The organism is Microvirga calopogonii (assembly GCF_003347665.1).
GTDB lineage: Bacteria > Pseudomonadota > Alphaproteobacteria > Rhizobiales > Beijerinckiaceae > Microvirga > Microvirga calopogonii.
This window is the reverse complement of sequence record NZ_QDGA01000042.1, coordinates 1-42564: the sequence shown is the minus strand read 5'-3', so window position 1 is coordinate 42564 and position 42564 is coordinate 1. Positions and strand designations below refer to the sequence as shown.

Annotated in this window: 39 protein-coding genes; 23 read left to right on the top strand and 16 right to left on the bottom strand. The window is 63.6% G+C overall.

Going from position 1 to position 42564, the window contains the following annotated elements:
- The 3 genes from DDF70_RS23055 to DDF70_RS23045 form a co-directional block, all read left to right on the top strand.
- The coding region (locus DDF70_RS23055; RefSeq protein WP_162820595.1) for a UDP-glucose dehydrogenase family protein at positions 1–1283 on the top strand (1283 nt) is incomplete at its 5' end.
- Positions 1284–1421: 138 nt separating this feature from the next.
- Positions 1422–1658 (top strand): Lrp/AsnC ligand binding domain-containing protein, encoded by a 237-nt coding sequence (locus DDF70_RS23050; RefSeq protein WP_114947155.1) that lies wholly within the window; start codon positions 1422–1424, stop codon positions 1656–1658.
- Between the two features lie 233 nt (positions 1659–1891).
- On the top strand, positions 1892–2557 hold the full coding sequence (locus DDF70_RS23045) for a DUF924 family protein (RefSeq protein ID WP_114947154.1): 666 nt from the start codon (positions 1892–1894) through the stop codon (positions 2555–2557).
- Positions 2558–2575: 18 nt separating this feature from the next.
- On the opposite strand, the gene DDF70_RS23040 is transcribed toward DDF70_RS23045, so the two are convergent.
- The 3 genes from DDF70_RS23040 to DDF70_RS23030 all read right to left on the bottom strand — a co-directional run bounded on the left by DDF70_RS23040 (position 2576) and on the right by DDF70_RS23030 (position 6907).
- Positions 2576–3667: a transglycosylase SLT domain-containing protein gene (locus DDF70_RS23040; RefSeq protein ID WP_114947153.1), complete on the bottom strand. Its 1092-nt coding sequence runs from the start codon at positions 3665–3667 to the stop codon at positions 2576–2578.
- 172 nt (positions 3668–3839) lie between these two features.
- Positions 3840–4286: a Crp/Fnr family transcriptional regulator gene (locus DDF70_RS23035; RefSeq protein WP_114947152.1), complete on the bottom strand. Its 447-nt coding sequence runs from the start codon at positions 4284–4286 to the stop codon at positions 3840–3842.
- Complete coding sequence (locus DDF70_RS23030) at positions 4283–6907, bottom strand: ABC transporter ATP-binding protein/permease (RefSeq protein WP_245435612.1); 2625 nt, start codon at positions 6905–6907, stop codon at positions 4283–4285. The genes DDF70_RS23035 and DDF70_RS23030 overlap by 4 nt, the downstream gene beginning before the upstream one ends.
- A gap of 242 nt (positions 6908–7149) precedes the next feature.
- On the opposite strand from DDF70_RS23030, the gene DDF70_RS23025 reads away from it, so the two are divergent.
- From DDF70_RS23025 to DDF70_RS22985, 9 genes are all read left to right on the top strand, one after another.
- Entirely contained in the window at positions 7150–8427 is a 1278-nt protein-coding gene (locus DDF70_RS23025) for a glycosyltransferase family protein (RefSeq protein WP_114947150.1), read from the top strand.
- 8 nt (positions 8428–8435) lie between these two features.
- Positions 8436–9707, top strand: a complete 1272-nt coding sequence (locus tag DDF70_RS23020) for a glycosyltransferase (RefSeq protein WP_114947149.1) — start codon at positions 8436–8438, stop codon at positions 9705–9707.
- Positions 9704–10822 carry a glycosyltransferase family 4 protein gene (locus tag DDF70_RS23015; protein ID WP_114947148.1) on the top strand — a complete coding sequence of 373 codons (1119 nt, stop codon included), beginning with the start codon at positions 9704–9706 and terminating at the stop codon, positions 10820–10822. Before DDF70_RS23020 ends, DDF70_RS23015 begins: the two co-directional genes overlap by 4 nt.
- Before the next feature lie 9 nt (positions 10823–10831).
- On the top strand, positions 10832–12772 hold the full coding sequence (locus tag DDF70_RS23010; protein ID WP_114947147.1) for a glycosyltransferase: 1941 nt from the start codon (positions 10832–10834) through the stop codon (positions 12770–12772).
- A gap of 32 nt (positions 12773–12804) precedes the next feature.
- Positions 12805–14670, top strand: a complete 1866-nt coding sequence (locus DDF70_RS23005) for an ABC transporter ATP-binding protein (protein ID WP_114947146.1) — start codon at positions 12805–12807, stop codon at positions 14668–14670.
- Entirely contained in the window at positions 14670–16583 is a 1914-nt protein-coding gene (locus DDF70_RS23000; RefSeq protein ID WP_114947145.1) for an ABC transporter substrate-binding protein, read from the top strand. The genes DDF70_RS23005 and DDF70_RS23000 overlap by 1 nt, the downstream gene beginning before the upstream one ends.
- Entirely contained in the window at positions 16580–17599 is a 1020-nt protein-coding gene (locus tag DDF70_RS22995; protein ID WP_114947144.1) for an ABC transporter permease, read from the top strand. The genes DDF70_RS23000 and DDF70_RS22995 overlap by 4 nt, the downstream gene beginning before the upstream one ends.
- Positions 17596–18759 carry an ABC transporter permease gene (locus tag DDF70_RS22990; RefSeq protein ID WP_114947143.1) on the top strand — a complete coding sequence of 388 codons (1164 nt, stop codon included), beginning with the start codon at positions 17596–17598 and terminating at the stop codon, positions 18757–18759. The genes DDF70_RS22995 and DDF70_RS22990 overlap by 4 nt, the downstream gene beginning before the upstream one ends.
- Before the next feature lie 131 nt (positions 18760–18890).
- Positions 18891–19838, top strand: a complete 948-nt coding sequence (locus DDF70_RS22985; protein ID WP_114947142.1) for an acetamidase/formamidase family protein — start codon at positions 18891–18893, stop codon at positions 19836–19838.
- Here the strand turns inward: DDF70_RS22985 and DDF70_RS22980 are convergent.
- Both DDF70_RS22980 and DDF70_RS22975 read right to left on the bottom strand, forming a co-directional pair.
- On the bottom strand, positions 19835–21088 hold the full coding sequence (locus DDF70_RS22980; RefSeq protein WP_114947141.1) for a DUF763 domain-containing protein: 1254 nt from the start codon (positions 21086–21088) through the stop codon (positions 19835–19837). The genes DDF70_RS22985 and DDF70_RS22980 overlap by 4 nt on opposite strands.
- A gap of 169 nt (positions 21089–21257) precedes the next feature.
- On the bottom strand, positions 21258–22751 hold the full coding sequence (locus tag DDF70_RS22975; RefSeq protein ID WP_114947140.1) for a DEAD/DEAH box helicase: 1494 nt from the start codon (positions 22749–22751) through the stop codon (positions 21258–21260).
- Between the two features lie 290 nt (positions 22752–23041).
- On the opposite strand from DDF70_RS22975, the gene DDF70_RS22970 reads away from it, so the two are divergent.
- From DDF70_RS22970 to glpK, 3 genes are read left to right on the top strand one after another with little or no spacing between them, the layout of a single operon-like run.
- Positions 23042–24277 carry an MFS transporter gene (locus tag DDF70_RS22970; RefSeq protein WP_114947139.1) on the top strand — a complete coding sequence of 412 codons (1236 nt, stop codon included), beginning with the start codon at positions 23042–23044 and terminating at the stop codon, positions 24275–24277.
- A 54-nt stretch (positions 24278–24331) separates the two neighbouring features.
- Positions 24332–25852, top strand: coding sequence for a glycerol-3-phosphate dehydrogenase (locus tag DDF70_RS22965; RefSeq protein ID WP_114947138.1), 1521 nt, complete (start codon positions 24332–24334; stop codon positions 25850–25852).
- A 14-nt stretch (positions 25853–25866) separates the two neighbouring features.
- Positions 25867–27363, top strand: a complete 1497-nt coding sequence (gene glpK, locus DDF70_RS22960; protein WP_114947158.1) for a glycerol kinase GlpK — start codon at positions 25867–25869, stop codon at positions 27361–27363.
- Positions 27364–27505: 142 nt separating this feature from the next.
- Here the strand turns inward: glpK and DDF70_RS22955 are convergent, their stop codons facing one another.
- Positions 27506–27931: an HIT family protein gene (locus DDF70_RS22955; RefSeq protein ID WP_114947137.1), complete on the bottom strand. Its 426-nt coding sequence runs from the start codon at positions 27929–27931 to the stop codon at positions 27506–27508.
- Between the two features lie 413 nt (positions 27932–28344).
- Here DDF70_RS22955 and DDF70_RS22950 point away from each other — a divergent pair, with 413 nt between their 5' ends.
- Positions 28345–28536, top strand: a complete 192-nt coding sequence (locus DDF70_RS22950) for a con-10 family general stress protein (RefSeq protein ID WP_009494027.1) — start codon at positions 28345–28347, stop codon at positions 28534–28536.
- 80 nt (positions 28537–28616) lie between these two features.
- Here the strand turns inward: DDF70_RS22950 and DDF70_RS22945 are convergent, their stop codons facing one another.
- From DDF70_RS22945 to DDF70_RS22920, 6 genes are all read right to left on the bottom strand, one after another.
- Positions 28617–29519: a DMT family transporter gene (locus DDF70_RS22945; protein WP_245435611.1), complete on the bottom strand. Its 903-nt coding sequence runs from the start codon at positions 29517–29519 to the stop codon at positions 28617–28619.
- Positions 29520–29772: 253 nt separating this feature from the next.
- Complete coding sequence (locus tag DDF70_RS22940; protein WP_162820594.1) at positions 29773–30321, bottom strand: hypothetical protein; 549 nt, start codon at positions 30319–30321, stop codon at positions 29773–29775.
- An 11-nt stretch (positions 30322–30332) separates the two neighbouring features.
- Positions 30333–30569 (bottom strand): hypothetical protein, encoded by a 237-nt coding sequence (locus DDF70_RS22935; RefSeq protein ID WP_114947134.1) that lies wholly within the window; start codon positions 30567–30569, stop codon positions 30333–30335.
- Positions 30570–30919: 350 nt separating this feature from the next.
- A complete protein-coding gene (locus tag DDF70_RS22930; RefSeq protein ID WP_114947133.1) occupies positions 30920–31684 on the bottom strand; it encodes a PRC-barrel domain-containing protein in 765 nt (254 codons plus the stop codon).
- 406 nt (positions 31685–32090) lie between these two features.
- Entirely contained in the window at positions 32091–32606 is a 516-nt protein-coding gene (locus tag DDF70_RS22925; RefSeq protein WP_162820593.1) for a hypothetical protein, read from the bottom strand.
- A 302-nt stretch (positions 32607–32908) separates the two neighbouring features.
- The gene (locus DDF70_RS22920; RefSeq protein WP_114947131.1) at positions 32909–33715 is read right to left on the bottom strand and encodes a response regulator; all 807 of its coding nucleotides are present in this window, start codon (positions 33713–33715) and stop codon (positions 32909–32911) included.
- Positions 33716–33897: 182 nt separating this feature from the next.
- Here DDF70_RS22920 and DDF70_RS22915 point away from each other — a divergent pair, with 182 nt between their 5' ends.
- Both DDF70_RS22915 and DDF70_RS22910 read left to right on the top strand, forming a co-directional pair.
- Positions 33898–34125 carry a NepR family anti-sigma factor gene (locus DDF70_RS22915; protein ID WP_114947157.1) on the top strand — a complete coding sequence of 76 codons (228 nt, stop codon included), beginning with the start codon at positions 33898–33900 and terminating at the stop codon, positions 34123–34125.
- Positions 34122–34667 carry a sigma-70 family RNA polymerase sigma factor gene (locus DDF70_RS22910; protein WP_114947130.1) on the top strand — a complete coding sequence of 182 codons (546 nt, stop codon included), beginning with the start codon at positions 34122–34124 and terminating at the stop codon, positions 34665–34667. Before DDF70_RS22915 ends, DDF70_RS22910 begins: the two co-directional genes overlap by 4 nt.
- A 93-nt stretch (positions 34668–34760) precedes the next feature.
- On the opposite strand, the gene DDF70_RS22905 is transcribed toward DDF70_RS22910, so the two are convergent.
- Complete coding sequence (locus DDF70_RS22905) at positions 34761–34934, bottom strand: DUF1328 domain-containing protein (protein ID WP_009494036.1); 174 nt, start codon at positions 34932–34934, stop codon at positions 34761–34763.
- Between the two features lie 103 nt (positions 34935–35037).
- On the opposite strand from DDF70_RS22905, the gene DDF70_RS37555 reads away from it, so the two are divergent.
- Entirely contained in the window at positions 35038–35334 is a 297-nt protein-coding gene (locus DDF70_RS37555; RefSeq protein WP_205772466.1) for a hypothetical protein, read from the top strand.
- Between the two features lie 55 nt (positions 35335–35389).
- Here DDF70_RS37555 and DDF70_RS22900 read toward each other — a convergent pair whose 3' ends face one another.
- Together DDF70_RS22900 and DDF70_RS22895 are read right to left on the bottom strand one after the other, a co-directional pair.
- Positions 35390–36250, bottom strand: a complete 861-nt coding sequence (locus tag DDF70_RS22900) for an SDR family oxidoreductase (RefSeq protein ID WP_114947156.1) — start codon at positions 36248–36250, stop codon at positions 35390–35392.
- A gap of 137 nt (positions 36251–36387) precedes the next feature.
- Entirely contained in the window at positions 36388–37719 is a 1332-nt protein-coding gene (locus DDF70_RS22895; protein WP_114947129.1) for a solute carrier family 23 protein, read from the bottom strand.
- A 233-nt stretch (positions 37720–37952) separates the two neighbouring features.
- Between DDF70_RS22895 and DDF70_RS22890 the strand changes: the two genes are divergently transcribed.
- On the top strand, positions 37953–38972 hold the full coding sequence (locus tag DDF70_RS22890; RefSeq protein ID WP_114947128.1) for an alpha/beta hydrolase: 1020 nt from the start codon (positions 37953–37955) through the stop codon (positions 38970–38972).
- Between the two features lie 9 nt (positions 38973–38981).
- Here the strand turns inward: DDF70_RS22890 and DDF70_RS22885 are convergent, their stop codons facing one another.
- Positions 38982–39929: an NAD(P)/FAD-dependent oxidoreductase gene (locus DDF70_RS22885; RefSeq protein ID WP_114947127.1), complete on the bottom strand. Its 948-nt coding sequence runs from the start codon at positions 39927–39929 to the stop codon at positions 38982–38984.
- A gap of 178 nt (positions 39930–40107) precedes the next feature.
- Between DDF70_RS22885 and DDF70_RS22880 the strand changes: the two genes are divergently transcribed.
- The 3 genes from DDF70_RS22880 to tnpA all read left to right on the top strand — a co-directional run bounded on the left by DDF70_RS22880 (position 40108) and on the right by tnpA (position 42544).
- A complete protein-coding gene (locus DDF70_RS22880; RefSeq protein ID WP_162820592.1) occupies positions 40108–40632 on the top strand; it encodes an IS630 family transposase in 525 nt (174 codons plus the stop codon).
- Between the two features lie 309 nt (positions 40633–40941).
- Positions 40942–42162, top strand: a complete 1221-nt coding sequence (locus DDF70_RS22875) for an IS4 family transposase (RefSeq protein WP_114947125.1) — start codon at positions 40942–40944, stop codon at positions 42160–42162.
- Positions 42155–42544, top strand: a complete 390-nt coding sequence (gene tnpA / locus DDF70_RS22870) for an IS66 family insertion sequence element accessory protein TnpA (RefSeq protein WP_162820591.1) — start codon at positions 42155–42157, stop codon at positions 42542–42544. Before DDF70_RS22875 ends, tnpA begins: the two co-directional genes overlap by 8 nt.
- Positions 42545–42564 lie beyond the last annotated feature (20 nt).

The following is a 42564-nucleotide window of genomic DNA, read 5'->3' as shown; positions in this document are numbered from 1 at the left end:
CGGGCTATGTTGGCCTGGTGTCGGGCGCCTGCTTTGCGGATTTCGGGCACGAGGTCTGCTGCGTCGACAAGGACCCGGGCAAGATCGAGGCCCTCAACCGCGGCGCCATCCCGATCTTCGAGCCCGGCCTGGCCGAGCTCGTGGCCAAGAACGTGCGCGAGGAGCGCCTGACCTTCACCACCGACTTGGCCCAGGCGGTCCAGACCGCCGAGGCCGTGTTCATTGCGGTGGGCACCCCGTCCCGCCGCGGCGACGGCCATGCCGACCTCTCTTACGTCTACCAGGCCGCGCGCGACATCGCCGCCGCCATGGACGGCTACACCGTCGTGGTGACCAAGTCGACCGTGCCGGTGGGCACCGGCGACGAGGTCGAGCGCATCATCCGCGAGACCCGGCCCGACGCCGCCTTCGCCGTGGTGTCCAACCCCGAGTTCCTGCGCGAGGGCGCGGCGATCGCCGACTTCAAGCGCCCCGACCGCATCGTGGTCGGCACCGAGGACGCGCGCGCCACCGCCGTGATGACCGAGCTCTACCGCCCGCTCTACCTCAACCAGTCGCCGCTGCTCGTCATGGCGCGGCGCACGGCCGAGCTGACCAAGTACGCCGCCAACGCGTTCCTGGCGACCAAGATCACCTTCATCAACGAGATCGCCGATTTGTGCGAGCAGGTGGGCGCCAACGTGCAGGACGTGGCCCGCGGCATCGGGCTCGACAACCGCATCGGGGCCAAGTTCCTGCATGCCGGCCCGGGCTATGGCGGCTCGTGCTTTCCCAAGGACACCCTGGCCCTGATCAAGACGGCGCAGGACCACGCGGCGCCGATGCGCATCGTCGAGACGGTGGCGGCGGTCAACAGCCAGCGCAAGCGCGCCATGGGCCGCAAGGTGATCGCCGCCTGCGGCGGCTCGGTGCGCGGCAAGACGGTGGCGGTGCTCGGCCTGACCTTCAAGCCCAACACCGACGACATGCGCGATGCGCCCTCGATCGACGTGATCACCGCGCTGCAGGATGCCGGCGCCCAGGTGAAGGCCTACGACCCGGAGGGCATGGCGGCGGCCCAGGCGGTGCTCACCGACGTGGCTTACGCCAAGGACGCCTATGATTGCGCCCGCGGGGCGGATGCACTCGTGCTGGTGACCGAGTGGGACACGTTCCGGGCCCTCGACCTCGTGCGCCTGAAGGCGGCGCTCGCCGCCCCGGTGGTGGTCGACCTGCGCAACGTCTACCGCCCCGAGGAAATGCAGCGCCACGGCTTCACATACCTCAGCGTCGGACGCGGATGAGGCCGATCCCACGTCGTCCCCGGCAACGGAAGGCCGGGAATGACACTCCATAGGATCCAACGGGAGTGTTCTCACCGGCCCGGTCCCGTGCCATATCTCCCTGAACTCGAATTCCAGACGACGCCCTCGGAGCCTCCCATGCAGACCTTCTTCGTCGAGATCAAATGCAAGCTCGGCAAGACCTACGCCGTCGCGAACGCCCTTGCCGACCGGGAGATCGCGTCCGAGATCTACTCGACCGCCGGCAATTACGACATTCTCGCGAAGTTCCACGTGGACGACGGGGTCGATATCGGCCATTTCATCGCGGAAAACGTGCAGATCATCCCCGAGATCGCCGATACGCACACGATCATCACGTTCAAGGCGTTCTGACGTTACGCCCCCCTTCAGGGTCTCTCATCGGGGACGACATCCTCCACGTCATGGCCGGCCCTGTGCCGGCCATCCCACTTGTGTGAAGCGCGGCGCCTTTACGATCGAGATCACCGGCACAAGGCCGGTGATAACGAAGGGAGGGTGAACGTCCAGCCAATCCCTCAAGTGTTCCCAAGCACACCACGGCAATTCCACCCGGGATAACATCGGATTCCTTCAGGGAGGAGCGGATGTCATCTCAGAGGGATTGGCGCAGGGTCTACGATTTCTGGTTCCCGGTCGACCTTTCGTGTTCCGGCGTTGCGACACACTGGCAGATGATGGCCTGGTGGATGCGCGGCGGAGCCAATGCGGAGCTGCAGCAGTTCGAGCCCCTGGTCCACGAGGCCAGGACCGGCCGTCTCGACCATTGGCTTGCCACGCCCCTCGGGCGGCTCTCCCTGATCATCGTTCTGGATCAATTCCCACGCGGCCTGTTTGCGGGAACGCCGGAAGCGTACTCCTCCGACCCGGTCACTTTGAGGATCGCCGAGGAAGGATTCGGGAACGGGCATTACGATGCCCTCACAAGCCCTTACGAGAGATTTTTCTACTTCCTTCCCCTCGCCCACGCGGAAGGGCCGGATCATCTGGAACGGATGAAGCGCATCGTCGCCATCTCGGAGCAGGCGATTGAAGAGGCGCCAGACGACATCAAGCCCGTCTGGCAATTTTCGCTGAGACAGGCCCGGGACAATCTCGCCATCATCTCCCGGTTCGGCCGCTTTCCGCACCGGAATCCTGTTCTCGGACGTGCCTCCACGCCGCAGGAGCTGAGCTATCTGGCCAAGGGCGATTTCGTCCACACCCGCTCGCTTCCGGCCTCGGCCTCATCGGCGATCAGCGCGGTCGGGTGACGCGCGGCGGGGCAGCCCTTACTGCACGAGCGCGGTCGCCTCGGATGTCCGCTCTTCGCTCTGACGGGAGATCTCGGCGAGATAGGGGCCAATCCCCTCATACCGGTCGAGACGGCGGACGATCTTCGAATCGATCTTGTTGTAAAGCTCGGCCACGCTCACCGGGCGGCGCTTGCGCCCCTTGCCTTCCATGAACAGCCCGGCATTGGCCTTCGCCGCCTTGGGGAAGAGCTTGGAGGCTTTCATGTTCGGGTCCTGGTCCAGGACTTCGAGGAACCGGACGGCGCTGGAGGCCCCCAGGAAATGAGCGAGGTAGAGTTCCGCTTCGGCCAGCTCCCTCTCGCCCTGCGCCTGGAGGGCGCGCTCCACGTCCTTGATCAGCTCCCCGGCCATAAGGGCAGAGAAGTAGGGATCCGTGCGCAGGTTCATGATCCAGGCGCGGTCCTTGTCGCCGACGACCGGGTCGCCGTCCACGGTCTTGATGGCCTCCGCGGCCGCGGCAAAGCCGTAATCGGCGGCATGGAGCTGCACGATTTCGAGCCAGGTGCGGTCGATGAACTGGAACAGCCCCTGCGCGGACGATGTCGGCGCCTTGGCTTCGGGCGAGAGGCTCGATTCCACGTCGGCCAGGGTCATCATGTAGACCGGATCGACGCCGGTCACATGGGCGGCCTTCAGGATGGAATGCACGAGCCAGCGAGGGATGTTGCGCCCATTGAAGGGAATCAGCTCATCCGGATCGCCGGCGGCCTCCTCCTGCATCTCGTGGGGCGCGGGTTTCGCGGCCTGCGGCTTCCTGAAGGAAAATGCGCCGTCGAGAATGGCTTTGAAGAGGCTCGGGTCCTTCATCAGCTTCGGGGTGAAATCCATCGACGCCGTGATGAGGGAGCCGGTGGTGACCGGCTGCGGGACCGAGGCCGCGACCGGTCTTGCCATGAGAGCGCTCGGCAGGGTGGCCACGGCCGCCGGTCCGGCGGAGAGGCCCTGGAGGCCCAGGATCAGGCCCGTGGTCAAGGTCAGGTTAAGGAAAAGGCGACGACGTCCGGACTTGCGCACATCCGCAACAGGCTGCGGAACCGCGCACAGCAGCGTTCTCGCGTTACTCATCATCCACTTATCCCGCAACTGCCCGACCTGACGGCCGGGCCTTCCCTTGTGTCATTGTGGGACAAGGGTTGACGGGTAGATGTGACGAGAATCGGTCAGCTTGACCATTCGAGGTAGGATTTTGCTAACCTTAAGCAGGGTTTTCCCCGAAAAATCTCAAGGATTGCCTGGAAATTTAGGATGAGGATTGTGCGACAAGCTGCGCATTGGTCCGCTCGAGGCGCTTCGCCAGCTCCCGCATGATCGCCAGAGACATCTGGGGAAACTGGGCGAGAAGCTCCAGAAAGACTCTTTTGTCGATTCGCAGGGCGGTCGTCGGTTCAGCCGCCATGATTGTGGCGGAGCGCGGCGTGTCCGAGAGAATGCCCATCTCGCCGACCAGGGCGTTGCTCCCGAGTTCGGCTACCTGGATGTCTCCGCCCGGGGTGTTGAGGAGAACGCTCGCCCGTCCGTCGAGGATCACATAGGCGGCATCGGACGGATCCCCCTGCGAGAAGAAGCGCTGTCCGCCGGAGAACTGCACCCGCTCGCTCGTGAAGGCGAGCAATTTCAAGCGGGCCGGATCCACATCCCGAAACATCGGCACCTGCCGCAAGGACTGAACCTCTGTTTCAAGGGTCATGCCACCTCTCCTGCTACTCTCTGGGCGGCGTCCGGCTCGGGTCTGGCGGACCTGAGGACCGGAGCGGCCGTCTTTTCTGTGATGATCTGTCCGTCACGGAATCGCAACTGAACATCGAAAGAGCCTGCCTGTCGATCATTCGGAAGGACCATGAACAGGCTTTGTTGGTCGAGAAGCTCCAGCAGCAGTTCAAGCATCTGCTGGCTGCGCGCCTCGTCGAAGGGCGCAAAGGCCCCGTCGATGACGAGAATGTCCGGGCGCTTCACGAGGCAGCGCACGAGGTTGACGGTCGCCCGCTCCTGCGGCGACAGGAGCCGCCCCGCCGTGCCGACCTGATAATCGAGGCCGATCCGCTCGATGTCTTCCAGCAGGTCGAGTTCCCGAACCACCGTCGCCACGGCTTCCGTCACCCGAACGCGGGCATTGGCGACCTGATAGCTGACGCGTCCGAACAGGAGGTTGTCCCGCAACGGCGCCGCCGCGCAGAATTTTTCGGGATCGTAGAATTCCACCCCCTCGGAAGCGGACTTCGCGAGAACCTCCCGGACCCTGCCACGCGCCTCCACGATCCGGGACATGAGCTGGCCGTCGAGGAGACCCAGGCGGTGCCGGGCTTCGATATAGGCGAGCGGCAGGGCCAGAAGCCTCGTGCGGTCCTCCCGCCTCCCATTGCCCTCGCCTCGCGCGTGCCGGCGCAGGATGGCGGCGAATTCCGGCAGCTCTTCGGCGCCGATGAAGGAGAACTGCTCGAACAGCGAATGACCGGGGGGCAGCCCTTCGAAGATTTCGGTCATGGTCTCGGCGATCTGCAGGCCCATGCGGACGAGATCGTCGGTCAGTCCGGCCCGGTCGATGGCACTGCGGAACTGGCCGTTCTCGGCCAGGTTGCGTCCCTTGAACTCGTCCGAGATCGGCACTCCGAAGAGAAGGTTCTCGGCAATGGTGGCCTGGCTGTTGTAGCGCTCTGGATCGAAGGGTTCGACGAGATCGGCCATGCCGTTCGACTGGAACGTTTCGCGCAGGCGGTGCCGGGCTTCGACGACGCGTTCGGCCAGCGCCATGTGGCGCTCGGGGTCGATCCGGCCCGCCAGTCCGAACAGGTAGATGGTGTCGCCCATGCCGATCCGGTCCAGCAGATCGATGAGGATGCGGTCGAGATCGTTCTCGTCCCTGGCGCCGATCCGCTCGTAATCGACCCATTGGTCGGTAATGCTCTCGACGGGATTTCCCGTTCTGATCGCCTCGGCGATCCGGCGATCCATCTCCCGCTTTTCTTCCTCGACCCTGCCCAACGGCTTCGAGCGAAGTCCGTAAATCAGGTTGTCGCGGATGCTGCCGGGGAAGAGGATGGGATCGACGCCCGCATAGGCGATCCGGCGGCCGACCACGGGAAGGGGGAGCTGCATCAGATCACGCTCGCCGATGCGGACCCGGCCGCTGAACTCGGAGGTACGCCGGGCGATGATGCGCGCGAGCATGCCGGCGGCCGCGCCGCCGTTGGAGATCAGGGCGACGCTCGCGGGCAGGTCGACCTCGAAGGAACCGCCCTCGATGATCATGTCACCGTGGATGCCGACGACGCGGATGTCCTCGGCCACCAGGGGTCCTGTCAGGGCCACGTCCTCTTCCGCCGCCTCACGGGCGTCGTGCGTGGGTGCGAGCCGCTCCTCGGCGAAATGCTGGGTGACCTGATCGTACTTCACCTGGACGTCGAGGCGCTGCTGGTCCCAGTCGATCAGCTCCTTCAAGGGCGGCGGCAGCTCCCGATACGCGCCGATCACGGCCACGAGCTGACCGATGTCGAGCGTGCCGCGCAGGGCGAAATAGCCGCCGATGGCGTAAAAGAAGAACGGCGTCAGCTGCGCCAGGAAGTTGTTGAGCGATTTGACGAAGAACTTCCGGTTATAGATCTTCAGCCGGACCGAGAAGAGATTGAACAGCCGGTGTCCGATCTCGGCCCGCTCCCAGTTATAGGCATTGTGGACGTGAACGACCTCGATGCCGTCCTGGACCTCGGCGATGCGCCCTGCCAATTGCCGTGATTCCAGCTGCCGCTGCTTTCCCAGACGCAGCAGCTCTCGCCGCAACCGCGGAATGATGGTGAACTGCACGGCGATCACAGCCAAGGCGATCAGGCCGAGCCAGACGTTCTGGATCATGATGAAAACGAGCGCCGTGATGGCCTGCATCCCCAGGAATATCGGGGTGATGAAGGCATCACCGATGAAGCCGCCGATAGGTTCGACCTCATCCTTGATGATCGTCGCCGTCTCGGACGATTTCACGGTGCGCAGGGCATCCGGGGTGAACCGGAGCACCATGGAAAACAGGTCGAAGCGCATGCGCCGCAGCATCCGCTCGCCCAGGATGCCCTTGGCGACGTTGATCCAGTATTTGAACGCGCCGTTGACGACCACGAAGAACAGGAAAAGGGTCGAAAGGCCAAAGAGCAGGCCCAACCGGCCCACCTGGAAGCCTTGGAAGATCTCCAGAGTGCCGCCGCCCAGCCATTTGGGCCATTCATAACTGAGATGGAGGAAAGGGGCCGTGGCATTGCCGTCCCGGAACGCCTCGCCCTGGATGGCCTGGTTCACGATCTGGCGAGGCAGATCGAGGGACATAAAATAAAATGGCAGAGACGCGAGCACGACCGCGCAAACGATCAGCTGGTCGCGCTTTGAATGTGTCCAAATGTACCTAAAGAGGCTCTTTTCCATTGCCGTAGGATCACCACTTCTATACGCCTGGATGAACCTCTTTCCGATCTCGGGCAACGCCTTATTTGATCGATAGGGACCTTAGAAGGTAGAGAGGGCGGATCGGTCGTCAATCGGCTCGGCCGCCTTACCGAAGGGGCAGCCGCATGGCAGACCTGGCAATGGATTTTGATCAGGACGCAGGTTCTGTCTCGGGGCAGTCCGAGAATATTCGGGGAACGCGTGTCCTGATCTACAGTCACGACACCTTCGGCCTCGGCCATCTGCGCCGGTCGAGGGCACTCGCCAACGCCATCGTGCAGGACCGGCCGGACACCTCGATCGTCATCATCTCCGGATCGCCCGTCATCGGCAATTTCGAGTTCGACAGCGGCGTCGACTACATTCGCATCCCCGGGGTCACGAAGCTGCCGGACGGGGATTACCGAAGCCTCAACCTCAATATCGAGCTGGACGAGGCCGTCGGCCTGCGTCAGGCCCTCATCCTTCAGGCCGCCAAGGCCTTCCGGCCGGACGTGTTCATCGTCGACAAGGAGCCTACGGGATTTCGTGGCGAGGTCGTTCCGGCCCTCGACTATCTCAAGGCCGCCGGCTGCCGTCTCGTCCTCGGCATTCGCGACGTGATGGACGAGCCTGCTCTTCTCGTGCCCGAGTGGGAGCGCAAGGGAGCCAAGGATGCCCTGATCCGCTACTACGACGAGATCTGGGTTTACGGCCTCAAGGACGTCTACCAGCCTCTCAAGGCCCTGGATCTGCCGGCCTTTGTGGAAGAGCGCATCACCTATACCGGCTACCTGCGCCGGGACGTGCCGCCGACCCCGTCCCTCACGAGGTATCCCAAGATCACGAAGCAGCCCTTCATCCTGGTGACCACCGGCGGCGGCGGCGACGGCGACGATCTGATCGACTGGGTGATCTCGGCCTACGAGGCCGACGCAGCGCTCGAACAGCCCGCCCTCATCCTCTTTGGCCCCTTCATCGATCGGGATCAGCGCCGCTCCTTCGTGGACCGCATCGCCAGGCAGCCGAAGCTCGACGTGATGTCCTTCGACAACAAGATCGAATGGCTGATGAAGAAGGCCGACGCCATCGTGGCCATGGGCGGGTACAACACCTTCTGCGAGGCCCTGTCCTTCGACAAGCGCACGCTGATCGTCCCGCGCACGAGGCCTCGCCTCGAGCAATACATCCGCGCCGTCGAGGGTGAGCGGCTGGGCTTGGTAAGCATGCTGAGCGACTACAAGGAGCCGCGCACGCCCGAACGCATGGCCGCCGCCCTGCGCTCCCTCTCTACACAGCCGCGTCCTTCAGAGGTGGTCGTTCCCGGCCTTCTCGACGGACTCGACCGGGTGCAGGAGCGCCTGAAGGTGCTCACAGCCTCCAAGGCACCGTTTGCCGCCGCGTACCATCAGGCGGCCGAGTAACCGCACACATGCTTCCCTCCAAGACAGCCCGACGCATTGCCGTCGTCGTGAAAGGCTACCCGCGCCTCTCGGAAACCTTCATTGCCCAGGAAATCCTGGCCCTCGAGCAGCGCGGCCTCGCGCTTGAGATCTGGTCCCTGCGGCACCCGACGGAACGGGCCGTGCATCCCATGCACAAGGCGATCAAGGCGCGGGTCACCTATCTGCCGGAATATCTTTACGAGGAGCCTCTGCGCGTGCTGCGAGGCGCCTTCTGGAGCCTGAGTCAGAAGGGCCTCGGGCCGCTGATCCGGGCCTTCTGGCGCGACCTGAAACGCGATTTCACGGCCAACCGGGTGCGCCGTCTCGGCCAGGCCTTCGTGATGGCGCGCGAGCTGCCGGAGGACGTCCGGCATCTGCACGTGCATTACCTCCACACACCCGCATCCGTCGTCCGCTATGCGGCCTTGCTCACGGGCCGCAGCTGGACGTTCTCGGCCCATGCCAAGGACATCTGGACGACGCCCGACTGGGAAAAGCGCGAGAAGATGGCGGAAGCACTCTGGGGCGTGACCTGCACGGCGCACGGAGCCGGAAATCTTCAATCCCTGTCGCGGCCCGACAAGGTGTCGCTGGTCTACCACGGCCTCGATCTCTCCCGCTTTCCGGCGGCTCCCGAAAGCCGCATCGCGAGGGACGGCGCGAATCCGCTCGATCCGGTCAGAATCGTGTCCGTCGGGCGGGCCGTGGCGAAGAAGGGTTTCGGCGACCTGATTCAGGCGCTCGCCGCACTGCCTCAGGACCTCCACTGGCGCTTCGCCCATGTGGGCGGCGGCGAATTGCTCAACAGCCTGAAGAAGCAGGCGCAGGATGCCGGGATCGCCGACAGGGTCGCTTTTCTCGGCTCCAAGGCGCAGCCCGACATCGTCGCGCTCCTGCGCGAGGCGGACATCTTCGTCCTGCCCTCGAAGGAAGCGAAATCGGGTGACCGGGACGGACTACCCAACGTGATCATGGAAGCGGCCAGCCAGGGGCTCGCCATCGTGGCGACGGACTTTGCAGGCATCCCCGAATTCATCCGCAACGATGTGGAAGGCGAGCTCGTGCCGCCGGGCGATTGGGAGGCCCTGTCCAACGCTCTCAATCTGCTTTCCCGCGATCCGGCGCGCCGCGAAGCGCTTGGAGCCGCCGCCTTCGCGCGCCTGCGGCGGGATTTTTCCATGGAAGGCGGGATCGATGTCCTGGAGGATCGCCTCCGGGCCGTGACGGACAACGCCAGGAAAGAACCGGAGCGGGTGTGACGATCTCAAGGCCTGTTGCGTTCTATGCCCCCTTGAAGAGCCCGAACCATCCGCTGCCCTCGGGCGACCGCACCATGGCACGTCTGCTGATGAAGGCCCTCGGACGGGCTGGCTATTCGCCTTTTCTCGCCAGCGAAGTGCGGACCCTCGACAAGGCTGGCAATCGGCAACGGCAGGAAAGCCTCCGAAAGGAATCGCTGGAGGAAGTCGACCGTCTCGTCGCGCATTGCAGGGCACTGCCTGAGGACAGCCGCCCGTGCCTGTGGTTCACCTACCATGTCTACTACAAGGCGCCGGACTGGATCGGCCCACGTGTCGCCGAGGCGCTCGGCATCCCCTATGCCATTGCGGAAGGTTCGCGAGCGTCCAAGCGGGCGGAAGGGCCCTGGGCTCTCGGGCATGAAGGCGCACAGGCGGCTCTCGACCGGGCCGACGTGATCTTCGGCATGACGGCCCATGACCGGGAAGCCCTGGAGGCCTCAAGGCCCGCGCATCAAGTCCTGGTGGACCTGCCGCCGTTCCTGGATTTGGCGGAATGGCCCATAACCGACGCTCGCACTGGGCCCGCAACCGAACCACGCCTTCTCACGGTGGCGATGATGCGGGAGGGCGACAAGCTTGCCTCCTATCGCATTCTGGCTGCTGCCCTGGGGCATCTTCAACAGTTGCCCTGGTCCCTCGATATCGTCGGGGACGGCGAGGCGCGGGAAGAGATCGCGCGGCTGTTCTCCCCCATGGCACAACGGGTGCGCTTCCATGGGCAGGTCGAGAGCAAGGCCGATCTGGCAGCGCTCTATGAGAGCGCCGATCTCTTCGTCTGGCCTGCCGTCAACGAAGCCTACGGCATTGTGCTGCTGGAGGCTCAGGCCCTCGGCTGCCCGGTGGTTGCGGGCGCCTATGGCGGTGTTGCGAGCGTGGTGCGGAACGGCGAGACGGGGACATTGACGCCCCCCGGCGACATCCCGGCTTTCGCCGATGCATTGAGCAAGCTCCTGCAGGACCGAGAACGGCTCAAGGACCTCGGCACCAACGCATCACGTTTCGTCAGACAGGAACGCGACCTCGATCATGCCGCATTGCGCTTACGCAATGCACTGAAAGGGCTAACGGGGTAGAGTGTCAAAATGAGCTTACGCGTTCTGATCGCCGTCACGCATCTTTTGGGAGCGGGCCACCTCACCAGGGCTGCCGCACTGGCGCGGACTTTCGCGCGAAAAGGGCATGCGACGACGCTCGTATCGGGCGGCGCCCCTGCCCGCCCGGCGGATCTGGAGGACGTCACCTTCGTTCAGCTGCCGCCCGTGCGGACTGCCGGCACGGATTTCAAGACGCTGCTCGGCGAGGATTTCGAACCTGTCGATGAAGCCTATCTCGAGAGGCGCCGCACCCTTCTGCTCGATACCCTGAGAGTAGCCCGGCCCGATATTCTCATCACCGAACTGTTCCCTTTCGGTCGCCGCGTCCTTGCGGATGAATTCTCCGTCCTGCTCGATGCCACGCGCCGCTTGAGCCCGCGTCCGCTGATTCTGTGCTCGATCCGGGATATCCTGGTGGCCTCCTCGAAGGCCTCGCGCATCGCGGAAACCCATGAGCGCGTGCTGCGCGATTACGACGCCGTTCTCGTCCATGGCGATCCGGAGCTGGTGCCGCTCGAAGCGTCATGGCCGGTGGACGAGCGGATCAGGCCGCTCATCCGCTACACCGGCTATGTCGATGAGAACGAGGCCCCTGTGCCGGAGGCTCGTCGACACGGAATCGTCGTCTCCGGCGGATCGAGCGCGGCGAGCCTGCCACTTTACCGGGCTGCCCTTGGAGCGGCGCAGGACATCACGGACCGGCCCTGGCGCATCCTCATCGGGAGAGGTGTCGCGGAAGCCGACTTCCTCGCCCTCCAGGAGAGCGCTCCGCCTCAAGTCGCCATTGAGCGGGCAAGACCCGATTTCCGTGCCCTGCTCGCAGGCGCCGAACTCTCCGTGAGCCAGGCGGGATACAATACGGCCGTCGACCTCCTGCGCTGCGGCGTGAGATCGGTCCTCGTGCCTTTCGAGGCCGGCTCAGAGACGGAGCAGCGACTGCGCGCCGAGCGCCTCGCGGCGCTTGGCCTTGCCGAGATATTGTCCGAGACGGAACTCTCGCCGCGGAATCTGGCCGATGCGATCCGGCGCGGACTGGCCCGTCCGCCCTCCCCGGCTCCAGCCATATCCCTGGATGGAGCAACGCAAACCGTCGCCTTGGCCGAAAATCTCGTGTCTTCGGGCCCCGCAATCCACCGGACCATTGACTGGTCGCCTTTGGATCGCGCGCTGGACCGGGCCCGGGATCGGGGCTGCCCCGTCCGTTTCTGGTGGCGCGACGACGATGCTGTAGCCGATACGCCCCGGCTCGACCGGCTGCTCGGCTTGGCCCACCGCTACGACGCGGGAATCGGCCTCGCGGTCATCCCCCAGGGCATCGAAGCCTCGCTAGCGAGACGGCTGTCAGAGGAGCCGAAGGTCTTCACTCTCGTGCATGGCTGGAGCCATGCCGATCATGCGCCTCCCGGCGAGAAGAAGGCGGAGTTCGGCCCTCACCGTCCCCTGGAACTCATGGCGAAGGAGGCGGAACGGGCGCTGTATCTGGCGCGGGAGCGCCTCGGATCGAGGCTCCTGCCGGTCTTCGTGCCCCCCTGGAACCGGATCTCCCGGGATCTGGTCCCCCACCTGCCGCGCTTGGGATTCACGGGGCTGTCCACGTTTACGGATCGGAAGACCGCCCAGCCTGTCCCGGGCCTCGTCCAGGTCAACACCCATGTGGATCCCATCGACTGGCACGGGACGAGGAGCCTCGCGGACCCGGCTGCGATCGTGGCTGCCCTCGCGGGAGCTGTCGAACGGCGCGTGGCCGGGGATGCGGATCCTGAGGAACCCATCGGGTTTTTGACCCATCATCTCGTTCATGACGACGTCATCTGGGCGTTATGCGAAAGGGTTATCGCCCGCCTTGCCGCACAGGGCATAGTTTTTTTGTGTCCCGATGCATGTTTCGACTTGGAAACAAGATCACAATTGAGATCAAATGGGGACTGATGCGTTATGCTCATAGTTCCTGGGAGGAGCATATGGAAGCGCCACTCCTGTCGGTTCACGGGCTGACAGTTGACTTCAACACCGATGCCGGAAACTTCCGTGCCGTCGATGGGCTGACATTCGACATTCCCAAGGGGAAGACAGTGGCCCTCGTCGGCGAGTCCGGATCCGGCAAATCGGTGACGGCGCAGGCCATCCTCCAGATCCTGTCGAAGCAGGCCCGCATCACCGGCGGCTCCATCGTGTTCAACGATCCCGCAACCGGCGGCTCCATCGACATCGCCGCTCTGCAGCCCGAGAGCGATGACATGCATGCGCTGCGGGGCGGGCGCATCGCCATGATCTTTCAGGAGCCGATGACGTCCCTGTCGCCGCTTCACACCATCGGCGACCAGATCTCCGAAGCGTTGATGATCCACTCGGCTGCGGATCAGGCCAAGGCGAACCAACGGACCATGGAGGTGCTGGCCCGGGTCGGTTTCCCCGATCCGAAGCGAGCCCTGAAGACCTACCCGTTCGAGCTCTCCGGGGGCCTCCGCCAGCGCGCCATGATCGCCATGGCGCTCATCACGCGCCCGGCCCTCCTGATCGCCGACGAGCCGACGACGGCGCTCGACGTGACAACCCAGGCGCAGATCCTGGACCTCATCAAGGAGCTTCAGGGCGAGACCGGCATGTCGGTGCTCCTCATCACGCACGACCTCGGCGTCGTCGCCAACGTGGCCGACGAGGTCGTGGTGATGTATCGCGGCAGGGTCATGGAGGCCGGCTCCCGGGAGAACATCTTCCGCAACGCGCAGCACCCCTATCTTCAGGCGCTCATGCGCGCCGTCCCGCGCTTTGCCATGGCGGAGAATGAGCGCCTGAGGCCGATCCGCGAAGTGACGAGCGCGACGCTCGCGTCGGCCAATGCACCGGAGCGGCTCCAGCCGAAGGGCCCCATCCTGAAGGCCGAGCATCTCACCAAATGCTTCACGCTCAGGTCGGGCTGGTTCTCCGGCAAAACCCAGGAGATCCGCGCCGTCAGCGAGGTCGATCTGTCCCTTCCTGTCGGCAAGACCCTGGGGCTCGTGGGCGAATCCGGTTGCGGCAAGACCACCGTGTCCAAGATGATCATGCGCGCACTCAAAGCCAATTCGGGACGAGTGCTCTTCGACGACGGCACGGGGCCGAAGGACGTGCACAAGCTGGAAGGCGATGCGCTGACCGCCTATCGCCGCTCCGTGCAGTTCATCTTCCAGGACCCGTTCTCGTCCCTCAACCCGCGCATGACGGTTTACGAGCTTCTGACCGAGCCTCTGCGCATCCACGACATCGGCACGTCCGATGAGCGCTATGCACGGGTGAAGCAGCTTCTCGACATGGTGGGGCTCGATCAGCGCGTGCTCAGGCGTTATCCGCACTCCTTCTCCGGCGGCCAGCGCCAGCGCCTCGGCATCGCGCGGGCGCTCGCACTCGAGCCGCGCGTTCTGCTCTGCGACGAGCCGGTTTCCGCGCTCGACGTCTCCGTGCAGGCTCAGGTCCTCAACCTGCTCAAGGACCTGCAATCGGCTCTCGGCCTGTCCTATCTTTTCGTCTCCCACAACCTCGCGGTCGTGGACTACATCGCCGATACCATCGCGGTCATGTGCCGGGGCTACATCGTCGAGGAGGCGCCGAAATCCACTCTCTTCCGCAATCCGGTTCATCCCTATACGCAGGCCTTGCTTGCGGCCGTGCCGGACCCCGACATCGACCGACCCTTGGACTTCGCCAAGCTCCGGAGCGGCCGCTTCTCGCAGCCGTCGGAATGGCCCGAGCCCTTCCGCATCAAGCCCGGCGAATTCGGCGTGATGAAAGAGATCGAACCGGGCCATAAGGTTCGTCTGGGGCACCTGACAGCCCGGGAGGCTGCGTGATGCTGCTCAAAGCCCGAACACAAAAGCTCGCCCTTGCCGTCGCGCTGGGACTGCTGGCGCTGCCTGCCATGGCGCAGGACTTCAAGGACGCGCCGTTCTTCGCCGAGAAGGTGAAGGACAAGAAGCTTCCGCCGCTGGCGGAGCGGCTCCCGAAAACGCCCATCGTGGTCAAATCCACGGGCCAGTACGGCGGCGATATGGTGACCCTGGTGCCGCGGGCGCGCGACATCCGCTACATCTCGACCTTCGCCTATACACGCCTCGTCGGCTACGACCAGGATCTCCAGCTCCAGCCCGATCTCCTGGAGAAATTCGACAACGAGGACGACCGGGTTTTCACGTTCACCCTGCGCGCGGGCCATCGCTGGTCGGACGGCGCGCCCTTCACGGCGGAGGATTTCCGCTATTACTGGGAGGACGTGGCTCAGAACCAGGATCTCTCACCGGCGGGGCCGCCGGAGTTCATGATGGTGGACGGCAAGCCCCCGCGCTTCGAGGTCCTCGACGAACGGACGGTGCGATACACGTGGGACAAGCCCAACCCGCGCTTTCTGCCCCAACTGGCCGGGCCACTCGATCCGGGAATCTACCGGGCTTCCGCTTATCTCAAGCAATTCCACGCCAAATATGCCGACAAGGCCGCTCTTGAAGAAAAGGCGAAGCAGCAGAAGCTGAAATCCTGGGCCGCCCTGCACAATCGCATGGACGACATGAAGGAGCAGACCAACCCGGCCCTGCCCACCCTCATGCCCTGGCGCGTGATGAATGCGGCTCCGGCGAACCGCTTCATCTTCGAGCGCAATCCCTATTACCACCGCGTCGACGGCCAGGGATTGCAGCTGCCCTACGTCGACCGCCTCATCATGGACGTCTCGGCTCCCGGCCTCTTCGCCGCCAAGGCCAATGCGGGAGAGGTCGACCTCCTGTTCCGAGGCCTCTCCATGAGCGACATCCCGGTCCTGAAGGAGGGCGAGAAGGCGAAGGGCTACAAGACACTGCTCTGGCCCTATGCCCGAGGCACCGAGCTTGCACTCTATCCCAATCTGAACACGGCGGATCCGGTCTGGCGCCAGCTGAATCGGGACGTCCGCTTCCGTCGCGCCCTGTCGCTCGGCATCGATCGCAAGACGCTGAACAACGCGCTGCTCTTCGGTCTCGGCACCGAGGGCAACAACACCATCGTGGCGGAAAGCCCACTCTTCAAGGAGGAGCTGCGCACGATGAATGCCGGGTACGATCCGGCGGAAGCCTCGCGCCTTCTCGACGAGATCGGGCTGACGAAACGCAACGGCGCCGGCATCCGCCTGCTTCCCGACGGGCGCGAGCTGGAAATCATCGTCGAAACCGACGGCGAGAGCAGCCTCGTGGTCGACGGCCTGACCCTGATCGGCGAGTTCTGGCGCGAGATCGGCGTGAGGCTCTTCGTGAAACCACAGGACCGCACGGTTCTGCGCAACCGGTCCTATGCCGGGCTGACCGTGATGGTGGCGGCTCCCGGCCTCGACAACGCGATTCCAACCGCCATCATGCCGCCGACCGAACTCGCCCCCATGCGTCAGGACAATTACTCTTGGCCGAAATGGGGCCAGCACGTGGAGACCAAAGGCAAGAACGGCGAACAGGTGGACATCCCCGAAGCCCGGCGCCTCCTCGATCTCTATACGACCTGGATGAGCACCGGGAACCGGCAGGTGCAACGGGACGCCTGGAGCGAGATGCTGCGCAACCATGCGGAGAACCAATGGGCCATCGGCACGATCTCCGGCGCATTGCAGCCCATCGTCGTCCGCAACGGCTTGCAGGGACTGCCTGCCAAAGAACTCTACAGCTGGGAGCCGACGGCCTTGCTGGGCATCTATCGCCTGGATGAAATCCACTGGAACAAAGCCGCCGGCAAAGAGGCCCGTCGATGATCCGTTTCCTGTTACGTCGCTTCGTCACCATGGCGGTGACCCTGCTGATCATTTCGGCCTTGGTCTTCTTCATCATCAAGCTGCCGCCGGGCGACTTTCTGACCAACCAGATCGCCGAACTCAGGGCGCAGGGCGAATCCGCCTCCATCGCGAAAGCCGAATTCCTCATCAAGCAATACGGGCTCGACAAGCCCGCCTGGCAGCAATACCTGGTCTGGATCGGCGTCATGCCTGGACCGAACGGCTTTTCGGGCCTGCTGCAGGGTGATTGGGGCTGGTCCTTCGAGTACGACAAGCCGGTGGTGGAGGTGATCGGCGACGCCCTGTGGCTGACGCTTCTCGTCAATCTCGCCGTGGTGATCTTCATCCACGTGGTGTCGATCCCGATCGCGATCTATTCGGCGACGCGGCAATATTCCGTCGGCGATTACCTTGCCACCTTCATCGGCTATATCGGGCTTGCGACCCCAAGCTTCCTGCTCGCGCTGATCCTGCTCTATTACATGAACCGCTGGTTCGGCATTTCCATCGGGGGACTCTACGACCCGGAATATGCGGGCGAGCCCTGGACCTGGGCCAAGACGCAGTCGCTTCTCTCGCATCTCGTGGTGCCGACAATCGTGATCGGTCTCGGTGGCACTGCGGCCATGATCAGGCGCATGCGTGCCAACCTGCTCGACGAGCTCGGCAAGCAGTATTACGTGACCGCAAAGGCGAAGGGTCTCGAGCCGACCAGGGCCCTGCTGAAATATCCCTTCCGCATGTCGCTCAACCCGTTCATCGCCGATGTCGGCAATCTGCTGCCGCATCTGGTCTCCGGGTCGGTTCTCGTATCCCTGGTCCTGAGCCTGCCGACCGTCGGCCCGATCCTGCTGAGCGCTCTGAAGAGTCAGGATCAGTTCCTCGCGGGCTTCATCCTCATGTTCGTCGCGGTGCTGACGGTGGTCGGCATGCTGATTTCCGATCTTCTGCTGGCTTGGCTCGATCCGCGGATCCGGATGGGAGGCGCACGATGAACACGGCTCTCTCCTCCAAGCGCCATTACGTCGATCCGAGACCCTTCGATCCTGGCAAGACCGAACCGGTCGGCGCTGAAAGCGAGAGCTTCTATCGCGCCTCCTCCTGGCAGCTGATGTGGTGGAAGTTCCGCCGACACAAGGTGGCCGTGGCGGCAGCCTTCGTGCTGCTCGCCTTCTACCTTCTCGTCCCCTTCGTCGAGGTCGTCGCACCCTACAACCAGACGAAGCGCCATGGCGACTTCCTCTATGCGCCACCGCAGGCCGTCCATTTGATGCATGAAGGACGATTTGTCGGGCCTCATACCTATCGCTATTCCTACAGCTTCGACCTGGAGAGCTTCCGGCGCGTCTACACGCCGGATAAATCGAAGCCGCAGCCCATTCGCTTCCTCTGCCGGGGCGATACCTACCAGTTCTGGGGCGTGTGGGAGATGAACTTCCATCTGGTTTGCCCTCCGGAAGACGGCACGATGTTCCTGCTCGGTACCGATCGGCTCGGGCGCGACCTGCTCTCGCGCATCATCTACGGAGCGCGGATCTCGCTCACCATCGGCATCGTCGGCATCGCCGTGTCGTTCGCGCTCGGCCTCTTCTTCGGAGGCCTTGCCGGCTATCTCGGCGGCTGGGTCGACCATGTGATCCAGCGCATGATCGAGATTCTGCGCTCGCTGCCGGAACTGCCCCTCTGGCTCGCGCTGTCCGCCGCCCTGCCGGCGAACTGGAGCCCGATCCTGGTGTTCTTCGGCATCACCATCATCCTTGGCCTGCTCGATTGGCCGGGGCTGGCGCGCGCCGTGCGCTCCAAGCTGCTGTCGCTGCGCGAGGAAGATTTCGTGAAGGCGGCGGAACTGATGGGCGCCTCCAAGCAGCGCATCATCGCGCGCCATCTCATCCCGAACTTCATGAGCCACCTGATCGCCTCGGCGACGCTCTCGATTCCGTCCATGATCCTCGGCGAGACTGCTCTCTCCTTCTTGGGGTTAGGCCTGCGCCCGCCGGTGACGAGTTGGGGCGTGCTGCTCAACGAGGCGCAGAACCTCGCGGCCGTGCAGCTCCACCCCTGGCTGCTCTTCCCGATGGTCCCGGTGGTGATCGTCGTGCTCGCATTCAACTTCATGGGCGACGGGCTCAGGGATGCGGCGGATCCTTACCATTAGGCAGAGCATTTTTCGGCGAAGTGGATCCGGTTCGCCGTGAAAAAATGCGGTGCTACAAAGAGAAGACGTGTTGTCCTTCACCTGACGGAATGCGAGACATCCTGCTTTGAGAGCAATGGCAGAGGTGTTTCGTGGCCGATTACCGGATTGATGCTTCCCCGGAGACCATCCACTGGGGCTATTTCGACGCGAACCTGAAGCCGCTGCTGACGGTCGATTCCGGCGACACGGTCACGATCTCGACCGTGTCGGGCGGTCCCGAGGCGATGCCGAAGGGGCCCTTCGTGATCCCGCAGGCGCTGACGGACATCCATGCGGCACATAAGCCGAAACTGCCGGGCCACATCTGCACCGGCCCGGTAGCCATCCGGGGCGCCAGGGCCGGTCAGGTTCTCGAAGTTCGCATCAGGGACATCGCGCTGCATTACGACTGGGGCTTCACCTATTCGGCCCCGCAGAAAGGCGCCCTGCCCGACGATTTCGACGAGATGCACTTCATGACCATTCCGCTCGACCGCGAGCGGATGACCGGCCGATTGCCATGGGGTTTGGAGCTCCCGTTGAAGCCGTTCTTCGGCGTGATGGCCGTCGCGCCGCCCGCCGCGTGGGGCAGCGTGAACACCCTGCCGCCGCGCCGCAACGGCGGCAATCTCGACAACAAGGAACTGGTGGCCGGCACAACCCTCTACCTGCCGATCCATCACGACGGCGCCCTGTTCTCGGTCGGCGACGGACACGGCGTCCAGGGCGACGGCGAGGTCTGCGTCACGGCCATCGAGACAGGCCTGATCGGCACCTTCGAGCTGCACCTGCGCGAGGACATGCATCTCACGTGGCCCATGGCCGAGACCCCGACGCATGTCATGACCATGGCGTTCGATCCAGATCTCGACGATTGCGTCGTCATCGCGCTGCGCGCCATGATCGACCTGATCGTCGCCCGCACCGGCATCACCAAGGCGGAGGCCTATGCCCTGTGCAGCCTGGCGGCCGATTTGCGCATCACGCAGGTGGTCAACGGCAATAAGGGCGTCCACGTGATGCTGGACAAAAGCCTGCTGCAGAAGGCCCAGCGTTAAACAGCATCGTCCGGCGGCGGCTCGTCTCCGAAGACGGAGCGGCCGCCGTAGGAATGCGACTTGGTTCGCTCGTGCCGGATATGCTCCTCGACTGTGGGGCCCGTGGCATGACGTTCGAGCTGGCGCGCTTGATCGTCGAGACGCTTGAGGGCGAAGAGCTCTTCCTGCTGCCCGAGCTTCGCCTTCTGGACGGCCGATTTCAGCACGCGGATCGTCTCGTCGTAGACCCGCACGGGCACCGGATAGGGATGCCGGTCCTTGCCGCCATGGGCGAAGGAAAAGCGAGCCGGATCACTGAAGCGGCAGGGCGTGCCATGCACGACTTCCGCCACCATGGCGAGCGCCTGCACGGTCCGCGGACCGACGCCGGGCGTCATCAGCAGATCCGGGAAATCAGTCGGCCCTCTGTCGGCCGCCGCCGCGAGGGTCCCGTGCAGCCGCCGCAGCACCACGTCCTTTGCGCGAACGTCGTGATGCTCCGGCATCACGAGGTGCGGCAGCAGGGGCTGGGCGCTGACCTTGGGAGCAACGTCCGCCTCGCGCTCTTCGAGCGCCAGGAATTTGCGGGCGATGTTGTCGGGTCCGAGGCTATCCAGGATCGCGATCTGAGCCCTCCGCGAGGCTTCCGCCCGCCGGTCGGTGAGGTTGACGATGGTGCCCTGCCCTTTTCCGTCGATGGCCGTGTGCGGCTCGTCGACGAAGCTCTCCAGATCCTCGGACAGCCAGTGATAGCGGCGGGCCTGCCGGCTTGCGTCGTTCATCCCCTGCTGGACAACGGCCCATTTGCCGTCATCCGTGACGATGAAGCCGTGGAGATAAAGGTCGAAGCCGTCCTGGATCGCCGCGCTGTCGACCTTCGCTACGAGCCGACTAGCATCGGCCAGGGCCGAACCATTGAAGCCGACGCGCTCACCGATGGCGATCAGCTCATGGGGCGTCTGCCGCGAGTGCTTTCCCCGCCCGCCGCAGACATGGATTCCAAGCTCCTTCGACAGGGGAGTCAGCCCGCGCTTCAGGGCCCCGATGACGCTGGTGGTGATCCCGGAGGAGTGCCAGTCCATCCCCATCACGGCCCCGAACGACTGGAACCAGAACGGATGCGCAAGCCGGCGCAGCAGCTCGTCGCGCCCATAGTGATGAACGATGGCCTCGCTCACCACGCCGCCGAGGCGCGTCATCCGGTCGGCCAGCCATTTCGGCACGTGACCGCTATGGAGCGGCAGGTCGGCACTTCCGGCCCGTTTGGCCATCGGGGAATCTCTCCGTAGAGGTTGGATAAAGGCAGCCGATGCTATGCCATAAATTGCTATTTTTTGACGAGCTCAGCGCAGAGCTCTCCTCCCCACAAGGGGGGAGGGAATACTGCCGAGTCTCTAACGAAAAAAGGCGCCCGAAGGCGCCTTCTCCGATCAGTTTACCTTACCGGCGGCGGGGGCTCTTTTCGAGCCAGGCCACCTGGGCACCATCTCCGCGGCGTCCGTCCTGACGACCGGAAGCGGGCTTTCCTTGAGCGGGGCGCTGGCCCTGTGCAGGGCGCTGCCCTTGAGCCGGACGCGGGGCCTGTGCGGGCCTCTGCTGATTTCCGCTCGGTTGTCCGCCCTGCGGCTGGGCGTTGCCGCCCGGCTTGCCGCCGCGACCGCGACGGCGCTTGGGGCCGCGCTCGGCGTTCGGATCGGCATTGCGCGGCTGGCCATGACCCTGATGCCCGCGAGCATGGGGAGCCGGACGACCGCGTTGCGGCTCGCGACGCTCGCCAGCCTCGGAAGCGGCAGGAGCGGCGGGAAGCCCTTCGGGGAGAGGCATGACCGGAACCTTGAGGCGGGTCAGCTTCTCGATATCCTTCAGGTAGGCCTTTTCCTCGTCGTTGCAGAACGAGATCGCGAGACCCGTCGCCCCGGCGCGGGCCGTGCGGCCGATGCGGTGGACGTAGGATTCCGGCACGTTCGGCAGGTCGTAGTTGATGACGTGCGTCACGCCCTCGACGTCGATGCCGCGCGCGGCGATATCCGTCGCCACGAGCACACGGCAGGAGCCGTCACGGAAGCCCGCGAGCGCACGCTCGCGCTGCGGCTGCGACTTGTTGCCGTGAATGGCGGCACCCGCGATGCCGGCCTTGTCGAGGCCGCGCACCACCTTGTCCGCCCCGTGCTTGGTGCGGGTGAAGACGAGGACGCGATCGATGGACGGGTCGCGCAGGAGCGTCTCGAGCAGAACCTGCTTGCGGCCGGTCTGCACGAAGATCACGCTCTGCTCGACACGCTCGGCGGTCGTCGCCACCGGGGTGACGGCCACATGAGCGGGATCGCGCAGGAAAGAATCGGCCAGCGTCGAGATCGTCTTCGGCATGGTGGCCGAGAAGAACAGGCTCTGGCGGTCCTTCGGCAGCAGGGTCACGATGCGCTTCAACGCATGGATGAAGCCGAGGTCGAGCATCTGGTCGGCCTCGTCGAGAACGAGGATCTCGATGTCGCGCAGGCTCAGGGCCCTGCGGTCCACGAGGTCGATCAGGCGGCCGGGCGTGGCGACGAGAATGTCGACGCCCCCTGCAAGCGCCTTCTCCTGGCGGGAGATGGTGACGCCGCCGAACACCACTTCGGTGGAAAGGCGCAGGTTACGGCCGTAAGCCTTGAAGCTGTCGGCGATCTGGCCGGACAGCTCACGGGTCGGGCTGAGCACGAGGACGCGCGGGCTTTTCGGCTTGCGCGGCTTCGGGCTCGCGTTCAGGCGGTGCAGGATCGGCAGCGCGAAGGCGGCCGTCTTGCCGGTGCCGGTCTGGGCGATGCCGCAGACGTCGCGGCCTTCCAGGGCATAGGGAATGGTCTGGGCCTGGATCGGCGTGGGCTTCTCGTAGCCTTCAGCAGACAGGGCCTTCAGGATCGGCTGGGCCAATCCGAAATCGGTGAAGAGTGTCAAAGTCTTATGATCTTTCGAACGGATGCGGTGAGCCGCAAAGCAGGTTCGGCTAAAAGCAAAGGCGCTTCAGGGCTCTTGAGGCGAGAGCCCGCGTGATGGGGCCGTCGTATGATTGAGCGATTGAAGAAGGGGACCGGGGTCTTCGCCGTTTCGCGAATATCCGTCACGCAGTCCCGCTCAAGCGTTCCGGTTGCCGGACGCCGTCGCCTGCTGTGCATATGGAGGCTAAAGGCCTGTTCGTCAACCTCGGGGGCTGACATCAGCGCCTTAACGGGCATAAGAATAGATCCATGTCTACCCCCGCCCGCATGCCCTGGGCCTTTGTTTCCGCTCTCTCGCTGAACGTGCTGATCTCCTACGGCACGATCTTCTATGCCTTCGCCCTGTTCGTCGATCCGATGGGCCGGGAGCTCGGCTGGGGAAAGTCCGAGATGATGGCCGCCTACTCCCTGGCATTGGGAACCTCGGCCTTCTGCGCCGTGCCGGTGGGGCGGCTCATCGACCTTGGCTATGGCCGCGCGGTGATGACGGGCGGCTCGCTTCTCGCCGGGCTCCTCCTGCTGCTCTGGTCATGGGTCGGCAGCTACGCCGCCTTCGTGCTGATCTGGATCGCCATGGGGATCACGATGAGCACGGTGTTCTACGAGCCGGGTTTCGCCGTCCTGACCCGCAGGCTCGGCTTCATGGCCCGCCGGGGGATTACCTTCATGACCCTGGTGGGAGGCTTCGCCAGTACGGTCTTCATTCCCCTCACCCATGTGCTTATCGAGCATCTGGGCTGGCGGAGCGCCCTGCTGGTTCTGGCCGGCTTCAACATCTTCGTCTGCGCGGCCCTGCACGCGCTGATGATCCCGAGCGCCCCGCCCAGGACGCCGCGTCATGCCGATGCCGGAACGGGCCATCCTGCTCCCGCGAATGCCCGGTGGGTTCTTGGACGGGCGTCCTTCTGGTGCTTCGTCGCCTCGTCCGTTTTGCAGGGGATCATCGCGGCGGGATTGCCCATCCACCTGATCCCGCTTCTGGTCGAAAAGGGCTTCACCCTGGAGATGGCGGTCGCCGCCTTCTCCCTCATCGGGCCGGCCCAGGTTGTAGGCCGGTTCGGCATGGCCTTCGGCGAGCGTGCCTTCGGCATGAAGGGCCTCGGGATCATCGTTCTGGGCTTGGGACTCCTCGCCTTTGCCCTGCTGCCCTTCACGCCGGCAGGCTTCTGGCTGGTGGTGGTCTTCGCCGTGCTGTTCGGGGCCTCGAACGGGATGATGACCATCGTCCGTGCCCTGCTCCCATCTGAGCTGTTCGGCCGCGAGAGCTACGGTACGGTCCAGGGCATGATCGCCATGCCGGTCCGCCTCACCACGGCGGCGGCTCCCTTCATCTTCGGGGCACTCTGGGCCTGGTGGGGCAGTTATGCGGCCGTCATCGCTCTCTGCTTAGGCATGTCGGCCCTCGCGCTCGGCTTCTTCATCCTTGTGCTTGTGTTTCAAAGGGTTCATGAAAAGCCGGAGAATTCACTTGCCTTAGACGGCTAAAGAACTCATGTGCTGAGCTGCAGAATGGCTTGGTTTTGAAGAGAGACGAGTTTCGTGACGACAGTGACTGATCTTCTGATTGTGGGCGGCGGCATCAACGGCGCGGGCATCGCGCGCGACGCGGTGGGCCGGGGCCTCTCGGTCGTGCTCTGCGAGCAGGGCGATCTGGCCGGTTACACCTCCTCCGCCTCGACGAAGCTGATTCATGGCGGCCTGCGATACCTGGAATATTACGAGTTCCGCCTGGTGCGCGAGGCGCTCTTCGAACGCGAGCGCCTGCTCAACTCTGCCCCACACATCATCTGGCCCCTGCGCTTCATCCTGCCCCACGAGAAGGGCATCCGCCCGGCCTGGTTCGTGCGCCTCGGCCTGTTCCTCTACGACCACCTCGCGCCGCGCAAGAAGCTGCCGGGAACCGAGGGGATCAAGCTCACCCGGCACCCCGCCGGCCAAGCCCTGAAGCCAGGCTTCGACACCGCCTTCGTCTATTCCGACTGCTGGGTCGAGGACAGCCGCATGGTGGCTCTCAATGCCATCGACGCCTTCGAGAAGGGAGCCGACATCCGGGTCCGGACGAAGCTCGTCTCCGCCCGCCGCGACGGCGACGCCTGGGTGGCGACCCTCCAGAATGTCACGACGGGCGAAACCCAGGACGTTCGGGCGAAGGTCATCGTCAATGCCGGGGGGCCTTTCGTCGCCGACGTGCTCAACGCCAAGCTCGGGCTCAACACCACGAAGAGTGTGCGCCTGGTGAAAGGCAGCCACATCGTGGTGCCGAAGCTTTTCGACACCAAGGAAGCCTTCATTCTCCAGAACACGGACAAGCGGATCGTCTTCGCGATCCCCTATCAGGAGAAGTTCACCCTGATCGGCACGACCGACATTCCGGTCGAGTCCGTCCCGGACAAGAAGGTCGAGATCAGCCAGGACGAGATCCAATATCTCTGCAACGTCGTGAACCACTTCTTCAAGAAGCAGGTCACGCCGGCCGACGTCGTCTGGACCTATTCCGGCGTGCGCCCGCTCTTCGACGACGGTTCGAGCAATGCTTCCGCAGTGACCCGCGACTACGTGTTCGACCTCGATGCCCCGCAGGGACAGGCGCCGGTCCTGTCGATCTTCGGCGGCAAGATCACCACCTTCCGCAAGCTCGCGGAGCATGCTCTCGAGGAGCTGAAGCCCTTCTTCCCGAACATGAAGCCCGCCTGGACGGAAGACGCGAAAATGCCGGGCGGCGACATGCCGGACGCGGATTTCGACCGCTTCTTCGCCACCGTACGCCAGCGCTGGCCCTTCCTGCCCGAGCACCTCGCCCATCGCCTGGCGCGCGCCTACGGCACGCGAATGGAGGAGCTTCTCGGCTCGGCGAAGTCCATGGCAGATCTCGGCGAGGATTTCGGCGCCGGGCTGACGGGCGCGGAGGTCGATTACCTGGTGCGCCGCGAATGGGCGCGCACCGCCGAGGACATCCTCTGGCGCCGCTCGAAGCTCGGGCTGCATGTGCCGGTTGACGCTGCGGCCAGGATCGATGCCTATTTGGCCAAGAAGAACGCCGCGTCCGTCGCAGCGCAATGACATCGGGGAAGGACATGGCTCAGTACGTCGGCGCCATCGACCAGGGCACGACCAGTTCGCGCTTCATCGTGTTCGACAAGGCCGGAGCGATCGTCTCGCTCAGTCAGAAGGAACATGAGCAGATCTATCCCAAGCCCGGCTATGTGGAGCACGATCCGCTCGAGATCTGGCGGAACACGCAGGAGGTGATCCGGCAGGCCCTGGAGAAGAAGGGCTTAAAACCGCAGGATCTCGCGGCCATCGGCATTACCAACCAGCGGGAAACCACGCTGATCTGGGACCGCCGCACGGGTAAGCCCCTCCACAATGCCCTCGTCTGGCAGGACACCCGCGTTGATTCCATCGTCGAGGAGTTCGCTCAGGACGGTGGCCACGATCGCCTGCGCGACAAGACCGGCCTTCCGCTGGCGAGCTACTTCTCCGGACTGAAGCTGCGCTGGCTGCTCGATAACGTGCCCGGCGCCCGGGACAAGGCGGCGGCCGGCGACGTGCTCTTCGGCAACATCGACACGTGGCTGGTCTGGAACCTGACGGGCGGCGTCAACGGAGGCAGCCACATCACCGATGTGACCAATGCCAGCCGCACGCAGCTCATGAACCTCAAGAGCCTCGATTGGGACGAGGAGATCCTGAGGCTTTTCGACATTCCGAAAGCCTGTCTGCCGCAGATCCGCTCGTCGAGTGAGGTTTACGGTCAGGCGACCGATGGCCTCGCGGGCGTTCCCATCGCGGGCATTCTGGGCGACCAGCAGGCGGCCCTCGTGGGGCAGGCCTGCTTCCGGCAGGGCGAAGCCAAGAATACCTACGGCACCGGCTGCTTCATGCTCATGAACACCGGCGAGACCCCCTACACTTCGAAATGCGGCCTGCTCACCACCGTGGGCTACCGCTTCGGCCAGGGAAAGACAGTCTATGCCCTTGAAGGCTCCATCGCGATCGCGGGCGCCCTCGTACAATGGCTACGCGACAATTTGGGACTGATCCGGGACAGCACCGAGATCGAGACCCTGGCCCGTGGAGTCGAGGACAATGGCGGCGTGACGATCGTTCCGGCCTTCTCGGGCCTCTACGCGCCGCACTGGAACTCCCATGCCCGCGGCTTGATCGGCGGCCTGACGCGCTTCGCCAACAAGGGCCACATCGCCCGCGCGGCGCTCGAGGCCACCGCCTTCCAGACCCGCGAGGTGCTGGACGCCATGACCAAGGACACGGGCATCGCCGTCAAGGAACTGCGCACGGACGGCGGCATGGTCGTCAACGAACTCCTGATGCAGTTCCAAGCCGATATCCTGAACGTGCCCGTGGTGCGTCCCAAGGTGATCGAGACCACCGCTCTCGGCGCCGCCTACGCGGCAGGCCTAGCCACGGGCTTCTGGAGCGGCACGGACGAACTCGTGCAGAACTGGGCCGTCGACAAGCGCTGGACGCCGAACATGACCCCGCCCCGTCGCGAGCAGCTGAATGCCGTCTGGGACAAGGCCGTCGCCCGCTCCCTCGATTGGGCGGAGTGATCCTGGGGCCGTCCTCACACTACGTCATGGCCGGTCTCGTACCGGCCATCTCCATGAGAAGAGCGCAGCGCTTCAGGTTATCGGGATCACCGGCACGAGGCCGGTGATGACGTAGAGCGGTAAGATCACGATCCTCATCCCATCACGCCGCCGGCAGCGCCGCCCGGATCTTTGCCGCAAAATCCGCCAGGATTTCGGGCTTCTCCATCTGGCCGGAATGAGGCTTCAGAGCCACGCCCTCGAACCGGGGGAGCACATGGAAGTGGATGTGGAAGACCACCTGCCCGCCCGCGCTCTCGTTGAATTGCTGGATCGTCAGGCCATCGGCGGACAGCGCCGTCTTGGCGGCCTTGCCGACGATCTGAACCGCCTTGGCGAGTTCCGCCAGATCGTCCGGCTTCACGTCGAGCAGGTTGCGCGCCTTGGTTTTCGGAATCACCAGGACATGCCCGTCCCCGCGCGGCATCACATCCATGAAGGCCAGGACACGGTCCGTCTCGTAGACCTTATGGCACGGAAGCTCCCCGCGTAGGATCTTCGCGAACACGTTGTTGTCGTCGTAGGTCATCCCGCCCTCTCTTCCTGAGCACCGACTTTTAAGGCGCCTGTCGAAGCGCGCCTGCGACAAGCCTTTTATCGCGGACGTGAAGGATAATCATCTCTCGAAGACGGAGCGTTTCCTTCCTTCGAAATCCTCGGCAGATTTCATTGAGGATCAACTACATACCTTTTGTGACCAATATATTCGCAAATAGAGCATGCCCCGAAGGCGGGTATCAAGGTAAGTACCTTCTCGGTTCTTATTCCCATGAACAAGTTGTTGCCACGTTTAGATCGCAGGAATTGCCAAGTCTAAGCCTAACAATTCATGACAGCTGAATATTTTCTGAAAATTTTTGCAAAGGTTGGCCCTGACCAACCGGAACCATCGAATCCCCTTGCGGTTGAAGAAGCACGGACACCATTGATAAGGAGGCATAAATGGCAGGTGGTTCGACCTCGAAGCGTGGCTTCGCGTCGATGGATTCTGACCGGCAGCGCGAAATCGCAAGTAAAGGCGGCAAGAGCGTTCCCGCCGAGAAGCGTTCCTTTTCCCAGGATCGCGAACTCGCTTCGGAAGCGGGCCGCAAGGGCGGTCAGGCCTCGGGCAATACCCGCGGCAATCAGGAATAAATTATTTCTGATAGACATCAGTTTAGGGGCCGCTTGACGGCCCCTTTACTTTTGAGTTCTCCAGCGGAGATCGTGCGCCCTCACCCGGACAGGGTTGTTTTCATAGGTTTGCGCTCCGACAGGGACAAGGCCGTTGCGCTCAGCATGATCCCCATGCCCGCGGCTTCAGCCCAGCCGAAGGGCTCGGCGGCATAGGCGACGCCGACCGCAACGGCGATGACCGGGCTGACGAAGGCATAAAGCCCCGCCCGGAAGGCGCCCCAGTCGCGCACGAGGCCAAGGTAGATCCAGAATGCGATCAGCGATCCTCCCAGCACGAGGGTCGTCAAGCCGAAGACGGCCTTCGCCTCCTTAAGCGCCGCGAAATGGGCCGGATCATAGCCTTCGATGATCAGGGAAACAGGCACAAGAGCCATACCGCCGATCAGGCTTTGCCAGAAAGCGAGCACAAGGGGCGGCATGGCCAGGGTCAACGGCCGGCTGATGACCGAGCCCCAGGCATAGGAAACGGTCCCGATGGCCACCGCGACCAGTCCGAGAACGGACGCGGCGCCGTCTTGAGCCGCACCCGTGCGGCCGGAGAACAGGAGGACGAGGCCCAGGATCCCAAGCCCTATCGCGGCCACCCGACGCGCCGTAATCCGCTCCTGACCGTAGAGCCGCCCGATGATCACCAGGAAGATGGGCATCAATGACAGATTGACGATGGCCGACAGGCCGCTGGGCGCTCGCGCGACGCCCCAGAACAGAAAGCTGTAGCACCCTGTCGTGATCAGAAGAGAGGCGGCGAGGATCCCGCCGAAATGGCTGGAGCGCAGCGGCAGACCTTGTGCCATCGCGACCGCGAGGAAGCACGGTGCGGCCAGCAGAAATCGCATTGCGGCGAGAAAGATCGGAGGGACGACCTCGGAGGCCACCTTCATGGGCAGCCACGTCAGCCCCCAGATGAGTGCCATCAGGGCGAAAGCTGCGATGCGTCTCACGCTGGAAGCCCGACGACGGTCATTCGTATCTCTGGAGTATGGGTGACAGCTCCCTATCGTGACAGCACGAAGGACCGCTGAACAGCCGGGCACACCATGATTTCACAGGCAGAAGATGCGTTTCACCCCGGTACGACACTAGCGCATCGTGCGGAAAACCGGGTCCACTTTTCCGCCCCGAACGATGCGCTCTTCAAAGAGTGGAGCATCGGGTGAATCCCAAAAGTGCAAGTCCACTTCTGGGTCCGATGCTCTAGTTCCGGAAGCTCAACTCCGCCTTGTCCAGCCTTGCCTCGATGAGCACTTCCTCGGACGGACCATAGCCCATCAAAGCCCTGAATTCGGACAGGCTCGGGCGCTCGAAGACAAGTGTCCCGAGATCCATCTGGCGAACGATTTCTCCGGCCAGGGAGACCATGAAGTCGAGGGATACGACGTCCAGCAAAGCCGCAGCCTCTTGGACAACGTCGGACCGGCCGCTGCGCGACGAACCGATCAACGCCAGCAGGCAATACTCGTCCATGCTCCCGTGTCGGGAGCCGACAGGCCGGTGGCAGAAGGGCCTGCCCCGCTGTCTGGTCAGCGCAAAAGCGAGCAACAAGGCGTCGGACACGATGGCTTTCGCGACCTCAGGCTGAGTAAAGGATACCAGCCCCCGTTCCGGTCCATCAAGAAGAGCCAGATCGTATTGATCCTCAAGACTGCTCAGCGACCGGAACACGTCGATCACCGGCACCATGCTCGGATGGAGCAGGAACGCGACCGATCCGGGGGCTGCGGAAGAGGAGGATGCTTCAACCATCAATTCGAACCTTACATACGCGGACTGCTTGCCGTCGGCATCACGTGGGGTAACGCGGGAACCAGCAGATGCCGCCGCAGCAGCAGCGGGCAGGTCACCTCATCCTGCGAGCACATCGGAATGATGCCGCTGAGCATGGAGGCGACCGACGGCTTGTCCCTCGGAGGGGAACTCGATGTGAGCCGGGAAAACTCGTCCGGCAATTCTTCCTGGCACAGCACCGCGTCCAGCTCATTCGTGGCGGTCATTGTTGTTTCCTCCGCTTGGCGCATCGGATAGGGCACAAAAGTGCAAGCCGACTTTTTGGATCCGATGCCCCGGCGCTTAAAACGGCAACGTGTGCGCCTATTCCCAGTTCCTCGTGCGGCAAGAAGTCCGGCTCATTCCGGACCGCGGAAATCTGAAAATTTTCCGGAACCCGGTCGGTGCTGCCGCGTTCTGAATCCAACTGGTCCGAATGCCCCCTTGGACCGGCACCTTCAAGGCGCAGTTGTTTCAGCTGCGCCTTTTGTTTTGGCGGGCGCCCTGCCCCTCCGCACATGAAAACGGCGCCCGGGTCTCCCCAAGCGCCGCCTGTCGGCAGGAACCGCTTTTCCGCTTATTGCTGCGGAGCCGTCGAGTTACCCGTCGTGCCATTCGTCCCGCTCGCGCCGGTGGTCCCAGTCGTCGAGCGGCTGGCATTGTTGTTGCCCTTCTTGTCGAACGTCGGGGCGGCCTGAAGCTCAGCCTTCGTCATCCGAAGAACGACGCGCTCGGGCTGGTTCTGATCGCTCGAGGACGTGGTAGTGTTGTTCGAGGCGGCGGAACCCGTGCCGGTCGCGGCCGTATTGCCTGTCGCCGTCGAGCCGGTCGTATTCACGTTGTTGCTGCCGTTTTTGCTGCTGTCCAGGGCCTGGGCCTGTTGGGCGCTCATGAACTCGAGCGAGTTGAACGGAACGGCGACGTTCTTCTCGCCGATTCCGAGGAAGCCGCCCACGCCGACGACCGCGGCCATGACCTGACCATTGCGATCCAGGATCACGTCATTCACATCGCCGATGGATTCGTTGTTGGCGCTGACCACACGAGTTCCGATCAGATCAGAGGCCATGATCTGGTTCGATTGCATCTGGGTCATGAACTGACCGGCCGCGGCGCTGTTCTGGCCCATGGTCGTCGAGGACTGCCCCATGGAAGATTGGCCCATGGTGGACGAGCCGGACGAACCCGGCTGCATGGCCGGCGAGCCGCTGCCGGTGGTACCGGAACCCGTAGCAGTCGGCCGGTCGGTCGGAGCGGACGGGGACGTCGAGGTTTGCGCGAGAGCGGGTGCAGCCGCGACAGCCGTCACGACAAGGCAAGCTGCCATATGCTTCTTCAGCATTGCATTATTCTCCTGAAGTTTCCTTGAAAATCGCGTTGTGCACCGAGGTGCGCCAGGATGTAACGCACGGCAATAGCGACCGTTCCCAATATTGAGGCCGATCAAAGGAATGTTATCGGAACATCTATTTTCAAATGAACAAAATGAATACGCATTCAGTTTCGAGAGAAGACCTATTCAACACTGTTCATTGCGAGATGAACCGCAATCAAGACGCCGATCTAGCCAACCCCATTCAGGAAAGATTTGTTCCAGCAATAATGAGGGCCGGCAGAGATTTTGGGCGCGCTCCCAGCTGCCGCGTCATTCAGAGAGGAGACTCTTGAACAGGAGTTAGCAACCGCCGAGCATCTTCAAAGCCGTGCAGGAAGGCCTACGCACCGGGGCTAACGACGGCCCAGGCCTGTTAGGACAGCGATTGTTCGAGCAGCGCCAGGCAGAGGCTCGGCATCCGATTGGCGCTGGCCTTGGCGAGAGGACTGACATCGCCCAGGCAGCCGACAGGATTGCGACTCTTGGGCTTCTGCTCCTGCGGCGTGTCGTTGCCCTCCTGACGGCGGGCCGGATGCTGCGCCACGGAGCCCCGCGCCTCGTCCTTCAAGGTGACGACCGGGAGCTCCGTATCGCGGGCGAAGGTCGTGATCCCCGTTCGAGGATCCGACCTGTAGAGCACCTTTCCATCATGATCCCGAAGGATCACGGCCGCATTGGACACGCCGACGAGTTCCACAATCGAAACGCTGGTCGGCTGGCTTGCCGGAACTGGTGCGGCGATCCGATCGCCCTTCGCGAGAACGCCCCCCGTGAGAGCCAAGGCCTCTGATTGAACCAGAGGCGACATGTTGAAGGACGCGGGGGCAAAACTTCCAGCCACGAAGAAAGCCCCAGCCAATCCGACCAAAGCTACAGGTGTGCGGAACATCCCTCTCTCCTGCTATCCCAGCTCAACAATTCGGAAAAACAACGCGACCATATCTTTGATGTTCCTGTCACCTTCCCTAGGACTGAAGAATAAAAAGGAGAGAAAAAAGCCGGGAACCTTTGTTTTCGATGGGGCGTTCTTAAAGCACCGGCCTCCTGGTCCTCCCCGCATTCCCCTTGTGCATTGGCCGGCACCTTAGACGGGCTTTTGAGCCCGTCTTTTTTTGCGCCCAATACATCGATCATAAAGAAAAGCCCGGCCATAGGCCGGGCTATTACTTGGTAATCCAATGAACCTTGGGATTAAGCCGTTGCTGCGCGAGCCTCGCGGCGGCGGGCGCTCTGCTGGAAGAACAGGGCCTGGCTGATCACGGCGGAGACGTTCGCTGGCTGGAACGGCTTGGCGATCAGGAAGGCCGGTTCGGGCCGCTCGCCGGTCAGGAAGCGCTCGGGATAGGCCGTGATGAAGATCACCGGAACCTCGAAGGCCTTCAGGAGATCGTTGACCGCGTCGAGGCCGGAGCTGCCGTCCGCCAGCTGGATATCCGCCAGAATGAGGCCCGGCTGCTTGGCGGAGGCTAGCTTGACGGCCTCGGTCCGCGTGCGGGCGACACCCGTCACGTTGTGGCCGAGACCTTCGACCAACGCCTCGAGATCCATGGCGATGAGCGGCTCGTCTTCGATGATGAGAATGTCCGTGGCCATGTCGGCCGCCAGCTCGCGGCCCGCCTCGTCGACGAGATCACGAACGGTCTTGGTATCCACATCAAGGATCTGGCCAACCTCTTCCTCTCCGAAGCCTTCAAGGCACGACAGGAGGAAGGCCTGACGGGGAAGCGGGGTGATCTGCCCAAGGCGGACTTCCGCCGGCAGGTCACGCTGGATCTGCTCGCTGCGTCCGTTGACCGACAGGGAATTCCAGATTCGCGTGAAGACCTGGAAAAGCTCCACCTTCACATTCCCCGAAGGACCGATGGTCTCCGGTTCGCTGACGAGGGTTTCCAGGGTGGCGGCCACATAGGCGTCTCCAGCCATCTGGCTGCCAGTGAGAGCGCGTGCGTAGCGGCGAAGATATGGTAAGTGCTGGACGACAAGCTGCGCTGTCGACATTCGCTTCCCCTTAACTGTGCTTTTGACTCGTTGTACCGACGGTCCATTCAACGTGGCAAAGCTGCAAAAGTTCCATGGATGGAACCGGGTGCAGCAACCAGCGTTATTGCTCGAAAACTAATATATGGATATTGCCAAGGTTGGCCATCCCTCTGAAAGATAGGGGTGGCAAGGGGACGAAGATGACGGTTGATAAGGGGAACAAGCTTGCTCGGACTACCCTGGAGGCGTCCGCGAACGATAAGCTTGCAACCGATCCCAAGCTCGACAGCGGCAGCCAAAAGCGCATCGGCGACCAGCTCCGCGCCATGTACGACGAACTCATGCAGCAGCCCGTTCCTGACCGATTCAAGGACCTGCTGGATCAACTGGACAAGAAGAACGGGGCGAAGAAGGATGGGTCTCAATGACCCCAGAACCGGAACCGCAGTTACGGGAAGCACTTCTCGCGGCGGTTCCCAGCCTTCGCGCCTTCGCCATCTCGCTCTCGGGGCAGGTCGACAGAGCGGACGACCTCGTTCAGGACACGCTCCTCAGGGCCCTGGCCAATCTGCACAGGTTCGAGCCGGGAACGAACCTGAATGCTTGGCTCTTCACGATCCTGCGTAACCTCTTCCATTCCGAATACCGCAAGCGGCGCCGCGAAGTGGAGGATCCGGACGGATCCTATGCGGGACGCCTGAAGGTGCAGCCCGAACAGGGCTCCCATCTGGATTTCGAGGACTTCCGCAGCGCGCTCGCCAAGCTTCCATCCGATCAGCGGGAAGCCCTGCTCCTCGTCGGCGCTTCCGGCTTTTCCTATGAGGAAGCCGCGAACATCTGCGGCTGCGCCGTCGGCACCATCAAAAGCCGCGTGAACCGCGCCCGTTTTCGTCTCGCCTCCCTGCTGAACGTCGAGGACATCGAGGATCTGGGTCCCGACAGCATGACGCGCGCCGCCCTGCAGGGCTGACCAGCCCCCACCCACCAATCCTCACATCAATGGCACCAACGGAAACGCCGCCCTTTCGAGGCGGCGTTCACGATCTCGCATGCCGTGCCGGCCTTACATGGGGCTTCGCCCGCGCAGCAGGCCGATGACGGCCGAGATGGCGAAGAGGACGATCGCAACGAAGAAGATCAGCTTCGCGATCTCGACGGCCGTGCCGGCGATGCCGCCGAAGCCGAACAGAGCTGCGACCAGAGCGATAATCAGGAAAGTGACTGCCCAACCGAGCATGGTGTTACCTCTCTAAATGGTGATCGACTTAAAGCCGATGATGTTCAAACAACGCCAAGCGCGACTGTAGGGTTCCACGCCCGAGAAATGATCCACTGCGTTCATGGATCATTCAAAAGTAATCTTGCAGGCTTTTATTCGCATGGAACTCGCCTTACGCCCATACGTTTTCCAGATCACTTGGGAGAGATGGTCAATGACTCGTTCAGTTGCCCTTCGTGCATTTTGTATCTTTGCCGTTGCTACTATCCTTGCAGCGATTACTGGAGCGGCTTCTCAGGTCGTAATCGCAGAAGTACTTTTCCTGATCGCCGGTTCGCTTTCAGCCCTCATGCTTTTTGTCGCATGCACCGCACCTGCGCCCAGCCTTGTGCCGGTTCGTGTGCGCCGTAGACGCTGATCGACCTCAATCACAGTCAGAAAAAGGGCGGCTCCGCGAGCCGCCCTTTTTCGTGTCATGCCTCGGTCGGATCGCCGCCGTTCGGATGCAGGACCGTGCCCGTGATGTAGGAGGAATCCTCACACGCCAGGAACAGATAGGACGGCGCCACCTCGTTGGGTTGCCCCGGGCGCTTCATCGGCGTGTTGGCCCCGAACTGCTTCACCTTCTCGACCGGGAAGGTCGATGGAATGAGCGGCGTCCAGATCGGTCCCGGCGCGACGCCGTTGACGCGGATGCCTTCACTCGCGAGCTTTTGCGCCAAAGAGCGCGTGAAGGCCACGATGGCTCCTTTGGTGGCGCTGTAATCGAGAAGCTCCGAGCTGCCGCGATAGGCCGTGACCGACGTGGTGTTGATGATCGCCGAGCCCTTCTTGAGGTGCGGCATGGCGGCCTGCACCATGTAGAAATATCCGAAGATGTTGGTGCGGAAGGTGCGGTCGATCTGTTCGGGCGTGATCTCGGCGATGTCCTTCTTCGGATGCTGCTCGGCGGCGTTGTTGACGAGTACGTCGAGCTTTCCGAAATGCTGGACGACCTGATCGACGGCGGAGCGGCAGATATTCGGATCACCGACGTCGCCGGCAATGGTCAGGCAGGAGCGCCCTTCCCGCTCGATGAGGCGCTTCGTCTCCTGCGCATCCTCGCCCTCGTTCAGATACAGGATGGCCACGTCGGCGCCTTCGCGGGCGAAGAGAACGGCGGTGGCCCGCCCAATGCCGCTGTCGCCTCCGGTGACGAGCGCGACCTTCCCTTTCAACCGTCCGCTGCCGGGATAACGGGGCTCGTAATCGGGCCGAGGATTCATCTCGGTCTCGTGACCTGGCTGCTTGTCCTGGACCTGAGGGGGCATCGTCTGCTGCTGTTCGGAGCTCATGGCATCATTCCGTGCAAGATCGGTGGGAAAGGGATGCGAAACTCCGCACGGCCGGGAATCGAGACAGACCATGCACGACGAAGCCCGCGTTGAGGCTCAACGCGGGCTCCAAGAGCGTGTTCCTGAGAAGGCTCGTGCTATTCGGCCGCTTGCGGACGCTCGACGGGTCCGGGCGCCATCCGCAGGATGTGGTAGAGGATGATGGCGCCGAAGGTTGCCGTGCCGATGCCGTCGAGGGTGAAGCCGCCGACATTCAGCTTGAAGTTGCCCGCACCCAGAACCAAGGCGACGGCAACGGTGATGAGATTGCGCGGGTTCGAGAAGTCGACCCGGTTCTCGACCCAGATCCGGCCCGCGGTGGCCGCGATGAGGCCGAACACCACGATGGACAGGCCGCCGAGCACAGGGCCCGGAATGGTGCCGATGAAGGCGCCGAACTTGGGCGAAAGCCCGAGGAGAAGAGCGAAGCCCGCTGCGATGACGAAGACCAGCGTCGAGTAGATGCGGGTCACGGCCATCACGCCCATGTTCTCGGCATAGGTGGTCATGCCCGTCCCGCCGGCGGAGCCGGACAGCATGGTGGCCAAGCCGTCGCCCATGAAGGCGCGACCGAGATAGGGATCGAGGTTGCGGCCCGTCATGGCGCCGATGGCTTTGATGTGCCCGAGGTTCTCCGCCACGAGGATGATCGCCACGGGCGCGATGAGGCTGATGGCGCGGGCGTCGAAGACGGGGCTCTGGAAGGTCGGCAGGCCGAACCAGGCGGCTTGGCCGATCCTGGTGAAATCGATCGGCTGTCCCAGGCCCAGCACGTTGGCGCAGATGTAGTAGATCAGGTAGCCGGCGGCGCCTCCGATCAGGACCGGCAGGCGGCGCATCGTTCCCGGCGCGTACACGGCGACGAACCCGACCGCCACGACGGTGGCAAGCGCGATCCAGCGAGCGAAATCGCTGCCGGCCGCATTGTCCGGGGTGACGCCGGAGGCGCTGTTGATCGCGATGGGAGCGAGCACGAGGCCGATGGCGGCCACGATGGCACCCGTGACCACCGGCGGCATCAGTCGCTCGATCCAGCGATGCCCCGCCATCTGCACCACGAGGCCGATCAGGAAGTAGAGCGCACCGGCCGCGATGATGCCGCCGAGCGCCACGGGGAGGTTCGGGTTAGGGCTCCCGACGCTCGCGCCGGTGGCAACGAGAACGGGACCAATGAAGGCGAAGCTCGACCCGAGATAACTCGGAACCCGGCCGCCCACGACGAAGAAGAAGATCAGCGTCGCCAGACCGGAGAACAGGATCGACACATTGGGATCGAAACCCATCAGGATCGGCGCGAGCACGGTTGCGCCGAACATGGCCACCACATGCTGCAGGCCCACGACGACCATCTGGCCGGTCGGAAGCCGCTCATCCGGCATGATCACGCCTTCGGTCTTCAGGCTCCATCGTGGCAGGAAACTGTCGGTCATGGATAATCCCCCAAGCTATGACTTAGAGCATCGGATGGGGCGAAAACCGGGTCCACTTTTCACTGACGTGGCCCTCCGGATCCGCACGATGCGCTATCGCGGCACCGTAGACCTGCAATCACCGGAATGGCTAGGTGAGATAAGGACTTATTAACTGCCGCGAGAGCCCGGATTCTGGACAAGTGCCCGTTTGGCCGCCACATCATTCCCTTTGGCGACGGATGAGGATGACCATGCGGAAGAACCATGATGTGCCGGCAGGCACGGTGCACAGCCTCTGGCTCGACAGCCAAAGCCTCAGGGACAACCTTCTCGGGGACCCGTCCCGCCGCCGGATCGACGTCTACGTGCCGGCCGGTCATGACGGCCGGGACCTGCCTCTCCTCGTCGATCTCGTCGGCTATACGGCAGGCGGTCCCGCCCATACCAACTGGAAGAATTACGGCGAGAACATGCCCGAGCGCCTCGACCGTCTGATCGGCACGGGCGCGATGCCGCCGGTCGTCGTGGCCTTTCCCGATTGTTTCACGCGCCTGGGCGGCAACCAATACGTGGACAGCGCGGCCATGGGCCCGTGGGAGACCTTCCTCATCCGGGAGATGCTACCGTTCGTCGAGGAGCGTCTCGGGTGCGGCGGAGCCGGGTGCCGAGGCGTATTCGGCAAGAGCTCGGGCGGCTACGGCGCCATGGTCCATGCCCTGCGGCACGGTGGTTCGGTCTGGGCGGCGGCCGCGTCCCATTCCGGTGATGTGGGTTTCGAGTACCTTTACCACCTCGGCGAGTTTGCCGGAGCTCTGCGCCACCTCGCCGGCCATGACATGTCCATCGAGGCGTTCCTGCGCAAGTTCGAGGCCGGTCCCAAGGCCAAAGACAAGGACTGGCATACCCTAATGCTCCTCGCCCAAGCGGCCAGCTTCGATCCGGACCCGAGACAGTTCTACGGTGTCCGCCTGCCGGTGGACCTGCAGACCTGCGAGATCATCAAGGAGCGCTGGGCCAACTGGCTGCGCTGGGACCCCCTACGGATGGTCGATCAGCCCGAGCACCAGCAGAACCTGCGCAACCTGAAGGCCTTCTACATCGATTGTGGCGACATCGATCAATACAACATGGTCTACGGCTCGCGGATCATGCGCCGGAAGCTCGAAGCCGCTGGTATTCCCCACACCTACGAGGAATTCCACGATGACCATTCCTCGGTCGATTACCGCATGGATATCAGCCTGCCGTTGCTGGCCAAGGCGCTGACCTGAGAGGCACCATCACGCCCCGCCCGGCTCGTCCTCGGTCGGCAATTCGCAATGATTGTGGATATGGGCCGCAGCGAGCGCCGCATGGCCCATGCCGACCACGATCTGGTCGAGACCGCGAACGATGTCGCCAGCAGCGTAGAGGCCCTTCACGGTCGTCTGACAATGGCTGTCGACGATAAGGCTGCCGGATGGATCGTGCTCGGCTCCAAGCGAGATGGCGAGGTCCGAGCGGTATTTCAGCCCGAGCGCCGAATAGAGCACGTCGAAGCGATGCTCCTTGCCGCCCATATGGACGGCGGAGATCCGGTCGCCTTCCATGTCGAGGCACTCGACGGGAGTCTCGACGATCTTGACCTGGTGCTCATCGAGCCTCGCTCGTTGCTCCGGGTCAAGCTCCAGGGGCTGCCCCAGCGTGAGCAGGGTCACGTCGCGGGAGTAGGTGCGGGCGATGAAGACCGCCTCCCCTACCCCATGGGCCCCATAGGCGATGACGGCAATCTTGCGGTCCCGCGACTCGTATCCGTCGCAGATCGGGCAATAGCGGACGAGCCCCTGTTGGACTGCGTTGGGCACGTCCGGCAGGTCCGGCTCGATATCCACCGAGCCGGTGGCCAGCACCACGCGCCGGGCGGCGATCTGGCTCATGCCGCCATCATTGTCCTCGACGACCGCAATGAAGCGGTCCGGCTGCTTGCGAAGCCCCGTAACGCGCCCCGGCTGGATCGCGGCCCCATATTGTTCGAGATTGGCGCGGGCCCGGGCCAGGATCTCCTTGCCGGAGATTCCTTCCGCGAAAACCGGAATGTTGTGGCTGGTCGGGATCCAGGCTGCCCGGGGCGTGCCGCCGTCTACTACCAGGAACCGGCGCTTGAACCGGGCCAGGTACAGGGCCGTCGTCAGCCCCGCCGGCCCCCCTCCCACGATCAGGCAATCCAGAATATCCCCGCTCGACCCCATCCCCACACGATCCTCCCGCTGGTTTCACAGGAGGCACAACACCCGAGAGTCGGAAAAGATCGCAATAAGCTCTGCCATGTTGGAATTATACCCGTCCACTGAAGTGCTGACTCGGATTTGCGGTGGTGTGCCTGACGTGATTCACTGGGGAGCGGGGGCGCTGTTGATGGAGATCAGCATGGCCGGGCTCCCGATCCGTCAAGACCACTCGCCAGCCGATCTGCGTACGCGTGCGGCCCGTGAGAAGGATTGTCGGGCCGCGCTGCGGCTCCTGGCGATTGCCAATGCGCTGGAGGGCATGACCCGGGCCGAAGCGGCCCGGCTCACCGGCATGGAGCGCCAAGCCCTGCACGATGCCATCCAGCGCTTCAATGTCGAGGGCCCTGACGGTCTGCACGACCATCCTCGCACTGGCCGCCCGGGACAACTCACTTCGGGTCAGCAGGCTGCGCTTAAGGCCCATATCCTGCGCGGGCCCGAGCCTGAGCGCGATGGGGTGAGCGCCTGGCGCTTGATCGACCTGTGCGAGCATGTCGAGCAAACCTATGGCGTCAGCTATAGCCAGTGGGGCCTCTCCCGCGTGCTCAAGCGCCTCGGCCTCTCGCGTCAGAAGACGCGACCGTCTCATCCCAAGGGCAGTCCCGCCGCGCAGGCGGCGTTCAAAAAAGCAGCTCCCGTCCAAGCTGCAGGCCCTCGCAGCTGAACATCCCGAGCACTCTCTCCAGCTCTGGTGTCAGGACGAAGCGCGCTTTGGCCAGAAGGGTCGGACCACACGGGTTGCCTCTGCCCCACGAAGGACTGATCTACCAGTGGCCGGCGGCGGGTTAGCGCCCGTAAGGCGGGAGAATGCATAGAATGCAAATACGATCTCTCCGGATCTAAACTGAGAAGGCGACAGAACGATCGTCGCTCTCCCTCTAAATGGTAGGTCCAGCTAGACCCAATACCGTTGACTTAAGCTGCCGATGGGGTGTGAAGTGACGAGAGGGAGTGGCTTGCGGAGGGTTCAGTCATGACCCGACCTCCAGCGCGCCTTCCGGACAGCCCACGGATCAGCGATCTCGTCACACTCGGGGTGCTGACGACGACCGTTCCGGCGGCCTTGATTGACGCTGTGCTGGTCGCGACGCAGCGACAGAGCCAGCGGCATCGACAGCTGCCAGCGCCGTTGGTGGTGTACTATGTGATGGCGCTGGCCTTGTATGCACAGGCCTCCTACGGCGAGGTGTTGCGATGCCTGCTGGAGGGGGTGCGGTGGCTCCGCCTGGGCGGGCTCGACGCGCTGGGGGCGACCAAGTCGGCCATCACCCGTGCGCGGATCCGGCTGGGGGTCACGCCCATGCGGGAGCTGTTCCAGCGGGTGGCCCATCCCATTGCGGACCCCGGCACGCCCGGAGCGTGGTACCGTGGTCGCCGGTTGGTCAGTGTGGATGGCACGACCATCGATCTGCCGGATACGCCGGAACTGGAGGCCCAGTTCGGCCGCCCTGCCGCCTCGCGGGGCGCCAGCAGCTTCCCGAAGCTGCGCCTGGTGGGGCTGATTGAAACCGGCACCCATGCCATGTTCGCCGTGGCGGTTGGCCGCTACGACACCAGCGAGGTCCGCTTGACGCCGCGCGTGTTGCAGCACTTGCAGCCGAACATGGTGTGTCTGGCTGATCGGGCCTTCGTCGGCTTTGAGCTGTGGCGCTTGGCGGCAGCGACGGGCGCCGACTTGCTCTGGCGGGTGCGCGTCAACCACAAACTGCCCTGCCACCAGCGCCTTCCCGATGGCTCGTATCTGAGCCGGCTTTACGCCTCGCCCAAGCAGCGTCGACACAATGAGGGGGGACAGGTCGTGCGCGTCATTGACGACCGCCTGGAAGGCATCGCGGACGCGGAGCCCCTCGATCGGCTGGTCACCACGCTCCTCGACCCGGCCGTCGCGCCAGCGACGGAGTTGGCAGCGCTGTATCATGAACGGTGGGAGTGCGAGGGGACCTTCGCCGAATTCAAGGTGAGCCTGCCCGGGCAGCGCCTGATGCTGCGCAGTCGCCGGGCGGATCTGGCCGAACAAGAACTCTATGGCTTTCTGCTCGTCCATCTGGCGTTGCGGCAGCTGATCTATGCCGCCAGCCGAAAGGCCGGGTGCGACCCGGACACGTTGTCCTTCCTCCACACGGTGCGGATTGTCCGGCGGCATCTCCCGTTTTATGCCGCGTTTTCCCCCTCAGCGACAGCATCAGATGCATGAGATGATCCTGATCGAGATCATCGACACACCGGCCGAGCACCGTCGAGGTCGCCACAATCCACGTGTGGTGAAACGTAAGATGAGCAACTTCCCGACCAAGGCGCGGGCTGGGCCGCCCCTGACCGCGCCGATCGTCCGCTCCAGCGCGCTTATCCGGATTGTCGCGCCAATGGTGGAGGACACGGTGCTCCTGTCAACGGCTCTCCCGCAGACTGCTTCCAGACCACCAGGCCAGGCCTGCGGCCGCCCTTCATGGCATCAGCACGTCCGCGACTGGCATGCCAGTCGACTGACACGCACGGCGTACTGCCAATCCCATGATCTGGAGATGTACCGCTTCAACCAGTGGGTCGCCCGGCTGCGCCGGCGTTTGGTCCTATAGCTTAAGTCAACGGTATTGCA

Bases quoted from the DNA above. Each gene is read 5' to 3' on its own strand.
- DDF70_RS23050 (WP_114947155.1), top strand. From the start codon at position 1,422: ATGCAGACCTTCTTCGTCGAGATCAAATGCAAGCTCGGCAAGACCTAC.
- DDF70_RS23045 (WP_114947154.1), top strand. From the start codon at position 1,892: ATGTCATCTCAGAGGGATTGGCGCAGGGTCTACGATTTCTGGTTCCCG.
- DDF70_RS23040 (WP_114947153.1), bottom strand. From the start codon at position 3,667: ATGATGAGTAACGCGAGAACGCTGCTGTGCGCGGTTCCGCAGCCTGTT.
- DDF70_RS23035 (WP_114947152.1), bottom strand. From the start codon at position 4,286: ATGACCCTTGAAACAGAGGTTCAGTCCTTGCGGCAGGTGCCGATGTTT.
- DDF70_RS23030 (WP_245435612.1), bottom strand. From the start codon at position 6,907: ATGTCCCTCGATCTGCCTCGCCAGATCGTGAACCAGGCCATCCAGGGC.
- DDF70_RS23025 (WP_114947150.1), top strand. From the start codon at position 7,150: ATGGCAGACCTGGCAATGGATTTTGATCAGGACGCAGGTTCTGTCTCG.
- DDF70_RS23020 (WP_114947149.1), top strand. From the start codon at position 8,436: ATGCTTCCCTCCAAGACAGCCCGACGCATTGCCGTCGTCGTGAAAGGC.
- DDF70_RS23010 (WP_114947147.1), top strand. From the start codon at position 10,832: ATGAGCTTACGCGTTCTGATCGCCGTCACGCATCTTTTGGGAGCGGGC.
- DDF70_RS23005 (WP_114947146.1), top strand. From the start codon at position 12,805: ATGGAAGCGCCACTCCTGTCGGTTCACGGGCTGACAGTTGACTTCAAC.
- DDF70_RS23000 (WP_114947145.1), top strand. From the start codon at position 14,670: ATGCTGCTCAAAGCCCGAACACAAAAGCTCGCCCTTGCCGTCGCGCTG.
- DDF70_RS22995 (WP_114947144.1), top strand. From the start codon at position 16,580: ATGATCCGTTTCCTGTTACGTCGCTTCGTCACCATGGCGGTGACCCTG.
- DDF70_RS22990 (WP_114947143.1), top strand. From the start codon at position 17,596: ATGAACACGGCTCTCTCCTCCAAGCGCCATTACGTCGATCCGAGACCC.
- DDF70_RS22980 (WP_114947141.1), bottom strand. From the start codon at position 21,088: ATGGCCAAACGGGCCGGAAGTGCCGACCTGCCGCTCCATAGCGGTCAC.
- DDF70_RS22970 (WP_114947139.1), top strand. From the start codon at position 23,042: ATGTCTACCCCCGCCCGCATGCCCTGGGCCTTTGTTTCCGCTCTCTCG.
- glpK (WP_114947158.1), top strand. From the start codon at position 25,867: ATGGCTCAGTACGTCGGCGCCATCGACCAGGGCACGACCAGTTCGCGC.
- DDF70_RS22955 (WP_114947137.1), bottom strand. From the start codon at position 27,931: ATGACCTACGACGACAACAACGTGTTCGCGAAGATCCTACGCGGGGAG.
- DDF70_RS22950 (WP_009494027.1), top strand. From the start codon at position 28,345: ATGGCAGGTGGTTCGACCTCGAAGCGTGGCTTCGCGTCGATGGATTCT.
- DDF70_RS22940 (WP_162820594.1), bottom strand. From the start codon at position 30,321: ATGGTTGAAGCATCCTCCTCTTCCGCAGCCCCCGGATCGGTCGCGTTC.
- DDF70_RS22935 (WP_114947134.1), bottom strand. From the start codon at position 30,569: ATGACCGCCACGAATGAGCTGGACGCGGTGCTGTGCCAGGAAGAATTG.
- DDF70_RS22930 (WP_114947133.1), bottom strand. From the start codon at position 31,684: ATGCTGAAGAAGCATATGGCAGCTTGCCTTGTCGTGACGGCTGTCGCG.
- DDF70_RS22925 (WP_162820593.1), bottom strand. From the start codon at position 32,606: ATGTTCCGCACACCTGTAGCTTTGGTCGGATTGGCTGGGGCTTTCTTC.
- DDF70_RS22920 (WP_114947131.1), bottom strand. From the start codon at position 33,715: ATGTCGACAGCGCAGCTTGTCGTCCAGCACTTACCATATCTTCGCCGC.
- DDF70_RS22915 (WP_114947157.1), top strand. From the start codon at position 33,898: ATGACGGTTGATAAGGGGAACAAGCTTGCTCGGACTACCCTGGAGGCG.
- DDF70_RS22910 (WP_114947130.1), top strand. From the start codon at position 34,122: ATGACCCCAGAACCGGAACCGCAGTTACGGGAAGCACTTCTCGCGGCG.
- DDF70_RS22905 (WP_009494036.1), bottom strand. From the start codon at position 34,934: ATGCTCGGTTGGGCAGTCACTTTCCTGATTATCGCTCTGGTCGCAGCT.
- DDF70_RS37555 (WP_205772466.1), top strand. From the start codon at position 35,038: ATGGATCATTCAAAAGTAATCTTGCAGGCTTTTATTCGCATGGAACTC.
- DDF70_RS22900 (WP_114947156.1), bottom strand. From the start codon at position 36,250: ATGAGCTCCGAACAGCAGCAGACGATGCCCCCTCAGGTCCAGGACAAG.
- DDF70_RS22895 (WP_114947129.1), bottom strand. From the start codon at position 37,719: ATGACCGACAGTTTCCTGCCACGATGGAGCCTGAAGACCGAAGGCGTG.
- DDF70_RS22890 (WP_114947128.1), top strand. From the start codon at position 37,953: ATGCGGAAGAACCATGATGTGCCGGCAGGCACGGTGCACAGCCTCTGG.
- DDF70_RS22885 (WP_114947127.1), bottom strand. From the start codon at position 39,929: ATGGGGTCGAGCGGGGATATTCTGGATTGCCTGATCGTGGGAGGGGGG.
- DDF70_RS22880 (WP_162820592.1), top strand. From the start codon at position 40,108: ATGGCCGGGCTCCCGATCCGTCAAGACCACTCGCCAGCCGATCTGCGT.
- DDF70_RS22875 (WP_114947125.1), top strand. From the start codon at position 40,942: ATGACCCGACCTCCAGCGCGCCTTCCGGACAGCCCACGGATCAGCGAT.
- tnpA (WP_162820591.1), top strand. From the start codon at position 42,155: ATGCATGAGATGATCCTGATCGAGATCATCGACACACCGGCCGAGCAC.